The sequence below is a fragment of the Mesorhizobium qingshengii genome (assembly GCF_027563465.1).
GTDB lineage: Bacteria > Pseudomonadota > Alphaproteobacteria > Rhizobiales > Rhizobiaceae > Mesorhizobium > Mesorhizobium qingshengii_A.
In genome coordinates, this window is record NZ_JAPFQA010000004.1 from 111,271 (window position 1) to 168,491 (window position 57,221).

The 57,221-nt window shown below is 63.1% G+C and carries 51 protein-coding genes and 1 riboswitch (2 of these 52 only partly in view); of the genes, 26 read left to right on the plus strand and 25 right to left on the minus strand.

Annotated elements, in window-relative coordinates; genetic code table 11:
• The 8 genes from OOJ09_RS11805 to OOJ09_RS11840 form a co-directional block, all read left to right on the plus strand.
• A protein-coding gene (locus tag OOJ09_RS11805; RefSeq protein ID WP_420107509.1) for a type II and III secretion system protein family protein crosses the window boundary here: on the plus strand, positions 1-1,257 show its 3' portion. It extends 162 nt beyond the left edge of the window; 1,257 of the gene's 1,419 nt are visible here — the last part of the coding sequence; its start codon lies off the left edge, out of view; its stop codon occupies positions 1,255-1,257.
• Positions 1,258-1,261: 4 nt separating this feature from the next.
• Positions 1,262-1,531: a hypothetical protein gene (locus OOJ09_RS11810; RefSeq protein ID WP_269905384.1), complete on the plus strand. Its 270-nt coding sequence runs from the start codon at positions 1,262-1,264 to the stop codon at positions 1,529-1,531.
• A 34-nt stretch (positions 1,532-1,565) separates the two neighbouring features.
• The gene (locus OOJ09_RS11815) at positions 1,566-2,780 is read left to right on the plus strand and encodes an AAA family ATPase (RefSeq protein ID WP_269905385.1); all 1,215 of its coding nucleotides are present in this window, start codon (positions 1,566-1,568) and stop codon (positions 2,778-2,780) included.
• Positions 2,777-4,198: a CpaF family protein gene (locus tag OOJ09_RS11820; protein WP_269905386.1), complete on the plus strand. Its 1,422-nt coding sequence runs from the start codon at positions 2,777-2,779 to the stop codon at positions 4,196-4,198. Before OOJ09_RS11815 ends, OOJ09_RS11820 begins: the two co-directional genes overlap by 4 nt.
• 4 nt (positions 4,199-4,202) lie before the next feature.
• A complete protein-coding gene (locus OOJ09_RS11825; protein WP_269905387.1) occupies positions 4,203-5,168 on the plus strand; it encodes a type II secretion system F family protein in 966 nt (321 codons plus the stop codon).
• 1 nt (position 5,169) lies between these two features.
• On the plus strand, positions 5,170-6,132 hold the full coding sequence (locus tag OOJ09_RS11830) for a type II secretion system F family protein (protein ID WP_269905388.1): 963 nt from the start codon (positions 5,170-5,172) through the stop codon (positions 6,130-6,132).
• A 337-nt stretch (positions 6,133-6,469) separates the two neighbouring features.
• Positions 6,470-6,940, plus strand: coding sequence for a tetratricopeptide repeat protein (locus OOJ09_RS11835; RefSeq protein WP_269905389.1), 471 nt, complete (start codon positions 6,470-6,472; stop codon positions 6,938-6,940).
• 167 nt (positions 6,941-7,107) lie between these two features.
• Entirely contained in the window at positions 7,108-8,283 is a 1,176-nt protein-coding gene (locus OOJ09_RS11840) for a GGDEF domain-containing protein (protein WP_269905390.1), read from the plus strand.
• A 1-nt stretch (position 8,284) separates the two neighbouring features.
• On the opposite strand, the gene gcvP is transcribed toward OOJ09_RS11840, so the two are convergent.
• The 3 genes from gcvP to gcvT are packed head-to-tail and all read right to left on the minus strand — an operon-like array spanning position 8,285 to position 12,588.
• The gene (gcvP, locus tag OOJ09_RS11845; RefSeq protein ID WP_269905391.1) at positions 8,285-11,095 is read right to left on the minus strand and encodes an aminomethyl-transferring glycine dehydrogenase; all 2,811 of its coding nucleotides are present in this window, start codon (positions 11,093-11,095) and stop codon (positions 8,285-8,287) included.
• A gap of 18 nt (positions 11,096-11,113) precedes the next feature.
• On the minus strand, positions 11,114-11,482 hold the full coding sequence (gene gcvH / locus OOJ09_RS11850) for a glycine cleavage system protein GcvH (protein ID WP_256750460.1): 369 nt from the start codon (positions 11,480-11,482) through the stop codon (positions 11,114-11,116).
• 5 nt (positions 11,483-11,487) lie between these two features.
• Positions 11,488-12,588 (minus strand): glycine cleavage system aminomethyltransferase GcvT, encoded by a 1,101-nt coding sequence (gene gcvT, locus OOJ09_RS11855; protein WP_269905392.1) that lies wholly within the window; start codon positions 12,586-12,588, stop codon positions 11,488-11,490.
• 149 nt (positions 12,589-12,737) lie between these two features.
• Positions 12,738-12,824: riboswitch (glycine riboswitch) on the minus strand.
• Positions 12,825-13,114: 290 nt separating this feature from the next.
• Here gcvT and OOJ09_RS11860 point away from each other — a divergent pair.
• On the plus strand, positions 13,115-14,116 hold the full coding sequence (locus OOJ09_RS11860) for a hypothetical protein (protein WP_269905393.1): 1,002 nt from the start codon (positions 13,115-13,117) through the stop codon (positions 14,114-14,116).
• A 51-nt stretch (positions 14,117-14,167) separates the two neighbouring features.
• Here the strand turns inward: OOJ09_RS11860 and OOJ09_RS11865 are convergent, their stop codons facing one another.
• On the minus strand, positions 14,168-14,896 hold the full coding sequence (locus OOJ09_RS11865) for a GntR family transcriptional regulator (RefSeq protein WP_269905394.1): 729 nt from the start codon (positions 14,894-14,896) through the stop codon (positions 14,168-14,170).
• A gap of 8 nt (positions 14,897-14,904) precedes the next feature.
• Positions 14,905-16,185 (minus strand): D-amino acid dehydrogenase, encoded by a 1,281-nt coding sequence (locus tag OOJ09_RS11870; RefSeq protein WP_269905395.1) that lies wholly within the window; start codon positions 16,183-16,185, stop codon positions 14,905-14,907.
• Between the two features lie 220 nt (positions 16,186-16,405).
• On the opposite strand from OOJ09_RS11870, the gene OOJ09_RS11875 reads away from it, so the two are divergent.
• Positions 16,406-17,200: an Asp/Glu racemase gene (locus OOJ09_RS11875; RefSeq protein WP_269905396.1), complete on the plus strand. Its 795-nt coding sequence runs from the start codon at positions 16,406-16,408 to the stop codon at positions 17,198-17,200.
• 32 nt (positions 17,201-17,232) lie between these two features.
• Here the strand turns inward: OOJ09_RS11875 and OOJ09_RS11880 are convergent, their stop codons facing one another.
• Positions 17,233-18,381 (minus strand): helix-turn-helix transcriptional regulator, encoded by a 1,149-nt coding sequence (locus OOJ09_RS11880; RefSeq protein ID WP_269905397.1) that lies wholly within the window; start codon positions 18,379-18,381, stop codon positions 17,233-17,235.
• 249 nt (positions 18,382-18,630) lie between these two features.
• Here OOJ09_RS11880 and OOJ09_RS11885 point away from each other — a divergent pair, with 249 nt between their 5' ends.
• Positions 18,631-19,059 (plus strand): hypothetical protein, encoded by a 429-nt coding sequence (locus OOJ09_RS11885; RefSeq protein ID WP_269905398.1) that lies wholly within the window; start codon positions 18,631-18,633, stop codon positions 19,057-19,059.
• A gap of 83 nt (positions 19,060-19,142) precedes the next feature.
• Here OOJ09_RS11885 and OOJ09_RS11890 read toward each other — a convergent pair whose 3' ends face one another.
• The 7 genes from OOJ09_RS11890 to OOJ09_RS11920 all read right to left on the minus strand — a co-directional run bounded on the left by OOJ09_RS11890 (position 19,143) and on the right by OOJ09_RS11920 (position 24,731).
• Positions 19,143-19,934 carry a molybdopterin-binding protein gene (locus tag OOJ09_RS11890; protein ID WP_269905399.1) on the minus strand — a complete coding sequence of 264 codons (792 nt, stop codon included), beginning with the start codon at positions 19,932-19,934 and terminating at the stop codon, positions 19,143-19,145.
• Position 19,935: 1 nt separating this feature from the next.
• On the minus strand, positions 19,936-20,817 hold the full coding sequence (locus OOJ09_RS11895) for a cytochrome b/b6 domain-containing protein (RefSeq protein WP_269905400.1): 882 nt from the start codon (positions 20,815-20,817) through the stop codon (positions 19,936-19,938).
• 98 nt (positions 20,818-20,915) lie between these two features.
• The gene (locus OOJ09_RS11900; RefSeq protein ID WP_269905401.1) at positions 20,916-21,596 is read right to left on the minus strand and encodes a DUF1345 domain-containing protein; all 681 of its coding nucleotides are present in this window, start codon (positions 21,594-21,596) and stop codon (positions 20,916-20,918) included.
• 3 nt (positions 21,597-21,599) lie between these two features.
• Positions 21,600-22,070: a YaiI/YqxD family protein gene (locus OOJ09_RS11905; protein WP_256750448.1), complete on the minus strand. Its 471-nt coding sequence runs from the start codon at positions 22,068-22,070 to the stop codon at positions 21,600-21,602.
• Positions 22,067-22,828, minus strand: coding sequence for a hypothetical protein (locus OOJ09_RS11910; RefSeq protein ID WP_269905402.1), 762 nt, complete (start codon positions 22,826-22,828; stop codon positions 22,067-22,069). Before OOJ09_RS11910 ends, OOJ09_RS11905 begins: the two co-directional genes overlap by 4 nt.
• Before the next feature lie 138 nt (positions 22,829-22,966).
• Positions 22,967-23,536, minus strand: a complete 570-nt coding sequence (gfa, locus tag OOJ09_RS11915; RefSeq protein WP_269905403.1) for an S-(hydroxymethyl)glutathione synthase — start codon at positions 23,534-23,536, stop codon at positions 22,967-22,969.
• Positions 23,537-23,603: 67 nt separating this feature from the next.
• Entirely contained in the window at positions 23,604-24,731 is a 1,128-nt protein-coding gene (locus OOJ09_RS11920) for an S-(hydroxymethyl)glutathione dehydrogenase/class III alcohol dehydrogenase (protein ID WP_269905404.1), read from the minus strand.
• A 198-nt stretch (positions 24,732-24,929) separates the two neighbouring features.
• Here OOJ09_RS11920 and OOJ09_RS11925 point away from each other — a divergent pair, with 198 nt between their 5' ends.
• Both OOJ09_RS11925 and dnaE read left to right on the plus strand, forming a co-directional pair.
• A complete protein-coding gene (locus tag OOJ09_RS11925; RefSeq protein ID WP_269905405.1) occupies positions 24,930-26,942 on the plus strand; it encodes an acetyl-CoA carboxylase biotin carboxylase subunit in 2,013 nt (670 codons plus the stop codon).
• Between the two features lie 292 nt (positions 26,943-27,234).
• Positions 27,235-30,762 (plus strand): DNA polymerase III subunit alpha, encoded by a 3,528-nt coding sequence (gene dnaE / locus OOJ09_RS11930; RefSeq protein ID WP_269905406.1) that lies wholly within the window; start codon positions 27,235-27,237, stop codon positions 30,760-30,762.
• A 158-nt stretch (positions 30,763-30,920) separates the two neighbouring features.
• Here dnaE and OOJ09_RS11935 read toward each other — a convergent pair whose 3' ends face one another.
• Positions 30,921-31,802 carry a DMT family transporter gene (locus tag OOJ09_RS11935; RefSeq protein WP_269905407.1) on the minus strand — a complete coding sequence of 294 codons (882 nt, stop codon included), beginning with the start codon at positions 31,800-31,802 and terminating at the stop codon, positions 30,921-30,923.
• Between the two features lie 174 nt (positions 31,803-31,976).
• On the opposite strand from OOJ09_RS11935, the gene OOJ09_RS11940 reads away from it, so the two are divergent.
• The gene (locus OOJ09_RS11940) at positions 31,977-32,483 is read left to right on the plus strand and encodes a hypothetical protein (RefSeq protein WP_269905648.1); all 507 of its coding nucleotides are present in this window, start codon (positions 31,977-31,979) and stop codon (positions 32,481-32,483) included.
• 4 nt (positions 32,484-32,487) lie between these two features.
• Here OOJ09_RS11940 and OOJ09_RS11945 read toward each other — a convergent pair whose 3' ends face one another.
• Entirely contained in the window at positions 32,488-33,816 is a 1,329-nt protein-coding gene (locus tag OOJ09_RS11945) for a DNA polymerase IV (protein ID WP_269905408.1), read from the minus strand.
• A gap of 65 nt (positions 33,817-33,881) precedes the next feature.
• On the opposite strand from OOJ09_RS11945, the gene OOJ09_RS11950 reads away from it, so the two are divergent.
• Positions 33,882-34,457, plus strand: coding sequence for a GNAT family N-acetyltransferase (locus OOJ09_RS11950; protein WP_269905409.1), 576 nt, complete (start codon positions 33,882-33,884; stop codon positions 34,455-34,457).
• 99 nt (positions 34,458-34,556) lie between these two features.
• Entirely contained in the window at positions 34,557-36,089 is a 1,533-nt protein-coding gene (locus OOJ09_RS11955) for a hypothetical protein (RefSeq protein WP_269905410.1), read from the plus strand.
• A gap of 11 nt (positions 36,090-36,100) precedes the next feature.
• Here OOJ09_RS11955 and OOJ09_RS11960 read toward each other — a convergent pair whose 3' ends face one another.
• Together OOJ09_RS11960 and OOJ09_RS11965 are read right to left on the minus strand one after the other, a co-directional pair.
• The gene (locus tag OOJ09_RS11960) at positions 36,101-36,754 is read right to left on the minus strand and encodes a hypothetical protein (protein WP_269905411.1); all 654 of its coding nucleotides are present in this window, start codon (positions 36,752-36,754) and stop codon (positions 36,101-36,103) included.
• Positions 36,751-37,050, minus strand: coding sequence for a DUF3572 domain-containing protein (locus tag OOJ09_RS11965; RefSeq protein ID WP_269905412.1), 300 nt, complete (start codon positions 37,048-37,050; stop codon positions 36,751-36,753). Before OOJ09_RS11965 ends, OOJ09_RS11960 begins: the two co-directional genes overlap by 4 nt.
• Before the next feature lie 199 nt (positions 37,051-37,249).
• Between OOJ09_RS11965 and OOJ09_RS11970 the strand changes: the two genes are divergently transcribed.
• The 8 genes from OOJ09_RS11970 (at position 37,250) to OOJ09_RS12005 (ending at position 45,873) form a co-directional block, all read left to right on the plus strand.
• Positions 37,250-37,666 carry a response regulator gene (locus OOJ09_RS11970; RefSeq protein ID WP_269905413.1) on the plus strand — a complete coding sequence of 139 codons (417 nt, stop codon included), beginning with the start codon at positions 37,250-37,252 and terminating at the stop codon, positions 37,664-37,666.
• Positions 37,667-37,699: 33 nt separating this feature from the next.
• Entirely contained in the window at positions 37,700-39,073 is a 1,374-nt protein-coding gene (locus OOJ09_RS11975) for a PleD family two-component system response regulator (RefSeq protein WP_269905414.1), read from the plus strand.
• Positions 39,074-39,621: 548 nt separating this feature from the next.
• A complete protein-coding gene (locus OOJ09_RS11980) occupies positions 39,622-40,356 on the plus strand; it encodes a FadR/GntR family transcriptional regulator (RefSeq protein WP_091575154.1) in 735 nt (244 codons plus the stop codon).
• Positions 40,353-41,540 carry a PLP-dependent transferase gene (locus OOJ09_RS11985; protein WP_269905415.1) on the plus strand — a complete coding sequence of 396 codons (1,188 nt, stop codon included), beginning with the start codon at positions 40,353-40,355 and terminating at the stop codon, positions 41,538-41,540. The genes OOJ09_RS11980 and OOJ09_RS11985 overlap by 4 nt, the downstream gene beginning before the upstream one ends.
• A gap of 29 nt (positions 41,541-41,569) precedes the next feature.
• Positions 41,570-42,847, plus strand: coding sequence for an ABC transporter substrate-binding protein (locus OOJ09_RS11990; protein WP_269905416.1), 1,278 nt, complete (start codon positions 41,570-41,572; stop codon positions 42,845-42,847).
• Between the two features lie 182 nt (positions 42,848-43,029).
• Positions 43,030-43,953: a carbohydrate ABC transporter permease gene (locus OOJ09_RS11995; RefSeq protein ID WP_269905417.1), complete on the plus strand. Its 924-nt coding sequence runs from the start codon at positions 43,030-43,032 to the stop codon at positions 43,951-43,953.
• Complete coding sequence (locus OOJ09_RS12000) at positions 43,953-44,801, plus strand: carbohydrate ABC transporter permease (RefSeq protein WP_269905418.1); 849 nt, start codon at positions 43,953-43,955, stop codon at positions 44,799-44,801. Before OOJ09_RS11995 ends, OOJ09_RS12000 begins: the two co-directional genes overlap by 1 nt.
• Positions 44,802-44,805: 4 nt before the next feature.
• Positions 44,806-45,873, plus strand: coding sequence for an ABC transporter ATP-binding protein (locus OOJ09_RS12005; RefSeq protein ID WP_269905419.1), 1,068 nt, complete (start codon positions 44,806-44,808; stop codon positions 45,871-45,873).
• A gap of 96 nt (positions 45,874-45,969) precedes the next feature.
• Here OOJ09_RS12005 and rpmG read toward each other — a convergent pair whose 3' ends face one another.
• The 8 genes from rpmG to OOJ09_RS12045 form a co-directional block, all read right to left on the minus strand.
• On the minus strand, positions 45,970-46,137 hold the full coding sequence (gene rpmG / locus OOJ09_RS12010) for a 50S ribosomal protein L33 (protein ID WP_006201775.1): 168 nt from the start codon (positions 46,135-46,137) through the stop codon (positions 45,970-45,972).
• A gap of 155 nt (positions 46,138-46,292) precedes the next feature.
• The gene (locus OOJ09_RS12015; protein WP_091575148.1) at positions 46,293-46,751 is read right to left on the minus strand and encodes a hypothetical protein; all 459 of its coding nucleotides are present in this window, start codon (positions 46,749-46,751) and stop codon (positions 46,293-46,295) included.
• A gap of 114 nt (positions 46,752-46,865) precedes the next feature.
• Positions 46,866-48,044, minus strand: coding sequence for an MFS transporter (locus OOJ09_RS12020; RefSeq protein ID WP_269905420.1), 1,179 nt, complete (start codon positions 48,042-48,044; stop codon positions 46,866-46,868).
• 15 nt (positions 48,045-48,059) lie between these two features.
• The gene (locus OOJ09_RS12025; RefSeq protein WP_269905421.1) at positions 48,060-48,800 is read right to left on the minus strand and encodes an NUDIX hydrolase; all 741 of its coding nucleotides are present in this window, start codon (positions 48,798-48,800) and stop codon (positions 48,060-48,062) included.
• 86 nt (positions 48,801-48,886) lie between these two features.
• Positions 48,887-49,321 (minus strand): DUF983 domain-containing protein, encoded by a 435-nt coding sequence (locus tag OOJ09_RS12030; RefSeq protein ID WP_269905422.1) that lies wholly within the window; start codon positions 49,319-49,321, stop codon positions 48,887-48,889.
• Positions 49,321-51,627 (minus strand): ribonuclease R, encoded by a 2,307-nt coding sequence (rnr, locus tag OOJ09_RS12035; protein WP_269905423.1) that lies wholly within the window; start codon positions 51,625-51,627, stop codon positions 49,321-49,323. The genes OOJ09_RS12030 and rnr overlap by 1 nt, the downstream gene beginning before the upstream one ends.
• 6 nt (positions 51,628-51,633) lie before the next feature.
• Complete coding sequence (topA, locus tag OOJ09_RS12040; RefSeq protein ID WP_269905424.1) at positions 51,634-54,276, minus strand: type I DNA topoisomerase; 2,643 nt, start codon at positions 54,274-54,276, stop codon at positions 51,634-51,636.
• A gap of 368 nt (positions 54,277-54,644) precedes the next feature.
• The gene (locus OOJ09_RS12045; RefSeq protein WP_269905425.1) at positions 54,645-55,022 is read right to left on the minus strand and encodes a hypothetical protein; all 378 of its coding nucleotides are present in this window, start codon (positions 55,020-55,022) and stop codon (positions 54,645-54,647) included.
• A gap of 178 nt (positions 55,023-55,200) precedes the next feature.
• On the opposite strand from OOJ09_RS12045, the gene OOJ09_RS12050 reads away from it, so the two are divergent.
• Positions 55,201-55,947, plus strand: a complete 747-nt coding sequence (locus tag OOJ09_RS12050; RefSeq protein WP_269905426.1) for a cytochrome c biogenesis CcdA family protein — start codon at positions 55,201-55,203, stop codon at positions 55,945-55,947.
• 178 nt (positions 55,948-56,125) lie between these two features.
• Positions 56,126-57,221 carry the 5' portion of a bifunctional UDP-N-acetylglucosamine diphosphorylase/glucosamine-1-phosphate N-acetyltransferase GlmU gene (glmU, locus tag OOJ09_RS12055; RefSeq protein WP_269905427.1) on the plus strand. The gene runs 278 nt beyond the window's last position, so 1,096 of the gene's 1,374 nt are visible here — the first part of the coding sequence; its start codon is at positions 56,126-56,128; the stop codon falls past the right edge of the window.

Here is a 57,221-nt window from a genome sequence, read left to right on the forward strand (position 1 = left end):
ATCATGACGAGTGCCGCCTTCTACCAGATCGTCATCGGCGATCCGGAGATCGCCAACGTCAATCCGCTGACCGACAAGTCCTTCTATGTGCTTGGCAACAACCTCGGCACCACCGGCGTTGCCCTGTTCGATCAGAACAAGCAGCTTGTCGGCACCATCGACATCGAGGTGACGCTCGACACCGACCAGTTGGCGAGCACCATCCGCGCCAGCGTGCCGGACGCCAGGATCAAGGTCGGCTCGGCCAATGGCCGTGTTGTGCTGTCGGGCGAGGCGGATGACGCGGTCGCCGCCGAAAAGGCGAACAAGATCGCGACGCGGTTTTCCGGCAACGAGGAAGTGATCAACTCGGTCAACATCTCGTCATCGCAGCAGGTTCAGCTCAATGTCCGCTTCGTCGAGATCAATCGGCAGGCGGGCCAGGATCTGGGTGCCAAATACAGCGCCAATTTCGCCTACGGCATCGGCGGGCGCGACGTCACGCTCGATCCGGGTTCGGTGCCGGCCGCCGGCACCGGTGAGATCATCGGCCGGCTTTTGTCGAATGGCGTATCGATCGATATCGCCATCAAGGCGCTGGAAGAGCGCGGCCTGGCTCGGCGGCTGGCCGAGCCGAACCTTATCGCCCGCTCCGGCGAGACGGCCAGCTTCCTCGCCGGCGGCGAATTCCCGATCCCGGTCTCCGAGGACAACGGCAAGATTTCCGTCAGTTACAAGAAATACGGCGTCAGCCTGGATTTCACGCCGACGGTGCTCAAGGATGGGCTGGTCAGCCTGGACATCGCGCCGGAAGTCTCCTCGATCGACGCCTCGGCCTCCTATAACATCGGCAGCATTTCGGTGCCCGGCTTCATCGTGCGCCGCGCCAAGACGTCGGTCGACCTGAAGAACGGCCAGAGCTTCATGATCGCCGGATTGCTGCAGTCGCAAAACGACATCACCACGTCGCGCATTCCCGGCCTCGGCAAGATGCCGGTGCTCGGGGCGCTGTTTTCGTCGAAATCCTATCAGCGGCGCGAGACCGACCTCGTCATCATTGTCACGCCCTACCTGGTCAAACCGGTCGACCCGTCGAAGAAGCTCGTCGAACCGACCGACGGCACGCAGCCGGCGAGCAACGTCGATTATTTCCTCAACAACACCGAGGAAGTGAAGGGCTCCGATCCCGGCCGCACTGTCGCGCTGGCTGATGGCCGTGTCATGCAACCCGCGGCGGCCACCACGGCCGGCCATTTCCTCGACCTGCCAAAGGATTGAAGTCATGCGTCAGGTTCGAGGATTGTGCTTCACCTTGTTGCTTGCCGGCTTCGCCACCGGCTGCACCAGCGACGACTATGTGCGCAGCGAAGGGGTGACGACGGAGGCCGGCAACGCGCAGGCCGCGAACACCGTCATGCAGATGGTCGATCCGTGGAAATACGGCGTCCAGAACACCAGGCTCCTGGTGCCCGCCCAGCGCGGCAGCGCGGCGGCCGTCACCCCCGATCAGGCGGCCGGTGCGAAGGCGTCACAGACTACCACAACCAACTGATCCAACGGTCGACTGACCTGACAGGCTGACAAGAATGGCAAACGGCACCAAGACCAGGAAGATCCTGCTCGTATCGACCGACAGGACCTTTGTGCAGGATACGCGGACAGCATTCGCCGCCTCCGAGATCATCCAGCTCGCGACCGTGGAAAAGAATGTCAGCGAGCTGCGCGGCGAGATCCAGGAGGCCGACTTCGGCGTCATCATCGTCGACATGGACGCGGCAAGGCTGGAGGAGGTCGAGTCGCTGCAGCGCATCATGCGCCGGCTGGAGGGCAAGGCGCCTGTCGTCGTCGTCACCCAGGAGTTCAACGCGGCCGCGGTGCGCATCCTCGTGCAGCTCAAGGTCGCGGATTTCCTGGTCAAGCCAATCGGCACCGCCGACCTCGTGCGCTCCGTCGTCCGTGCGCTGCAAGGGCCTGGGCGCGAGGAAAACACCGAGTCGCAGATCTACACCTTCATGCCGGCCGCGGGCGGCGTCGGGACCACGACGCTGGCGCTGCAGACCGCTTTCCAGCTGCATCACTCGGTAACGCGCGGCGCCTCGACCTGCGTGGTCGACCTCAATTTCCAGCAGGGCGCCTGCGCCGAATATCTCGACCTCGAACCGCGTTTCGACATCACCGAGATCGAGAACCAGCCCGAGCGCCTCGACCGGCAACTGCTCGACGTTATGCTGTCCAAGCACGCCAGCGGGCTTTGCGTGCTGGCGGCGCCGACGCATCCCGCCGAGATGCGCTCGTTCAAGACCGATGTCGTGGTGCGGATGCTGGATCTTGTCTCGGCCTATTTCGACAATGTCGTCATCGACATGCCGCGCACCTGGTTTCCTTGGACGGAGACCGTGCTGCTCGGTTCCAACAAGCTCTACATCGTCGCCGAAATGACGGTGCCGTGCCTGCGCCACACGCAGCGGCTGATCCAGGCGGTCTACGAGACCGTGGGCAAGGAAGTGAAGCCGAACGTCATCGTCAACCGTTTCGAGCAGAAGATGTTCGACAATGGCATCAAGCAGGCCGACGTCCAGGAGATCCTTGGCGAGCATTTCGTCGGCGGCATCTCGAACAACTACCGTCTGGTGCGCGAAGCGGTCGACCGCGGCGTGCCGCTGCACGAGATCGATCCGAACGCCAATGTCATCAACGATCTGAAGAAGATCATCCTGCCAGAGGAAGCGGTGCCAACCCGGACGAAATCGCGTTCGCTGTTTGGCATGGGCAGGGAATTGCTGAAGAGGAAGGCAGGATGAGCAGCCGCTTCTCCACCCTGCAGAACCGCGACGCGCGTCCGCAGCGCGCCGTCGAGCCAACGCCGGTCGCGCATCATGCCGTCGTCATTCCGACGAGCCGAAAGGCCTTGCCGGCAAAGCCGGAAGCAGCACCTGCGAAGAATGCCAACAAGGTGCTCGATGCTCGCGTGCGCATCCACCGGCTGCTGCTCGAGGAGATCAATCTTGTCGCGTTGGAGCGTCTGCCCAAGGATGAGATGCGCCGCCAGGTGCATGATTTCGTGTCGGAAAAAACGAAGCAGGAGCGGATGGCGATCAACACCGCCGAGCTTGGCGCGCTGGTCGACGACATTGTCGACGAGATGGTTGGTCTCGGTCCGCTGGAGCCGCTGCTCAAGGATCCCGACATCAACGACATCCTGATCAACGGCCATCAGAACTGCTTTGTCGAAAAGAAGGGCAAGCTGCAGCAGGTTCACATTCCGTTCAAGGACGAGGCGCATCTCTTGCGCATCATCAATAAGATCGTCGCAGCGGTCGGCCGCCGCGTCGACGAATCTCAGCCGATGGTCGACGCGCGCATGCTGGACGGCTCGCGTTTCAACGCCGCCATCCGCCCGGTCGCCGTCGACGGTCCGCTGGTGTCGATCCGCAAGTTCTCCAAGAACAAGCTCGGCCTGCACAAGCTGGTCGAATTCGGCGCCATCACCCAGAACATGGCCGAAGTGCTGGCCGCGGCGGTCCACGCCCGCAAGACGACGATCATTTCGGGTGGTACCGGCACCGGCAAGACGACCATGCTCAACGCGCTGTCGGCCTTCATTCCCGAAGACGAGCGGCTGATCACCATCGAGGACGCGGCCGAGTTGCAGCTGCAGCAGCCGCATGTCGCGCGCATGGAGACGCGCCCGGCCAACATCGAAGGCCATGGCGAACTGAAGCAGCGCGATCTCGTCAAGAACGCGCTGCGCATGCGTCCCGACCGCGTCATTCTTGGCGAGTGCCGCGGCGAAGAAGCCTTCGACATGCTGCAGGCAATGAACACCGGTCACGAAGGGTCGATGGCGACCATCCATGCCAACACGCCGCGCGACGCCATTTCGCGTCTTGAGCAGATGCTTGGCATGACCGGCATGCCGATGACGGTGCAGTCGATCCGCAGCCAGATCGCCAGCGCACTCGACCTTATCGTCCAGCTGACGCGCCTGTCCGACGGCAAGCGCAAGGTGACCAGCGTCGCCGAGGTGACCGGCATGGAAGGCGACGTCATCCAGATGCAGGAGATCTTCCGCTTCGTGCGCACCGGCATGGAGGCCGACGGCAAGATCCTCGGTTACTACGAGGCGACCGGCATCCGGCCGCGTTTTCTCGAGGATCTGCGCGCCATGGGCATCGAATTCCCGGGGCGATACTTCGAACCCGGCCGGCCGCAGGAGTAGCCACGTGTTCGACGGGTTCAGCGCGATCTATGTGATCTATGCCGCGGCGGCGCTTGCCGGCATCCTGATCGCCGAGGCCTGCTATCTGCTTTACGCTGGCCGCAGCGACAAGCGGACCGCCATCAACCGGCGCATGAAGCTGCAGGGAAACAAGATCAGCCAGGAGCAGGTGCTGATCCAGCTGCGCAAGGAGCGCGGCCTCGATGCGGGGACATCGCTGTTCTCGCCGGACCGGTTTCGTGCGCTACGCACCCAGTCTGGCATGATCATGCCGCAGCCGAAATTCCTGATGATCACCTCCGGCGCGGCATTCGGCGCCGCTCTGGTCGCGATCTGGTATGGCTTGCCGCTGTTGATGGGGCTTGTGCTGTTTGTCGTGCTGGTGCCGGTGCTGCCGATAATGACGATGCGTTTCATGCGCAAGCGCCGGCTGAAGCGGTTCGGCGTGCAACTGCCGGAGGCACTGGAACTGATCACGCGCGGCCTGAAGGCCGGCCATCCGGTGCCGGTGGCGATCGCCATGGTGTCGCGTGAGATGCCCGACCCGATCGGCACCGAGTTCGGCGTCATCGCCGACGAAGTGACCTATGGATCCGATCTGGTTTCGGCGTTGAACTCGCTGTTCGACCGGGTTGGCCATGAGGACCTGCCGCTGTTCGTCACCGCCGTCTCGATCCAGACCAGTTCGGGCGGCAATCTGCGCGAGATCCTCGATGGCCTGTCGGCGACGATCCGCGAGCGCGGCAAGCTGCGGCGCAAGGTGCGGGCTATTTCGACCGAAGGCCGCATGTCGGCTTATATTCTGACGGCGATCCCGGCACTGCTGTTTGCCGCCATCATGGCGCTGATGCCTGAGTTTTATCGCGACGTCTGGGGTGTGCCGAAAACCTGGTACCTGATTGGCGGGTCGGTCACATGGCTGATGCTGGGCAATCTGATGATGTTCAAGATGTCGAATTTCCGGTTCTGACATGCAGGGCTTCGTCGAATTCCTCGCCTCGCTTGCACCGACCTCGCTGATGCCGGTGGCCATCATGCTGCTGGCCGCGGGCGCTATCGCCGTTGCCTGGCCGATGGTGGCGGCGAAGGGCGACCGCAACGAGGTCAGGCGCCGGCTCAAGGTCGACGACGGTCCCGCGGCCGCGAAGCCCGAGCCGGTGCAGAAGAAGAATGCCGGCGTGGTGCGCGAGAAGGCAGTCAAGAAGGCACAGGAATTCTATGCCAGGAGCGACCCGGAAAATGTCGCTCGGCTGCGCATGAAGCTCATCCAGGCGGGCTACATGGAACCGCGCGCTGTCGGCATGTTTTTCCTTGTCCGGTTCTCGGCGATGATCGGCACGGCGATCGGTGTCTTTGGGCTCAACCAGTGGATGGCCAGTCCAGACGCGACAATGGCCAGCCGTTGGACATTCGTCATCCTGTCGGGCGCGGCCGGCTATTTCCTGCCGGGCCTGGTGCTGAGCCAGCAGGTGCGGGAAAAGAGGCGCGAATACCGCAACGGCTTTCCCGATTTCATGGACCTGATGATCGTCTGCTCGGATGCGGGCATGAGCATGGAGGCCGGCATCGAGCGCGTCTCGAAGGAACTCGCCAAGACCTATCCGGCGCTCAGCCAGAACCTGCAGCTGGTGTCGCTGGAGCTGAGGGCTGGGCGCAGCCTCGATGATGCGCTGAAGGCGCTCGGCGATCGCCTCAGCCTGGACGAGGTTCGCTCCTTCGCCACGTTGTTGCAGCAGTCGAAGGAGCTCGGCACCAGCCTGTCGGGGGCGCTGCGCGTCTTTTCCGACGAAATGCGCCACAAGCGCATGTCGCTGGCCGAGGAAAAGGCGCATGCCTTGCCAGCCAAGATGTCGGTGCCTGTGACGTTGTGCATCCTGCCGGTGGTGCTGATGATCGCGATCATCCCGATCATCGTCAGGATGACCTCGCATTAGGATGTATTGAAATTCAGATGAGGCCGGCCTGCAGGCAGCGGTACATCGGGATTTGCAAGGTCAGCAAACAAGCGTCGAGAGAGCGGCGCTGCGTTATGATAGCAGCCGCCATCCCGATCCGGCGGCGCTCAAGGTCCTGGGCCGTGAGAACGCCGTTCGCACCCTTGCCGCAGCGGTTCCTCTGGGACTGGGAAGCCTTGCGGTCTGTGCCTGGTGGTTAATGGCTGGTGTGCCGGAAACCAAATCTTAGGTGCATTTCGGCACCGAAGTTTAATCGCTCTTCTGTATCGTAATTCCTGAAGAAACGACCCGGCAAATCGGGCGACGGGGCAGGGGCATGCGTCATACAACTTTCACGGCGGCGGCCGCGATCGCGGCCATTCTTATGGTAACCGGCTGTTCGACCAGCACCATCGACAAGACCAAGACCACGGCCATTCAGCCGGCGGCAAAGGACATCGACACCTCCGATCTGGCGCAAGGCAAGGCGCAGTTTCGCGACGCCAATTACGGTCTTGCCGAACAGCACTTCCGCAAGGCCGTCGAGTTGAAGGCCGACAACGCAGAGGCCTGGATGGGGCTGGCCGCGTCCTATGACGAGCTCGGCCGTTTCGACTTCGCCGACCGCGCTTACAGCCAGCTTTTGAAAGTCGCCGGCCGCAAGCCGCAGATCGTCAACAACATGGGCTATTCGCAACTGCTGCGCGGCAACAAGAAGAAGGCCAAGGTGCTGCTGCTCGAAGCGAAAGCCGGCATGGCCGATCCCACGGTCGTCAACGCCAACCTTGCTCTGCTGAACAAGGGTTGATCTGGTACCTCGCGGCAGCCGGTCCGGTTTCGGGACACATGGCATCGACACTTTGTAAACCCTCTCCGCAGGTCGGGCCGAAAGATCAGCGGAAAACCATATCCGAGGGCCGTCGCTGACCTAGAATGCAGCGCGCAACCGCCGACGCTCAAGGGCCCTCTCCGAACATGCTGGACTTCAGTTCGCTCTTGCTCGCAGCCGCGCTGTCGGGCACCTGCCTCAGCATCACGATGTTTGCGATCTGGTTCGCCGCGCCCAAGGCAGGCTTCGTCCTGACGGTGGCGTGCGGCATTCTGGTGCTCGTCGCGCATGTGATCCTGTTCTGGCGGTACGCCAGGGAACCTGATCCGCTGCTTTGCCAGATCGCGCTTGCGCTGCTCAGTCTGGGGTTCCTGATCCTGTGCCTTTCGGCCATGCAGTATCTCGGCGTGCCCGGCTACCGACGTGCCGTTGCGCCGACGCTTGCCGCCATGGCCGTTTGTGCGGTGGTGACCTTCTTCGGCCTTGATGGTGTCGGCTTCATCAACACCTACACAACGGTGACCGCGCTGCTGGCGGCGATCGGGGCCATGTTCTGGATCAACGGCAGCCATGATCGCCGGATCCTACTGGTGGTTTCGTTTCTGAGCGGCACCTGTGCGGTATCGTTTGCCCTTTGCGGTGTTGTTCTGCTGGCCAAGGGGCAGTGGACGCTCGCGGCCGCGCCCGACAACTGGGCCGAACGACTGAACACTGTCGTGGCGGTGGCCTGCATGACCGGCCTCGGCGCATTGACGCTGTCGCTCCACCATCTGCAGGCGCAGATCGAGCTGAAGGCCGAGACCATGACCGATCCGTTGACGGGGCTGATGAACCGTCGAGGGTTGAAGTCACTCTATGGCGAGCGGACTTTCGGTCCATTCATGTCCATCGTCATGTTTGACCTCGACCATTTCAAGAGGACGAACGATGTCCATGGCCACCCGGTGGGGGACCAGGTCCTGTGCCGCTTCGCCTCGGTCATCAAGAAATATGCCAGGACCGGCGTCGACGCCTTTCGCCTGGGCGGCGAGGAATTCGCCATCGTCATGTCGCGGATGACCGAAGACAGGGCGTATGATCTCGCCAGCAAGATCGGCGTTGCCTTCGGCACCGAAATCGTTGCCACCCAGAACGATCCGTTGCGCAGCACGGTCAGCGGCGGCATCGGCTTTGGCGAGGCAAGCGGCAGCAGCCTCGATCAAGTGCTGGCCGAGGCCGACGCGGCGCTCTATGCCGCCAAGCGCGCCGGGCGAAATTGTGTCATCAGCCAGAAAAGGATGGGCAAGGCCGAACCGCTCAAGCCGGCCTTGCGCTCCGCGTGACTTATTCCGCGGCCCCAAGATAATCCGACAGCGGCGGGCAGGAGCAGACCAGGTTGCGGTCGCCGGCGACATTGTCGATGCGCGACACCGGCGGCCAGTACTTCGCGGCGGTGTCGGCATCGCCGGCGGGATAGGCCGCTTCCAGGCGCGAATAGGGGTGGGTCCACTGTCCGGCCAGCGCCTCGGCGGCGGTGTGCGGTGCGTTGACCAGCGGGTTGTCGGCCAAAGGCCATTCGCCCCTGGCGACCTTTGCCGCTTCGCCCGATATGGCGACCATTGCCTCGCAGAAGCGATCGAGTTCCCGCTTCGGCTCGGACTCGGTCGGCTCCACCATCAGCGTGCCGGCGACGGGGAACGACATGGTCGGCGCATGGAAACCATAGTCGATCAGACGCTTGGCCACATCGTCGACGCTGATGCCGGCGCTGTCCTTGAGCACGCGGGTGTCGAGAATGCACTCATGCGCGACGCGTCCCTGGCTGCCCTTGTAGAGCACGGGGAAATGCGCGCCGAGCCGCGTTGCCACATAATTGGCGGAAAGGATTGCCGTTTCAGTCGCTTGCTTGAGGCCGGACGCGCCCATCATGCGGATGTACATCCAGGTGATCGGCAGGATCGAGGCGCTGCCGAACGGAGCCGCCGAGACGGCATGCGCGGAGCCTTCGGTGACATGGCCGGGCAAATACGGCTTCAGGTGCGCCTTGACGCCGATCGGGCCGATGCCGGGACCGCCGCCGCCATGCGGGATGCAGAAGGTCTTGTGCAGGTTCATGTGGCAGACATCGGCGCCGATGTCGCCGGGCCGCGCCAGGCCGACCAGCGCGTTGAGGTTGGCCCCGTCGAAATAGACCTGCCCGCCATGCTCATGGATCAGCGCGCAGAGGTCGCGCGCGCCTTCCTCGAACACGCCATGCGTCGAAGGATAGGTGAACATCAGCGCGGCGAGATTGTGCGCATGTTCGGCCGCCTTGGCCTTCATGTCGTCCATGTCGATGTTGCCGTCTTCGGTGCAGCGCACGACGACGACGCTCATGCCGGCCATCGCGGCACTTGCCGGGTTGGTGCCATGCGCCGAGGACGGGATCAGGCAGACAGTGCGGTGACTGTCGCCGCGCGAGCGGTGGTAGCCGCGGATGGCGAGCAGGCCGGCATATTCGCCCTGGCTGCCGGCATTGGGCTGCAAGGTGACCGCATCGAAGCCGGTGATCTCCGACAACCAGCCCTCCAACTCGCCGATCATGGCGCGATAGCCGGCCGAATGCGCGGACGGCGCGAAGGGATGCAGGTTGGCGATGCTCGGCCAGCTCACCGGCATCATCTCGGCGGCGGCGTTAAGTTTCATGGTGCAGGATCCCAGCGGGATCATGGCGCGGTCGAGCGCCAGGTCCTTGTCGGCGAGCCGGCGCAGGAAGCGCATCATGTCGGTTTCCGACTTGTTTTCATGGAAGACAGGCTGGGTCAGGAACTCCTTGCCGCGCGGTTTGCCAGGCACGGTGCTGCCGGCCGAGGGACCAGCCTTGGCGCCGAACAACGCCGCGATCGCGTCGAGATCGGCATCGGTCGAGGTCTCGTCGAAGCTGATGCCGACATGGTCGGCGTCGATGACGCGCAGCAGGCGGCCGGTCTTTTCGGCGGCCGTCGCGATCTGTGCGGCCTTGCCCTTCGTTTCCACCGTCACCGTGTCGAAACGGCGGGCGCCCAGCACCGACACGCCTGCCGCCTCGAGGCCGCTTGCCAGACGGTTGGCAAGCGCGTGGAGGCGCCCGGCAATCGCCTGCAGACCGGCGGGGCCGTGCCAGATGGCGTAAGCGGTCGCCATGTTGGCGAGCAGCGCTTGCGCGGTGCAGATGTTGGAGGTCGCCTTGTCGCGGCGGATATGCTGCTCGCGCGTCTGCAGGGCAAGCCGGTAGCCGGGACGGCCCTTGCTGTCGGTGGATTGGCCGACCAGGCGGCCGGGCATCAATCGCGTCAGCTTGTCGGAAACGGCGCAGTAGGCGGCGTGCGGGCCGCCAAAGCCCATCGGCACGCCAAAGCGCTGCATTGGGCCGACAGCAATGTCAGCGCCGAGTTTTGCCGGGGCATCGGTCAGCGTCAGGCCGAATGGGTCGGCGATGAACACGACCAGCGCGCCGGCCGCACGGGCTTTTTCGATCGCGGCCTTGTGGTCGCCATAGACGCCAAACGTGTCCGGCCAGGAGACAAGCAGGGCGGCCGTGTTGTCGTCGATCGTCTCGCCGTCGATCTCGATGCCGAGCGGCTCGGCGCGAGTACGCACCACGTCCAGCGTCTGCGGATGGGGAGTGCCGGCGAGTGCTATCTTGGTGCGCTTGTCGCGATGGTGGCGCAACGCGATGCCGACGGCTTCCGCGACCGCTGTCGCTTCATCAAGCAGCGAGGCCGACGCCACCGGCAAGCCGGTCAGTTCGGCCACCAGCGTCTGGAAGTTGAACAGCATTTCGAGCCGGCCCTGGCTGATCTCGGCCTGGTAGGGTGTGTAGGCCGTGTACCAGGCCGGGTTCTCGAACAGGTTGCGCTGGATGACCGGCGGGACATGGACGCCGTGATAGCCGGCGCCGATGAAGCTCTTCAGCACCGTATTCCTGGCCATCGTCGCCGAAAGCTCGGCCAGCGCTTCCGCCTCGCTCGCCGGTGCGGGCAAGGCAAGCGGCCGGTCGAGCCGGATCGACTTCGGCACGGACTGGCTGATCAGCGTCTCGACCGAGGGAACGCCGATGGCGGCGAGCATCGCTCTGGTGTCATTGAGGCCCGGGCCGATGTGGCGGGCCGAGAAGGGGTAGGGTGCTGCGGTCATCTTTTCCAAGTCCTGATATCAGCCGATATGGGCTTTGTAGGCGGCCTCATCCATGAGGCCCGCGAGCTGGCTTTCGTCGGCAAGCTTCATCTTCCACAGCCAGCCGGCGCCAGTCGCCGCCGAGTTGACCAGCGACGGATCCGAGGACAGCTTGCCGTTGGCCTCGGTGATTTCGCCATCGACCGGCGCGTAGACATCGGAGGCCGCCTTGACGGATTCGACCACGACGGCGGTATCGCCCTTGGACAGCTTCCTTCCCGTTTCCGGCAGTTCGACGAAGACGAGGTCGCCGAGCTGTTCCTGCGCGTAGTCGGTGATGCCGACGGTGGCGACGCCGCCCTCGACGCGGAGCCACTCGTGATCTTCGGTGAAATAGGTCGTTGCCATGGAGATTATCCTTTGCGGTAGCGATGCGGTGTGAAGGGCAGGGAGCTGATATCGACAGGGATTTTCGTGCCGCGCACGTCGGCGAAAACCCGTGTTCCGGGCTTTGCCAGTGGTGTCGCGACATAACCCATGGCGACCGGATGGCCAGCCGACGGGCCGAAGCCGCCTGAGGTGACATGGCCGGCGGGCTTGCCGTCACCATCGAAGAGCGCAGCACCGGCGCGCACTGGCTGGCGGCCGTCCGGCTTCAGCCCGACGCGCTTTTGCGCGGGTCCTCGTTCCACGCTGGCACGCAGGGCGTCGGCGCCGATGAAAGCGCCGGAAGCGCGGACCTCCTTCGGGATCGCCCACATCAGCGCGGCAGCGGCCGGGTCGGTCTCCGGCGTGATGTCCTGGCCATGCAGGCAGAGCCCGGCTTCCAGCCGCAGGCTGTCGCGAGCGGCAAGGCCGATCCACATCACGCGCTCATCTTCAAGGAGCTTCGCGACAAGGCCGCGCGCATCGGCCTCCGGCAGGCCGATCTCGAAACCGTCCTCGCCGGTATAGCCCGACCGGCTCATGAACCAGTTCTTTCGTGGCTCGACACCGTGCATGAACAGCAGCGCCCCGGTCTCGATGCCGGCACGGGAAAGGGCTGCCCAGGCTTCCGGCCCCTGGATGGCCAGGAAGACGCGGTCGAGCGGCTCGACGCTGGCGTCGAAACCGTTGGCAAGCTCACGCAGATGCTTTTCGTCCGCGACGGCATTGCCGGCATTGGCGACCACCATGAAGCGCTCGTCGCCGAGCCTGGTCACGATCAGATCGTCGAGAATGCCGCCCGCTTCGTTCAGGAAAAATGTCAGTTTGGACTGTGAGATTTCAAGCGCGCCGGAATCCAGCGGGCAGGCGCGGTTGAGCAGCGAAGCCGCGCCCGGTCCGCTGACCTCGAACAGCTTCATATGCGAGATGTCGAACAGGCCGGCATGTTCGCGGGTGTGAAGATGCTCCTTCATGACGCCGGCCGGATAGGTCAGCGGCATCGACCAGCCGGCAAAGGCGCCAAAGCGGGCACCGGCGGCCACATGGGTATCTTCGAGGGGAAGGTGTTTGGTGTCGTCGCCCGTCATGTCGTCTCCAGAGTCGCACGCAATCGGCCGCTGATGGCGACCAGTCCGTGCCCCTCTGTCTGAAGCCTGAGAGACTCGCGCAGCCGGAACCCTGTCAGCGGCGCTTACACCTTCGGCGCGGGGGCAAGCCCCGACTTTCCAGAGTGTCTTTCCCGTCTACGGTTCTTTTGCCTGAGAGATTTCGGGCGATTTCCCCTTCGGCGACAGCTTTCGCTGCTCTCTCCCGCAAACAGGTAGGACTCAAAACCTCAAGCCCTCGACGCGCCATCCATAGCCCGTCGGCGACACCTTGTCACCTCCCAGCGACATTTAAAGCGCATCGCGCTGAAACGGATTCAGGCGATGCGCTTTAGCTCTTTGATTTTGGCGCATGTCGTTCTCCCAAACCGCTGACATTTTTTGGGCGACATGCGTTGGCCGGCAAGTCTTCGCTAACCACGCCGTTTGCCGGTTTTTCAAGACACTCCTGATATACCAGCAAAAGCGAGGCTTTGGGCCGGTTTCTGCCGGTAACTGGGGACGACAAATGGGCGAATTGATCATGAGCGCGCCGGTGGCGGGGCTGACCTCGAAAAGCCGCATCGCCGCTGAAGACGTGGCCATGTTGCGCCACGAAGTGTTCAGAGACGGCGTGGTGACGCGCGGCGAGGCCGAGGCGCTGTTCGCTCTCGACGCCACGGCGCGGGAGAAATGCCCGGAATGGCCGCAGTTCTTCGTCGAGGCGGTTACCGACTACATCGTTCACCAGGAAAAGCCTTCCGGCTACATCTCGCAGGACAATGCCGACTGGCTGATCCGCACGATCTCGCGTGACGGCATGGTCGACAGCCGCACCGAACTCGAATTGCTGGTGCATGTGCTGGAAGAAGCACGGTCGTCGCCGGGCCGGCTTTGCGTCTATGCGCTGGAGCAGGTCGTCCACGCGGTCATCGATGGCAAGGGGCCGCTGATGCTCGGTGGTGCGTTGGTTCCCGGACTGATTGCCAAGGCGGAGGTCGAGCTGCTGCGCCGCATCCTCCATGCCCATGGCGGTGACGGCAACATTGCCATCACCCGCGCCGAGGCCGATGTGTTGTTCAGGATCAACGAGCGGACGGCCCAGGCCAACAACGATCCGTCCTGGAATGACCTGTTCGTCAAGGCGATCGCCAATTTCGTCATGTGCTCGGCCGGCTATGAAGCACCGACACGCGATGTCGCGCTGCGCCAAGAATCCTTCCTGGATCAGGCCGATCCGCAAATCGGCAGCTTCTTCAGCCGCATGATGTCGGGTGGATTTGCCGGCCTCATGGAGGCCTATCGGTCCCCGGACGACATCGAGGCCGAATGGGAGGCCAAGAACAGGGCGGCCGCGGCATTGGCCCGTCGTGCCGAGACGATCGATGCCGGCGAAGCCGGATGGCTGATCGAGCACATCGGCGTCGACAGGCCCTTGTACGAGAACGAGCGCGCGCTGCTGACGCTGATCAAGCACGCCACGCCGGAGATCCATCCGGCGCTGAAGCCACTGCTCGACAAGGTTGCCTGACAAGTGTTGGGTTGCCTGTCCTGGGCTACCTGGCCAGTCCTGGCTACCTGATCAGATCTGGTCAGCGTCGACGTAGATCCGGGCCAGTCCTTCCCTGACAGTCGACATGGCATCGGCGACACTGATGCTGATGTGGTCATGCATGAGCCTGGCGGCCCGATCGGCATCGCGGGCGACCATGGCGCGGGCGATGTCGGCGTGTTCGGTGTAGGTCGTCGACAGCCGCCGGTGCTTTTCCACTTCGATCTTGCGCACGAAATGGATGCGCGTGTTGATGCCTTCGAGCATGCGCGCCAGTTCGGAATTGCCTGACAGCCTGGCGATGCGGATGTGGAATTCTTCGTCCCTGGCTGTCAGTTCGGCGCTGGAAAACGCGTCCGCGCGCGCCATGGTTTTTGCCCACCAGTCGACGAGCGCGGCGAGGTCCTCATCTGTGGCGCGCTGGATTGCCAACCTGACGGAACGCTCCTCGAGCACGATGCGCACGTCGGAGAGATTGACGACCTCCTCGACATCGAAGCCGCGGCAAAAGAAGCCGCGATTGGTCTGGAAGGTGATGAGCCCCTCCGTGACCAGCCGCTGCAGGGCCTCGCGGATCGGGCTGCGGCTGACATTCAGCCTGGCGGCAAGCTCAACTTCGTTGATGCGTTCGTTCGGCTTGAAGCGATAGTCCATCGCCATCCGGCGGATCTCGGCATAGACCCGCGGGCCGGTCTTGATCGGCTTGGATGCCAACGCCGCGCGGTTGTCCTGGCTGCCTTGCCTGGTGGATCGGAGCATGGCGTCGGTCAAGCCTTTGCGGCGCTCGGCGCGGCGAACCGCACTTGTGCGGGGAGTATTCCGTCGAGGGCTATTGGCGCGGCGCGCCCGGCGATCAGATCGGCGACGATGCGGGCCGATCCATGCGCCATGGTCCAACCGATATGGCCATGGCCGGTGTTCAGCCAAAGGTTCCGGATGCCCCGCTGGCCGAGGACCGGCAGATTGTCGGGTGTCATTGGTCTGAGGCACGCCCGCATCTCGGCGCGATCATAGTCGATGCCGCGTGGAAACAGCTCCTGCGTGACGCGTTTCATGAAGGCGAAATCCGAAGGCTTGTGGCTGCGATCATAGCCGGCGAATTCCGCGGTGGCGGTAACGCGGATGCGATCGCCCATGGGCGTGATGGCAACGAGGTTGTGCTCGTCGATGACGGGAAGCTTTGGAGCCAGGTCCTGGTCGACGATGGGAATGGTCAGCGAATATCCCTTGATCGGATAGATCGGCAGACCAAGGCCGATCTTGCGGGCGAGGATCGGGCTCTCCGCGCCCAGACACAGGACGTAGCTGTCGGCCACGACCTCACCCTTATCGGTGGTCACCCGGGTGATCGCACCGTTGCTGCGTTCGATGCCGAGGATCCTGGTGCCCGTCAGGATCTTGCCACCCCTCGACTCGACGATGGCCGCCAGGGCGCGCGTGAACTTGGCGGCGTCGCCGGTTTCGTCGGTCGGACACAAAATACCACCGGCAATGCTGTCGCGCGACGAGGCAAGTGCCGGCTCGCGGTCAACGATTTGCTGCGCGTCGACAATGCGGATCTCCTGGCCGTCGGCTTCCAGCAGGCGCATGTTGGCGACGCCCTTGTCGAGCGCCTGACGGCTGCGATGGAAGTAAAGGATGCCTGCCGACGTCCTGTCGTATTCCAGGCCTTCCTCCCTGACGACCGCCTGAAGGACCGATTGGGAATGAACCGCCAGGCGATGCTTCAGGAGGGTGTTGCGGCGCGCCTTGGCGGCCGTGCATTGCATGAGGAAGCGCAGCGACCAGGTGTAGAGATGCGGGTCGGCGGAGAGCCTGAAGCGAAGCGCCTGGTCTTTGAGGAACAGCGACTTCAGCAGGATTTTTGGCGCGGCTGGCGATGACCAGACGAAGGAATGGCCGGGCGCGATCATGCCGGCATTGGCCCAGCTCGCGCCCTCGGCCACCTGCGGCGCCTGCTCGAGAACGGTGACCGCGTGGCCATCCTTTTGCAACTGATAGGCGGTGGTTATCCCGACAACACCCCCGCCCAAGATCACTACGCGCATCGCCGCCCCGAATGGCTGTCGTTTCATTGTCGACAATTCAATAGGAAGACGTCGATCGTTGTCAACGGCGCATGCATTGGCGATCGGTAAGTGGTCCGTTCAGACCGGAATCCGCACGTTTTTCGGTTCTTCAAGCCTCAGGGGCCTCTTGACACCGTCGACATTGTCGCCGTTTTCTATTGTCGACAATTGCGATTGGCATCTGGAAAGGGGACTGCATTTGGACACCCCGGTTACACGCGCCGAAGACACTCTCGTCCTCGACAAGGAACATATTCCATTCAAGACCGATGACGGTATCGGCACCCGCGCCAATCTCGGTCTGCTGGTCCTGCGGACCGATCAGACCATCGAGGACGAATTCCGCTACGCGCTGCCCGCGCGCGACGTGGCGCTCTACGAGGCCCGGCTTTACAGCGACGTCGAGATCACGCCGGAGAACCTGATGAAGATGTCGGCGGTGATCCCTGGCACGGTCGGCCTTTTGCCCGACGTCAAGTTCGATGTGATCGGCTTTGCCTGCACGTCGGGAGCGCTTGTCATCGGCGAGGACAAGGTCGCCGCGCGGGTTCACGAGGTGCTGCCAGGCGTACAGGTGACCAACCCGGTGACGGCGGCGCGCGCCGCGCTGAAGGCTCTGGGCGTCTCGCGGATCGCGCTGCTGACGCCCTACCTTGCGAAAATCAATCATTCGCTGCGCGCATCGCTGATGGCGCGGGGGATGGACATCCCGGTCATGGGCTCTTTCAACGAAGCGGACGACAATGTCGTGGCACGCATCACGCCGGCTTCGGTCAAGCAGGCCATTCTCGAGATCGGTGCATCCAGCGAATGCGAGGCGGTGTTCGTTTCCTGCACCAGCATGCGTGTTGCCCGGATCATCGAGGAGGTCGAGTCGGAGCTGAAGAAACCCGTCACCTCGAGCAACCATGCACTTGCCTGGCACATGCTGCGGCTCGGCGGCTTCGCCGAACAGATCGCCGGAAAGGGCGAACTGTTTCGCCGCCCGCTGTAGGCCCCCGTCGTGCTGGTGCCCAGGGGCGGGGCCTACGCGTTGCTATCGCTGTGGTCGGAAAGATCCCGCAAGGCGGTGGTAACCAACCTCACCAGTTCCGACTGCCGGCGCACGCCGGTCCGGCTGTAGGCAGCCTTGAGATGATAGCGAACCGTGTTCATCGAGATGCCGGCGCGATCGGCATAGGTTTGCAGGTCTTCGTTGGCGGCGATGGCCACGACGAGTTGCGCTGTGCCTCTTGGCAGGCCGAAAAGCGCACTGATCGTCTGTGCGTCCGACCGCACCTTGAGCAGTGGGTCGTGGATGATGAACATGACGCCGCGGGGGCGCGATCTCGTGGTGTCGACGCCATGGTCGAGGAAGAACGGGGCAACCATGACGCCGTAAGGTGGTCTGCCAGCCGCCCTGGCTGTTCGCGCGACGCCGCCGGCGCCGCCTGAGCGGACATCGTTCTCGAGTTCCGCGAGCTTGTTGTTGGCCGCTCGGTTCAAGGCGAAAAGCCGGCCGCCACGGCCAATCGACAGACCGTCACCGGCGTCGGCTATCCTGCGAGCCGCGGCGTTGACGAACAGGCCGCGCCCATATTCATCGAGCGCCACGACACCAGCGGCCAGCCGGTCGCACATTTCGGACATGGCGCCTGCCGCGCCTTCGAGTTCCAGAAAACTGCGGCGAAGCTGCAATGCCCGCGCAAGGTGGGGCATGAGCGCTTCGAGCCTGGCGATATCGTCGTCGTCGAAGGGCTTGCGGTCACGCGGCCGCTGCAAGCCGACCATGGCGAAACGGCCCCCTGTCGATGCAAGCGTTCCGCCCAGGCATTCTTCCAGCCCCAGGGGTCGAAAAAACTCGTTGAAGAAGATGCCGGGCTTGCGGGTCTCTTCCGGAAGCAGGCGATAGGTGGGCATGGCGGTGCCGGCAGGCAAGGCCATGAACGCCTTCGGCGCCGGGTCCAGTGCGGTGAAATCGCGCTGATAGCGATCCAGCACCTCACCCTTGAAAAGGCCGACGGAAGCCTGCGCCGACACCTCCGGCCGCGCCGCGTCGAAATCCAGCAATATGGCCGTGGCGACGTCGAACAGGCCGCCGAGGAGGTCAAGCGAGGCGTCAAATTCTGCCCTGTCGCGCACCCCAAGATAGAGCGCGTCGAGAAACTGCGTCTCGCGCTTCTGCACCAAGGTCAAGCCCGCCCCCGGTTTCCGGCAGCGGCGCACCCCATAATCGGAGCACGCGGCATGCCCGAAAAGAAGTTCTGTCTGAATTACCCCGGCGCATCGTCCCCGACTGGAGGCAGGTTGTCAAACGGTGCGTTGGTGGAAGCCAGGATCAGCGGCTGAACGAAAAGGACCTCGCCGCCTACCCGTTTGGGTAGGGTTCTCCAGTCGTGAAACTGCTCTTCTACCGGCGGGACGTCCACTCAGGGAGAACAACGCATGATCATATTCCGTAAGGTGCTTGCTCTTGCATTCGCTGCCGGCCTTGGCTCGACAACGCTGGCCTTCGCCGGCGGGATGACGCCGGAACAACAGGCCGATGCGCGCACGAAGGTCGAAACCGCCGTGGCGCTGGCCAATATCGCCAAGGCCGACAAGGACGGCGAAGCGATGCTTGTCGCCGCCAGAATGCTGGCCGAGGCCGGGCCGGTGGCTGAGCAGGGCGCCAAGATGAAGGACGGCAAGCCGGTGCTTATGGACACAGGCAAGATGGCCAATATGGCCAAGGAAATGGGGGCCGATGCCAAGAAGGCCGATGCCGTTGCCAGCAAGGCCACGTCCAGCGGTGAAACGGCGCGCAGCGATGGCTACTGGTACTACAGCTGCGATTCCTACAACAATTGTCAGTGGATTTACGCCGGCTATTGAGCGGGGCCGGGGGGCTCATGCAAAGCCAAGCGTAACTGATCGGCCCGTGGCCTCCGCGGGCCGATCATCCCTTTGTCGGTGGGTCAAATCCCGCCATACCAGTCGTAGCCATTGTCTTCCCAATAGCCACCGCGACCACCGCCGATATTGGCGAAGCCATCGACCAGTTCGATTTTGTAGAGATATTTCGGCATTTTGTAGCCGAGCTGGCGTTCGACACGGACGCGCAACGGCGCGCCGTTCTCGACCGGCAGCGGCTTGCCATTCAGGCCATAGGCGAGGATCGTCTGCGGGTGGCGAGCATCGATCAGGTCGATGGTGCCGTAATATTTGATGTCGCCGGACAGGCTTCGATCGATCGTGTCGAGGCAATGGAACATGACGTAGCGCGCCTGCGGCTTGACCACCGCCTGGTCCAGCACCAGCGACAGCGGCGTGCCGGTCCATTTGGCGATGCAGCTCCAGCCTTCGACACAGTCGTGGCGGGTGATCTGGGTGCGGCTCGGCATGTTCATCAATTGCTCGCGGCTCAGCGACAGCGGCTTTTTGACAAGGCCTGAAACCTCCAATCGCCAGTCTGCAAAATTGTTGGCGAGCAGACCCTTGTAGACATCATCGTCCGGCGCCGTGACGCCGTTCGGCCGCTGCGGCTGACGGATGTCGGCCTCGGTGAATTCCGGCGCCAGCGCGTCGCGGCCGGCGAGCAGGCGTTGCGCGTGGTATGTCAGGCCATTGGCGTTTTCGAGGAAACCGCGCAGGCCGCCGCCGATGCTTAGCTGGCTGTCGAAGGCGTCGCAGCCCGACAGCATGATGCCTGAAGCGCCGAGGCTGGCCGCGGTCAGGAACTTTCGACGGCTGATCTGAAATTTCGCCATGTCACGCACTCCTCTGCGCGGTTTTGTCCTCATGTACCGGAGGGTCGGTGCGGTACCAGCCGGTTATGATGGAGCGCAGTTCGTTGATCGGGCCGGCGGCGAGGATCATCAGCATGTGAATGACGAAGAAGGCGACCAGCAGTAGCATGACGGTGAAATGGATGGTGCGTGCGGTTTGTCTGCCACCGAGCAGATCGTTGAGGAACGGCAGCACCGAATTCATGCTTGGCGACATGGCCAGGCCGGTGACGATCATCAGCGGCAACAGCACGAACAGCACGCCGCCATAGGCCATCTTCTGCAGCGTGTTGTATTCGCGCGTGTGGTGGAATCTGAGCTTCGCATGGTCGACGATGTCGCGCGGCAACCGCTTGAGATCATCAAGGCGCGGGGCGAGGTCGCGGCGCAAATGGCCGTTGACCAGGCTGGCGACCAGCCAGACGAGCAAGGTCGTGGTCAGTATCCAGGCAAAGAAGAAATGCACGACACGCGCGGTGCCGAGATCGTAGTAGGACGGGATTGTCGCCCAGGACGGAAAGCCGCGCGCTGTCTCGTTGCCTGCCGGACCCGACCAGCCGAGCACCCCGGTGGTGTCGAAGCGCTTGCCAAAGACCTCGGTGTAGCCGCGCGGCCCGGCGTCGGTATTCTCGGCACCGATGGCGAATACGGTATTGTTGTACTCGAAGCCCGACTGCTTGCCGATATAGAGCTGCGGGCGGGCGTTGAAGATCTGCAGGCCGGAAAGCAGCATGAAGAACAGTGAGATGGCCCAGAGCCAATGCGTCAGCCGCGTCCAGCGCGATTGCCGGTAGATCAGCGTTTTGTCGCTCGAAGCGGGAGCGCCCGGTCCGGCGGTGGATTGGCTTCTGGCAACGGATTGCATCTTTGTCTCGTCTCCCGGCCTCGCGGCGTGGCCCGCGCGTTCATTGTCCTCCTGATACGCAGCGATCCAAACCGATGTTTCATCCGATCACGGATTTATTACGAGTTGCCGAGACTGACGGCGAGGTTGACGACGGCAGCGACGATGACCGTGTTGAAGAAGAACGACAGGATCGAATGGACAAGGACGACGCGGCGCATATGCGAGGTCGTCAGGGCGGTGTCGGCGGTCTGCGCGGTCATGCCGATGACCGTCGCGAAATAAAGGAAATCCCAACCCTCAGGCCGTTTGCCGCCGGGAAAATCGAGGCCACCGACCGGGATCTTCTTCTTGGTTTCGGTATCGATCGCATCGCCATCCATCCAGTAGACATGGGCATAGTGGAGCGCTGCCATGGCATGGATGGTGAACCAGCCGAGCGGGATCGACAACAGCGCAAAGCTGAGTTCGACGGGGTCGCGGCCCTTGTGATTGATCAGCTGGAACAGCAGGACGGTGGCAACGGCGACAACGCCAAGCGTGACGGCAAAGATGCCGAGAACCGGGAGGTCGATCTCACGCGCATTCTTGCTCAGATAGCGGCCGGTGAGCCGCGGCATCTGGGCAATGACAAACACGATAAAGGCGGCGAAGAACACATTGGCGCCGATCGAAATCGAATAGGCAAGCGGCACGCCTGAGATGAGCGCGATCACGAATGCCGGTATGCCGACGCAGGCAGACATCGCGAACTGCATGTGCCGGTGCACTGGCGTCTTGATCGGCGTATCGGTCGTCATGGCTCAGCCCGGTGTGGCGGATTTGAGCGCCCGCCGCAAGATGCGGTCGAGTTCGCCAAGGAACCGCGAGCGGTCCTGCGGCGCGAAGCTGGCATTGTAGCCCTTGCTTTCGCCCGTCTCGCGCAGATGCTGCTTGAGGTCGCGCATTGCCACCGCCATGCCGATGGTTTCCGGGGTGAAGGGGCGCCCGGTGGGTCCGAGCACATGCGCGCCGAGCGCCACCGCACGGGCGGCAAGCGGAATGTCGGCTGTCACCACGATGTCGTTGGCGCGCGCATTGTCGACGATCCAGTCGTCGGCGGCGTCCGCGCCTTTTGAGACGACGACATTGCGGATCATCGGATCGCGCGATGGTCGCAAGCCGCCATTGGAGACGTAGGTGACGACAACGCCATGGCGTTCGGCGACCTTCTCGACCTCGGCCTTGACCGGGCAGGCATCGGCATCGACGAGGATCTGGGGGCTGGAAGTCACTGGGCGGGCACAAGTCCAAGAAGCAGCTGCGTTACGATCGGGTCACGATCCACTAACCCTTTTGGCTTGCGATCGGAAGTCACCGCAACCAACCTCGGCGTGTTCAGTTCTTGCATCCTTTGCAAGGCGGCCACGTTGCTGGCCGTTTCGGGAATTGACTGATCAGAAAAGCCGTAGAGCGAGCGAACCGGCGCCGGGTCGGTCCCGTGTATGGCATCGATGAATGGTTTTGCGTCGAACAGTGGTACAGGCGACTGTTCGTAGTCGTCCTTGTCGGTCAGTTGCGAGAGGATCATATCCGCCCTGGCCGACGCGATGTAAGCCCCTCCGGAATCAGTTATTATAATCAACACGTTGGGGTCGTAGTGAATGAGAACCGAGATGTACTTTGCTATGATGTCCGCCTTGTAGTAGTCGCCTCTGCCCAACTGTAGCGACAAGGCTATCGGTTGACCGAGACCAAGGTTGCTGACGATGCGCTTGAGGTCGTCCAGTCCGCCTTTTCCGTAAAGATCGCCGGAGACTTTAATGTGTCCCACCGGGACGATTGTCTTTTCCGCTTCTTGCTTGAATTTCGCGCTCCAGCCGCCGGGGCCTGCCAATTCGCTGATTTTTCCCGAGCCGATCCCATAAGCAAGCAATGGAGTGATCATCAGCGCGATCAGCGTCGTGCTGTCGCCAAACGAAAATCGTTTGATGCTGTAGGCGAGGCCTGTTCCTATGACCAGAACGCCGGCGGCAAAGAGGATCGGCAGCATCGTCTCCCCCAACTGCTTTGAAGCATGTCCGGGGAATTCATATCACATCTTGTCTTGTCGGTCCGTTCGCCTATGGACCATTCGGCGAAGTTGGAAAAAACCGAGGCGGGCGGGTGCAACCGCACCCGCCCGTCAGTTTCATGCCGGTAGCGCGCCGGACTTCTTGGCCGTCCAGGTGGCCATGTAGTCCATCAGGCCGGGGTTGAGGCAGTCATAGGGCTCGAGCCCAATCTTCTTCAGCTGTGCACGAATACCGTCCATGCGTTTCGGATCGACGCCGGATTCGATGATCGACGACACGAAGGCGGCAAAGCCCGGCGGCGACCAGCCGTCTTCTTCGAAACGCTCCGGGTGCAGGAAGGTCAACCCCTTGAATGGATGGTCGCGCTCGACCGGTCCATGCATATGGACGCCGCAGCCGGTGCAGGCATGACGCTGGATCAGCGCGCTGGCGTCGACCACTTTCAGCTTGTCGCCGTTCTCGGTGACGGTGACGTCGCCCGTGCCGGCCACGGCAACGACCGAGAAGATCGCGCCTTCGGGCTTCCAGCACTTGGTGCAGCCGCAGGCATGATTGTGGGCGATCTGACCCTTGACCTTCACCTTCACCGGCTTGCTGGTGCAAGCGCAGACCAGCGTGCCGCCGGCAAAGCTGGCGCTTTCCTTGGGCAGGCCATTGTCGATTTTCGGATGCAGTTTCTCCGCCATTCTTTTCTCCTCCCAGTTTTGAACCACAGAGGTCGCAGGCCGGTTGGTCGGCGGCTTGTGGTCTTCCTCAGTAAATCACCACGCTTCGGATCGATTTGCCCTCATGCATGAGGTCGAACCCCTTGTTGATGTCCTCGAGCTTCAGCGTGTGGGTGATCATCGGGTCGATCTGGATCTTGCCGTCCATGTACCAGTCGACGATCTTCGGCACGTCGGTGCGGCCGCGCGCGCCGCCGAAGGCGGTGCCCATCCAGGTGCGGCCGGTGACCAGCTGGAACGGCCGCGTCGAGATTTCCTGGCCAGCACCGGCAACGCCGATGACGACCGACTTGCCCCAGCCGCGGTGTGACGATTCCAGCGCCTGGCGCATCACCTTGGTGTTGCCGGTGCAGTCGAAGGTGTAGTCGGCGCCGCCGATCTGGTCGGCGCCGCGCTTGGTCATGTTGACGAGGTGTGGGACGACATCGCCGTCGATCTCCTTCGGATTGACGAAATGCGTCATGCCGAATTTCTCGCCCCAGGCCTTCTTGTCGTTGTTCAGATCAACGCCGATGATCATGTCGGCGCCGGCAAGGCGAAGCCCCTGGATGACGTTGAGGCCGATGCCGCCGAGGCCAAAGACCACCGCCGTCGCGCCGATCTCGACCTTGGCCGTGTTGATCACCGCACCGATGCCGGTGGTGACGCCGCAGCCGATGTAGCAGATCTTGTCGAAGGGCGCGTCGGGATTGACCTTGGCCACCGCGATCTCGGGCAGCACGGTGAAGTTGGAAAAGGTCGAGCAGCCCATATAGTGGAAGATCTTGTCCTTGCCGATCGAGAAGCGCGATGAGCCATCGGGCATCAGGCCCTGGCCCTGCGTGGCGCGGATGGCCGTGCACAGATTGGTCTTACGCGAGAGGCAGGACGGGCACTGTCGGCACTCGGGCGTATAGAGCGGAATGACGTGGTCGCCCTTCTTGACCGAGGTGACGCCCTTGCCGACATCGACGACCACGCCGGCACCTTCATGGCCGAGGATCGCGGGAAACAGGCCTTCCGGATCGGCGCCGGACAGTGTGAACTCGTCGGTGTGGCAGATGCCGGTTGCCTTGATCTCGACCAGCACTTCGCCCTCGCGCGGACCGTCGAGGTCGACCTCCATGATCTCCAGCGGCTTTCCGGCGGCGACAGCGACAGCGGCGCGGGTTTTCATAAGACAATTCCTCCCAAGGCGATTTTACGCTCAAGCTTTCAGGTTTTGGCGACGCGATCAACTGGAAGCTGGGGCCGAAACTGGGCCACAGCTGCGAATTGGAATCGCAAATCGATTGAAAGGCAGTGATTTGCATGGTCGGCTTGACCCTGCAAGCACAGGCCATAAAAGGAACAGCCGACCGAGGGATGCTTCCGCATGTTCACCAAGATTCTGATTGCCAATCGTGGCGAGATTGCCTGCCGCGTCATCAAGACGGCGCGCAAGATGGGCATCGCCACCGTCGCCGTCTATTCCGATGCCGATCGCGACGCCGTGCATGTCGATATGGCCGACGAGGCGGTTCATATTGGACCTTCGCCCGCCGCGCAGAGCTATCTGCTGCCTGAAAATATAATTGCCGCCTGCAAGGCGACGGGCGCGCAGGCCGTGCATCCCGGTTATGGCTTCCTGTCGGAACGGGCTGCCTTCTGTGAGGCGCTGGAGGCGGAAGGCATCGTCTTCATCGGCCCGAAACCCAAGGCCATCAAGGCGATGGGCGACAAGATCGAATCAAAGAAGTTCGCCAATGCGGCGAAGGTCTCGACGGTGCCCGGCTGGCTCGGTGTCATCGAAAATGCCGACCATGCCGAGAAGATCGCCGGCGAGATCGGCTATCCCGTGATGATCAAGGCCTCGGCCGGCGGCGGCGGCAAGGGCATGCGCATCGCCTGGAGCCAGTCGGAAGTGCGCGACGGTTTCGACCGGGCACGCTCGGAGGCCAAGAGTTCGTTCGGCGATGACCGCGTCTTCATCGAGAAGTTTGTCGTCGATCCGCGCCATATCGAGATCCAGGTGCTGGCCGACGCGCATGGCAATGCGCTCTACCTCGGTGAGCGCGAATGCTCGATCCAGCGCCGCAACCAGAAAGTGGTGGAGGAGGCGCCGTCGCCATTCCTCGACGCCAAGACCAGGAAAGCCATGGGCGAGCAGTCGGTGGCGCTGGCCAGAGCGGTCGACTATCAGAGCGCCGGCACGGTCGAATTCATCGTCGACAAGGACAAGAACTTCTATTTCCTTGAAATGAATACACGATTGCAGGTCGAGCACCCGGTGACGGAGCTCGTCACCGGCATCGATCTGGTCGAGCAGATGATCCGGGTGGCCGCGGGTGAAAAGCTCGCCTTGAAGCAGAGTGATGTGAGGCTGAACGGCTGGGCGGTGGAAAGCCGACTCTACGCCGAGGACCCGTACCGCAATTTCCTGCCCTCGATCGGCCGGCTGACGCGCTACCGTCCGCCGGAGGAAGGACAGTTCGGCGACATCGTCATCCGCAACGACACCGGCGTCACCGAAGGCTCGGAGATCTCGATGTTCTATGATCCGATGCTCGCCAAGCTGTGCACCTGGGCGCCGACGCGCATCGAGGCCATCGACGCCATGTCGGAAGCGCTCGACAGCTTCATCGTCGACGGCATCGAACACAACATCCCGTTTCTGGCGGCACTGATGCAGCATCCGCGCTGGCGGGACGGGCGGATATCGACGGCATTCATCGCCGAGGAATATCCCGACGGCTTCGCGCCCGTCGTGCCCGATGGCGAAGAGAAGGCTGTTCTGGCGTCGATCGCCACCGCGGTGGAACTGCTGCGCCGCGACCGGCTCGACCGGCTGGGCGGGCGCCTGGCGCCACATTCGGGCGCGCTCAAACGCGACTGGGTGGTGAAGATCGGTGAGGGCTATTTGTCGGCGTCCATCCTCGAAGGCATGATTTCCATTCCGATGGAAATCGATCTGTCGATCGAGGGTGGCAAGGCGCTGACCGTTTCATCCGACTGGCGGCCGGGCGACCTGATCTGGCGTGGCACGGTCGGCCAGCGCAAGGTCGCCGCTCAGATCAGGCCTGTTGCCAATGGCTTTCGCATCGCCTGGAAGGGCATGTCGGTGACCGCGCGCGCCATGCTGCCGCGCATTGCCGAGCTTGAGAGGCTGATGCCGGAAAAGGTGGCACCGGACACGTCGAACATGCTGCTGTGCCCGATGCCTGGCCTCGTCGTGTCGATCGCAGTTGCCGAGGGCCAGGAGGTCAAGGCCGGCGAGACGCTGGCCGTGGTCGAGGCGATGAAGATGGAAAACGTGCTGCGCGCCGAACGCGACCTTGTCGTCTCGAAACTCAACGCCAAGCCGGGCGACAGCCTGGCCGTCGATGCGGTGATCATGGAATTCGCCTGAGAGATTGTCTGGAAACCCTGCTCTGGCGGCCATCTGATGGCGTTTTCTGCGCTTCCCCGTTCTACTGCGTCGCAGTAGAACTGAGCTCACGGACCCAAATGTCCGCTGCGCTCCGGTTCTCGAAACCACCACCATGACTCGCCAGATCGAATTTCGAAACACTTTCTGAGACGAACTGCGGGGCGGGGCTCGGCAAGTCTGTGGTCAGAGGTCGTTTGCGCTGGACTGGCATCGCCCGGTCCCGGACAATACATCTCCATCGACTCAAGTCCTTCAGGCAGTACGAAAAACCATGGCGGATGACAGACTTCCACGCGATCCCCTGAAGCGCGAAGCCGCGATAGCGGCCGCGCGGCCAGAAGCGCCGGCGCGGCCCTTCATCCATCTGCGCGTGCATTCGGCCTATTCGCTGCTGGAAGGCGCCTTGCAGATTGGCAAGGTGGTGGCTCACGCGGTCAAGGACGAGGCCCCGGCGATTGCCGTCACCGACACCAACAATCTGTTCGGCGCGCTGGAGTTCGCGCAGAAGGCGGTGAAGGACGGTATCCAGCCGATCATCGGCTGCCAGGTCGCGCTCGCCTTTTCCGGCGAGAACAGCGACGGACAGCGCGACCGCAGACGGCAAGGTCCGGAGATGCGTCCGGTGGTCCTGATCGCCGCGACCGAGGCCGGCTATTCCAATCTGGTCAGGCTGGTCAGCCGGGTTTATCTCGAAACACCGCCCGGCGAGGCGGTGCACCTGACCACTGAAATGATGGAAGGCCATTGTGACGGGCTCATCTGCCTCAGCGGCGGGCCGCGCGGGCCGATCGGAATTGCGCTCAAGGAAGATCGCCGCGATCTTGCCGAGGCACGGCTTTTGACCCTCAAGACGATGTTCGGCGATCGGCTCTATGTCGAACTGGATCGGGTTTCGGGTTACGATCGAGTGATCGAGAAATCCTCGGTCGATCTCGCGTATGCCCACGAATTGCCGCTTGTCGCCACCAACGAGGCGTTTTTCTCGGCGCGCGACGATTACGAGGCGCATGACGCGCTGATCGCCATCGCCGAGGGCTCGGTCGTCGCCGCCGACAATCGCCGCCGGCTGTCGCCGGACAATTTCCTGCGCAGCCAGGCCGATATGGCCAGGCTGTTCGCCGACCTGCCGGAGGCGGTCGACAACACGGTCGAGATCGCGCTGCGCTGTTCCTATTATCCGAAGAACCGCAATCCGATCCTGCCGCGCTTTACCGGCGGTGATGTCGCCGATGCCGATGCCGCGGTGAAAGCGGAAGCCGACGAACTGGCCCGCCAAGCGCATGAAGGGCTGGAAGCACGGCTCGCCGCGCATGGTCCCACCCCGGGTTATACGATCGAGCAGTATCGCGAGAGGCTGAATTTCGAGCTCGGCATCATCGAGAAGATGAAATTCCCCGGCTACTTCCTGATCGTTGCCGACTTCATCAAATGGGCCAAGGCGCAAGGTATCCCGGTCGGGCCCGGCCGCGGTTCGGGTGCGGGGTCGCTGGTCGCCTATTCGACGACCATCACCGATATCGATCCGCTGCGCTTCTCCCTGCTGTTCGAACGTTTTCTCAATCCGGACCGCGTGTCGATGCCCGACTTCGACATCGACTTCTGCCAGGATCGCCGCGAGGAAGTAATCCGCTACGTCCAGCAGAAGTATGGTCGCGACCAGGTTGGTCAGATCATCACCTTTGGTACGCTGCAGGCCCGCGCGGTGCTGCGCGACGTCGGCCGTGTGCTGCAGATGCCCTATGGCCAGGTCGACAAGCTCTCCAAGATGGTGCCGCAGAACCCGGCCAATCCGGTCAAGCTCGCCGACGCCATCGCCAACGAGCCGCGCTTCGCCGAAGAGGCCGAGAAGGAGCCGATCGTCCAGACGCTGCTCGACATGGCGCAGAAGCTCGAAGGGCTCTATCGCCACGCTTCGACACACGCCGCCGGCATCGTCATCGGCGACAGGCCGCTGTCGGAGCTGGTGCCGATGTACCGAGATCCGCGCTCGGACATGCCTGTCACCCAGTTCAACATGAAATATGTCGAGCAGGCCGGGCTGGTGAAGTTCGACTTCCTCGGCCTGAAGACGCTGACCGTGCTGGAGACGGCGGTGAAACTGATCCGCCGCCGCGGCATCGAGATCGACCTGGCGACGATACCGCTCGACGACCCCGAAACCTACGCCATGCTGTCGCGCGGCGAGGTGGTCGGCGTGTTCCAGGTGGAAAGCGCCGGCATGCGCAAGGCGCTGATCGGCATGCGGCCCGACTGCATCGAGGACATCATCGCGCTGGTGGCGTTGTACCGTCCGGGCCCGATGGAGAACATCCCGACCTACAACGCCAGAAAGCATGGCGAGGAGGAGATGGCGTCGATCCATCCCAAGATCGACCATCTGGTCAAGGAGACGCAAGGCGTCATCGTCTACCAGGAACAGGTGATGCAGATCGCGCAGGAACTGTCCGGCTATTCGCTCGGCGAAGCCGACCTTCTGCGCCGCGCCATGGGCAAGAAGATCCGCGCCGAGATGGACAAGCAGCGCGAGCGCTTCGTCACCGGCGCGGTGGAGCGTGGTGTCGGCAAGCCGCAAGCCGACTTCATTTTCGACCTGCTGGCCAAGTTCGCCGACTATGGTTTCAACAAGTCGCACGCCGCCGCCTACGCGGTGGTCTCGTACCAGACCGCCTACCTCAAGGCGCACTATCCGGTCGAGTTCCTGGCGGCGTCGATGACGCTCGACATGGGCAACACGGACAAGCTCGCCGACTTTCGCCAGGACGCGCTGCGCCTCGGCATCGAGGTTCTGGCACCGTCGGTGATGACGAGCTTCCGCGCTTTCGAGGTGGGCGAGAACCGCATCTACTATTCGCTGGCGGCACTCAAGGGCGTCGGCGACGCGGCGGTCGAGCACATTGTTGCCCAGCGTGGCGAAAAACCGTTCAAGAACCTTGCCGATTTCTGCGAGCGGGTCGATCCCAAGATCGTTGGCAAGCGTGTCTTCGAAAGCCTGATCATGGCCGGCGCGCTCGACTGCTTCGGCCACGACCGCGCTTCCATGATGGCAGGCGTCGAGCGCATGATGGGGCTGGCATCGCTGGCGCAACAGAACGCGGTGTCCGGCCAGCATGACATCTTTGGCGCCTCGCTCGGCGCCCAGTCGCAGGCGCTCAATCTGCCGGCGACGGACCCGTGGCTCGCCGCCGACCGGCTGCACCGCGAATTCCAGGTGGTCGGCTTCTACCTCTCCGCCCACCCGCTCGACGAGTACAAGGCGGCGCTGCAGAAGATGCGGGTGCAGAACTGGGCGGAATTCTCGGCCGCCGTCAAGCGGGGCGCCGCCGCCGGGCGTCTGGCCGGCACCGTCACCACCAAGCAGGAGCGCAAGACGCGCACGGGCAATAAGATGGGCGTCGTGGCCTTTTCGGATACGTCGGGCCAGTATGAAGCCGTGCTGTTTTCGGAAGGGTTGGCGCAATATCGCGACCTGCTCGAGCCCGGCCGCTCCGTCGTCATCACCGTTTCGGCCGAAGACAGGCCGGAAGGCGTCAACCTGCGCATCCAGACCGTGCAGTCGCTGGAGGATGAGGCAAGCCGTATCCAGAAGGCGTTGCGCATTTTCGTGCGCAGCGCGGCGCCGATCAACACGCTGGCTGGCCAGCTTGCCGTCAGGGGCGAGGGCCAGGTGAGCTTCGTGCTGATCAAGGAAGAAGGCGAGGGGGAAATCGAGATCGAACTGCCGAACCGCTACCGGATTTCGCCGCAGATCGCCTCGGCGATGCGCGCGGTGCCTGGCGTGGTCGAAGTGGAGCTGGTGTGATCACCACTCTTTCCGGCAAGCGGAAGTTCGCCGGGCGGCTCTTGCCGCACTCGCCATGCAGCGCGGGTCGCAACGGCATGGCCTGACGCGGTACCCCTGCAAGGCCTGCTGGGCATGTTCTCGACATACCCGACGAAGGCATCTGACCAGCAGCAAGGCTAAGACGCTGCTACTTCCGCTGGTTTTGCCGACTTCCGCTGCAGATTGAGCAGGTTGCCCATCAGGATCAGCAATGCGCCGGCGGCGGTGAAGGCGTCGATGCGCTCCTGATAGAGCAGCCAGCCGATCAGCGCCGACAACGGCACGCGCAGGAAATCCATCGGCGAAATGACGGTGGCGTCGGCATAGCCAAGCGCGCGGGCCATGCAGAAATGGGACGACATGCCGCTGAAGGCGATCAGCAGGATCCATGGCCACAGCTCCGGTGGCGGGTTGCGCCACGCATAGAGCGCCGGCACGAGGCCGACCACCGACTGGATGATCAGCATCCAGAAGATGATGCGCACGACGCTATCCGTCCGCGTCAGCGATTTGACCATGACCACCGAGATGCCGAAGCAGACCGCGGCGCCGAGCACGACGAGATGTCCCGGATCGACCGAACCGGCACCGGGGCGAACGATGATCACCACGCCGATCAGCCCCAGCACGATCGCCGCAAGCTTCGGGCGGGAGAGCCGTTCCCCAAGGAAGCCGACCGCCAGGAGGGCCGTCCAGATCGGCGTCGTGAACTCGATCGAGATCAGCACGGCCAGCGGGATCAGCGTCAGGGCGTAAAGCCAGGCCGCCTGGCCGGTATAGTGGATGACGTTGCGGGCGATATGGGCGACGGGGCGCTGCGTGCGCATTGCCGCGAAGCCGCCGCTCATCATCACCAGCGGCAGAAGGATGAAGAAGCCGATCACCGAGCGCAGTTCCAATACCTGGAAGACGTTGAGCTCGGCCGTCGTGGCGCGGCCGGCGACCGACATCGCCAGGAACGAGGCAATCGACAGCGCCATCCAGAACGCGGCCTTGGGGAGGGAGGGGGTGGGTGCCATGCCCGCTATGTCGCAGGCCGGAGCTCCTGCCGCAATCGCTAGCCGCTGCATTCTTCTGGGCCAGCCAGCGTTGCGAAACACCCATGTTGCCGACGGAACCTGATACGGCAAGGGGCGTTGAGTCCCAATATTCGCCCGTGCTTTGCGGAACAACGCCGACAAGGAGAGCTTTCCATGAGACCATTCGCGCAATTCGCGCTTGCGGGCTGCCTTTTGGTTGCCGCGGGCGCGGCTCATGCCGACGAGACCAAATTTCTCCAGTCGTTCAAGGGCAACTTCGCCGGCAAGGGCACGGTCCAGGTAACCACCGACGTGCCGAACGTTGGCGTAACTTGCAGCTTCAAGTCGAACGCGACCTCAACCTCGCTCTCGCTGGATGGCAGTTGCCGGGGTCTCGTCGTGTTGACGCGGGCCATCAGCGCCAACTTGAAGGTCACGGATGCGAAATACAGCGGCGTCTATGTCGGGTCTCGTACGGGGCCGGCACAGCTGAACGGCAGCCGTTCGGGCAATGCGATCAATCTCGGCATCCGCTGGGCCAAGGAGGTCAATGGGGATCGCAAGGCGCGGATGACGGTCGAGAAGAGAGGCGAGAACGGGATCCGGCTGACAGTCACCGACACCGACCCGAAAACCGGCAAGAACGTGGTGACGAGCCGTATCGATTTGACACGGACCTGACGGTTCAATCTTCCAATGGTTCCGGCGGATGGGCGTCCCGGCCCTTGCCGAACGTATAGCCGGTTTCCACCGCCTTGCGGCCGAACTTGTCGCGCAAGGCATCGATGGCGCCTTCCGCCATGGCGCGCTTGCGCGCCTGGACGTCGACCAGGTCGGGCGGATCGGCCTTGTCGTCGCCCGAGAGGTCGCTGACGCCGATGCCGAGCAGCCGATATTTCGTGCCGTCCGTTTCCTTGCGCAGAAGCTCGACCCCGGTCTGAAAGATGCGGTCGGCGAGCCGGGTCGGGTCGCTGAGCTGGCGGTTGCGTGTGCGGAGCTTGAAATCCTGGGTCTTCAGCTTCAGCACCACGGTGCGCCCGGCAATGCCGGATTTCTTCAGCCGTGCCGAGACTTTCTCCGAAAGCCCTCTCAGCACAGCGACAAGCTCATCCAACGAAGCGATGTCGGTGTCGAAGGTGGTTTCGGCCGATACGCTCTTGGCATCCTGGTCGGGATCGACGCGGCGGACGTCCTCGCCGCGCGACAGGCGATAGAGCCGGTCGCCCATCGTGCCGTAGCGGCGCATCAGGTCGCCGCGATCCATCTGCTGCAACTGGCCGATGGTGCGGATGCCGTCACGCTCCAGCGTGGCGTTGAACGCCTTGCCGACCCCCCAGATCATGGTCACCGGCTGCGTTGCCAGAAAGCCGACCGCCTCTGCCTCGCCGATGACCGAGAAGCCGCGCGGCTTGCGCAAGTCCGAAGCTATCTTGGCGAGGAACTTGCAATAGGACAGGCCCGCCGAAACGGTGATGCCGATCTCCTTCTCTACAGCCAGCGCGAATCGCGCCAGCACCACCGCCGGCGGCAGCCCGTGCAGCCGTTCGGTGCCGGCGAGGTCGAGAAACGCCTCGTCGATCGACAGCGGCTCGACCAGCGGCGTCAACGCCTGCATCATGGCGCGCACCTCGCGGCCGACGCGCACGTATTTTTCCATGTTCGGGCTGATCACGACCGCGTCGGGACAGGCTTCGAGCGCCTTGAACATCGGCATTGCCGAGCGGACGCCCTGGATGCGGGCGATGTAGCAAGCGGTGGAGACGACGCCACGCTTGCCGCCGCCGATGATCAGCGGCTTGTCCTTCAGTGCCGGGTTGTCGCGCTTTTCGATCGCGGCGTAGAAAGCATCGCAGTCGATGTGTGCGAGATGCAGCCGGTACAGCTCCGGATGGCGCGCCAGCCTGGGGCTGCCGCAGCGCTCGCAGCGCCTGACGCCGCCGCGCTGAAAAGTCAGGCAGTCGCGGCAAAAACCGTGATCGGGATTGTTGACAGGGGCCGCCATCGCTGCGAACATAAAGAGAACAGAAGCAATGGTACGACAGTGCAAGGCCAGCGACAAGGCTGGCCTGGGGAGAACGCATGAGCACGACCATAGCGCCGCTGGCGCCCGAACTTTGGGCGGATTTCGAGGACCTCTTCGGCAAGCAGGGTGCCTGCTATGGCTGCTGGTGCACGCATTTCCGGCTGGCGCCAGCGGTGCGCCGCGAGAGCAGCCGCGAGCGCAACAAGGACCATATTAAGGCGCGCATCGAAGCCGGCCCACCGCCTGGCCTGCTGGCATTCGAGGATGGCAAGGCGGTCGGCTGGATGCAGATCGGACCACGCGCCGACGTGCCCGAATGGAACAATCAGGGCAGGGGGTCGGCGCCGGTCGATCCTGCCGACGCCACGGATCCGGCCGTCTGGGCGATCTCCTGCTTCTTCATCCGCACCAGGGCGCGCGGCAGGGGCATCACGCACCGCCTCGTCGAAGGCGGCATCGACTTCGCCCGCAAGAATGGCGCGCGGCTGGTCGAGGCTTGCCCGATAGATCTGTCGAGGGATTCGCGTTCGATCGGGCTGTTCGTCGGCTCGTCACGGGTCTTCGAGAAGGCCGGGTTCGAAAGGCTTGTGGAACGCAAGGCGGGCCGGCCGTTGATGCGGCTGGTGCTGTAGCAGTCGCCCGTGATCAACAGCCCGTCTTGCGGCTGTGACAGGATTTCCTTACCAGTGGTGGAAACGGCTTTGACAGCCGCGATAGAGTGGAGCACCGACATGAAGCGCGTTTTGCCATTTGTTTTGCTTCTTTCCTGTGCTGCACCGGCCTTGGGCCAGACGGTCGACAGTCAGGGCGCCAAGCAGCTGTCCGACAATCTGGCGCGCTATTTTGGCAAGCAGCCGTTCGATATTGGATTCGTAAAGGTTTCAGTCGAGGGTGACTCCTACAAGCTCTCGTTCGACTTCAAGCCAGTCGCGGACATGCTGGCGAAGCAGCAATCCTTCAAGTTCGACCTCACCCCTTACTTCATGTTGGTCAAGCCACGCAAAGACGGCCAGTGGGACGTTTCGGCGGACGTATCTCCGAAAGGATCTGTTGATTTCGTCAGTCCCGAGGGGCCACAGCACATCGGTTTCTCCATCTCGAACAACAAGTTCACCGGAACGTATGACCCTGATCTGGCCGCTTTCGCGAGCGTTTCGGGTTTGACATCGGGCATGAGGATCAACTCAAACAGCGCGCTACAGAGCGCGGAAGTCACAGTGGATGCCGGTTCTGGCAGTATGACGGCGACGAAATCCGCGAATGGCGGCGTCGATTTTACTTATTCGCAGACAATGACTGCCTTTGCCGAGAGCGTCAGACTGGACGATCCCAAGAGCGGTCTGAAAGTCTCGTACAAGGTCAAGTCGCCGCAAGCGTCGGTGCAAGCCAGCGGCAAGGGCTTACAGACAAAGCCACTGCTCGACCTCCTGGCATTCGCCGTGGCCAATGAGAACGAGACGACGCTGAAGGCCAACCAGGCGCAGCTCAAGTCGCTTCTGCGTGCTGCGCTGCCTATATGGGAGCGTATCGACGGAACCTATGGCTTCAAGGAACTCACGGTAGAGAGCCCGATCGGCAATTTTGGCGCGGCGCAGTTCAGCACCGCGTTCGGAACCGATGGTGTCGTCCAGAACGGCAAGCTCACCTATGGTATCAAGGCGTCGGGGCTGACCGTGCCGCAGCAGCTTTTGCCAAGCTGGAGTGCGGCGCTGCTGCCCACCGATATCGACCTGAATTTTGGTGGCGCCAACATCGATCTTGACAGCATGGCGAAGAAGACGATCGAAGCCTTTGATCTCCATCAGGATCCGCCGTTGTCGCCTGATTTCGGCGACCAGCTCAAAGCCGACTTCATGGCCAAGACGCCAAAGGTCGTCCTTGGCCACAGCACCGTGAAGAATAAGGACATGGAGATCGCGCTGGAAGGCGAGATGACGAGCTTTGGCGAGAAGCCCGACGCCAACCTCACGGTCGATGTCGCGGGCTATGACAAGATCGTGGCGGCTCTGCAGACGGCGGCCAAAACCGAACCGGAAGCGGCCCAGTATTTTCCTTTTGCACTGGCCATCAAAGGATTTGCCAAGACACTTCCAGATGGCCGGATGGAATGGGTGATCAAGGTCAAGGCTGACGGGTCCGTCGCCGTCAACGGCGCCATGCTGAAGCCGGCCGATCCGCCCGTGGACGACAGCGTCAACGACGATAACAGCGGCGACGACAGTGGAGACGACAATGGCGGGGCAGGGGCAAAACTGAGCCCTTGAGGGGGACAGCCCTAAAGGCCCAGCGCGCCCGCGATCTTGGGCGCGGCCTCATGCCAGTCCTGGACGACGACGATGTCGTCCGGCACCGGCGGCAGGAACGCGCGCAGCGAATTGTCGGCCATCAGATGGAACAGATGCGCGTCCGCAACCGAGCCGCGCGCCGACAGGAGATTGTGCGGCTGGTCGTCGACGAAGGCTATGCGCCGGCCCTTGGCGCCGCGCAGCTTGGCCAGCGCCGGCCCCTTGGCCATTTCGGTGGTCAGGAGCGGGTAGTTCAGGCCGAGCGCATCCAGGTGGGCGCGGCGGGTGGAGCGATGCCTGTGTGGCATGGCGGTCAGCAGGATGATCTCGGCCCTGTCGCCTAGACCTGCCAGCGCGTCCGCGGCGCCGTCGGTTATGCTCTGCCAGTCGGCCTGCGCATCGAAGAATTCGCCGAGAAGCGCGGTTACCTCCGCCTGTTCGATCAGCCGGCCACTTTCCGTTTCGGCGATATTGCCGGTCAGCCGGAACGAGGCCAGAGTCAGGCCAAAGCCGCGCGATTTGAGGAAATGCGGGAACGGGCGGATGAATTCGAGCACGACGTCATCGACGTCGAGCACCAGCAGAGGCCGGTCGTCGGCAGCCAGTTCCTCGATCTGTCGCGCGGTTTCGGGATCATCGCTCATATGGAATGCTCGTGGTTGTCGTCGCCCAGCGGCAATGCGCGCAAAGCCTTGCCGACGGCCGCGGGCGGCGTGCCGGTTTCCTCGGCAAAGCGCATCAGGGTCGGCTCGTGGGCGAGAATGAACTGCAGAACACCGGCCAGGAATCCCGGCTCGCTGGCGGCTTTGCGGATCGAATGCGCCTCTATGCCGGTGATCGCCAGGAAACGCGGCAACAGCTCCGGATCGGAGGCGACAAAGCCCAGGGCCTTCACGGCAATGTTTTCCGCCTCTTCGCGCATTGACGCTGCGTTTGCCATCACTACCTTCGGTGTGTGGAATGAGTCTCTCCCGCAGTAATGGCAAGACTGGCTTGCGGCAAGCCATTACGGCGTGGCGCGCCTTTGGACGCGTTGGGGGCGAGGTGGAATTCGCGCTGTTTCTCAACCGCAGATTTCCGTTTCGTCAATCATATTGCCGTAAAGTGAAGCAGGGTTGGTGCGCTCCGGGAAGGCGCGCATGACGGCCACCTTCGAGCGGAAGGACGGCCGGGACGGGATGTCGATGCCTAAGAAGGTCATGATCGTCGAGGACAACGAGCTCAACATGAAGCTCTTTCGGGACCTCATCGAAGCAAGCGGCTACGAGACCGTGCGCACCCGCAACGGTCTGGAAGCGCTCGATCTGGCGCGTCAGCACCGGCCGGACCTCATCCTGATGGATATCCAGCTGCCCGAAGTGTCGGGACTGGAGGTGACCAAATGGCTGAAAGAGGACGACGAGCTGCACGTCATCCCGGTCATCGCGGTGACCGCCTTCGCGATGAAGGGCGACGAGGAACGCATCCGCCAGGGTGGCTGCGAGGCCTATATTTCCAAGCCGATCTCGGTGCCGCGTTTCATCGAGACCATCAAATCCTACCTGGGCGACGCCTGATGTGCCCTTTCAGCCGAGCCGGAGCCTTGTGAAATGACTGCGCGGATCCTCGTCGTCGACGACATCCCTGCCAATGTGAGGCTGCTGGAAGTCCGGCTGCTGGCCGAATATTTCGAAGTGCTGACTGCCACCAACGGGCCGGATGCGATCGAGACCTGCGAGAATGGCAAGGTCGATGTCGTGCTGCTCGACGTGATGATGCCCGACATGGACGGGTTCGAGGTCTGCCGGCGGCTGAAGAGCGACCCGGCGACGTCGCACATCCCGGTGGTGATGATCACCGCGCTCGACCAGGTCTCCGACCGCGTGCGCGGGCTCGAGGCCGGCGCCGACGACTTCCTGACCAAGCCGGTCAATGACCTGCAACTGATGACGCGCGTCAAGAGCCTAGTCCGGCTGAAGTCGCTGACCGACGAGTTGCGGCTGCGCGCCTCGACCACGCGCAACATCGGCATCGAGGAGCTGCTGAGCCGCAATTTCGCGTCGGAAGACACCATGCCGAAAGTGCTTTTGATCGACGAGCGCAAATCATCCGTCGAGCGTATCCAGAAGATGCTGCGCGACCGCGCGGACCTCGACATCGCCAGCGATCCGCATGCCGGCTTCTTCCAGGCCGCCGAGACGCCCTACGAATGCGTGATGATCTCGACCGCCTTTGCCGATTTTGACCCGCTCAGGCTTTGCTCGCAGTTGCGCTCGCTCGACCGCACCCGCTTCATGCCGATCATCCTGCTGGCGGAGGAGGGCGAGGAGGAGCGCATCATCCGTGGTCTCGAACTCGGCATCAACGACTATCTGATGCGGCCGATCGACCAGCAGGAGCTGACGGCGCGGTTGCGCACCCAGGTGCGCCGCAAACGCTACAATGACCAGTTGCGCGCCAGCGTCACCCAGACGATCGAAATGGCGGTAACCGACGGCCTGACCGGGCTGCACAACCGTCGTTACCTCGACAGCCATCTGCAGACGCTGTTCGACCGCGCCGTGGCGCGACGCCGGCCGCTGTCGGTGATGATCACCGACCTCGACCGCTTCAAGGCGATCAACGACACTTACGGCCATGACGGTGGCGACGAGGTGTTGCGGGAATTCGCGCGACGGCTGCGCAAGAATGTCCGTGGCATCGACCTTGCCTGCCGTTTCGGCGGCGAGGAGTTCGTCGTGGTGATGCCGGACACCGAGGGCGGAGTGGCCGAGAAGGTCGCCGAGCGCATACGCGCCGAAATCGCCCACGCGCCTTTTGCCATCGGCTCGGATGGCAAGACGATCGAGGTTACCGTCAGTGTCGGCGTGTCGTCGGTGCTGAAGGGGGTGGATACGGTGGCGGCGCTGATGAAGCGCGCCGACCTGGCACTCTACGAAGCCAAGAGCGGCGGCCGCAACCGCGTCGTCGCCAAGGCGGCGTGACGGCCAGCCCCGATTATCCAGTCAACCCGACAGGGTTACCTATTTACCTTAATCCAAGCGATTCGCGAGCCTTGGTTAAGAAACTGTTGATTTTCATAAGCTCTTGCGCAAGTGTGCTGGCCATAGAAGAGGGCGAGGCCGGCACGAGGGTAGACAGCCGGCTCGATCCCAAGAATACCCCATGATGCTCAGGTCCGCCGCATCTCCTGGGTCCGTGGGGTCGGCCGGCCGGCGCTGGCACATAGTGGCCTCCTCGTACCGCTGCCAAACGCCGACCGGCCCCCTTTTCTCCAGATCAAGACGTAAGGATTCCGTGCCAAGCCCCGGAAGACGTGGGGGTTTTCATGTGCGCGAGATCTGAATGGCGTTTCACCGGATCGTGGTGGCTTCAGCCGCAAATGGCGATCGAAGCCGGCTGGCGCGACCGCCGAAACGCATTGCCTCGCAGTCTTCAATAGGCTGAAGGCAGGCTGGCTCCTGACAACCGGTTGACAGGAGTTTCCATCTATGCAGAAATTGGTTGGACCATTGGACCACTTGGAGGATTTGTGGACCAGAACAGCCTGCCACCGATTCAGACGACGGCGCGTGATGACGCCGTGCTGAAGGCGTTGGTGGGCTTTGTCGGCGCCGAGGCCTTGCGGCCCGGCGAAAAGCTTCCGACCGAGCGTATCCTGGCCGAGCGGTTGAAGGTCAGCCGCAACACGGTGCGCGAGGCGCTGACGCGCTGGGAAGGGCTCGGTCTCGTCGAGCGCCGGCAAGGCAGCGGCACCTATCTCAAGGCGGCTGTGTCACCCGACATGCTGCACATGCCGCTGACGCTGTCGGGCGGCAACGACTTCACCAGCCTGATGCAGACGCTTGAGATCCGCCGCGCCCTGGAAGCGGAGGCAGCGGCACTGTGCGCCGAGCGGGCGAGCCCGGCCGACATTGCCGAGATCGAGCGCAAGCTCGACATCATGGAGCAGGCGTTCCGCACGCGCGATGGCATGTCGGCGGAAGAAGACTGGGAATTCCACCAGGCGATCTATCGGGTCTCGGGCAATCCGCTGTTCGAACAGATCATCGCGGCCATGCACGAGCTGTTCCACCGCTTCTGGGAGCATCCGCTCGGCGTGCGCGACTTCGGCCACGCCAGCTTCCCCTATCATCGCACCATCTACGAATGCATCGCCGCGCGCGATCCGCAAGGCGCCCGCGCCGAGGCGCTCAAGCTGATCGCCACCGTCGAGGACGATCTCAAGCGCGGCGCCGCCAAACTCAAACTTTCGAGCCAGACATGAATGAGCATCCATCGGGTTTCGATCACGACTATCTCGCCGAGGCGGCGACGCTGCTGGCGCATGACGAACCGTTCCCCGGTGGCGCGGTGGTGCCGCCGATCTACCAGACCTCGCTGTTCACCTTCGCCAACTATGCCGAGATGGCCGACACCTTTGCCGGCAAGCGCAGGCAACCAATCTATTCGCGCGGCGACAATCCGACGGTAATGGAGTTCGAGGCGCGCGTTGCCGCGCTCGAGGGTGCCGAGGCCGCGCGCGGCTTTTCCAGCGGCATGGCGGCGATCAGCGCCACTGTGCTTGCCTTCGTCGGGGCGGGCGAGCGCATCGTGGCGGTGCGCAACTGCTACGGCGATGCCTACAGGCTGTTCGAGCGGCTTCTGCCGCGGCTCAACATCAAGGTCGACTATGTCGATGGTTCCGACCCGGATGCGGTTGCGGCAGCACTTCCCGGCGCCAAGCTGCTCTATCTGGAAAGTCCGACCTCGATGATGTTCGAGCTGCAGGACCTGCCGCATCTGACCCGGCTGGCCAGGGAGCAGGGCATCGTCACCACGATCGACAATTCGTGGGCGACGCCGGTGTTCCAGAAGCCGATCGCGCATGGCGTCGACCTGGTGCTGCACTCGGCCTCGAAATATCTCGGCGGCCACAGCGACACCGTCGCCGGCGTGGTGGCGGGCTCCGCCGCCCATATCAGGCACATCAACGAGCAGACCTATTCCTATCTCGGCGGCAAGCTGTCGCCGTTCGAAGCCTGGCTGCTCTTGCGAGGTCTGCGCACGCTGCCGTTGCGCCTGCCGCATCACATGAAGAGCGGCCTGACCATCGCCGAACGGCTGAAGGCGCATGCCAATGTCGAGCGGGTCAATCATCCGGTCTATTCGAACCACCCGGGCAAGGCGACGCTGGCCGGCTATGCCGGACTGTTCTCCTTCGAGGTGACGGACGATATCGACATCCCCGTCTTCATCGACGCGCTGAAATATTTCCGCATCGGCGTCAGCTGGGGCGGGCATGAAAGCCTGGTCGTGCCGGCCAAGGCGTCGCTGGAGCAGACGCCGGGACTGAATTCGATGGCGCGCTTCGGCGTCAGCCCCCGAACCATCCGCTTCAATGTCGGATTGGAAAGTGTCGAAGACCTCTGGGCGGATGTCGCCCAGGCCTTCGAAAAAGCCAGAAAATAACAAGCGGGTTCAAAATGGGAGTCTTGAACATGAAGAAACTGACCGTCATGCTTGCCACCGTTGCGGGGCTGGCGATTTCCGCCGGGAGCGCGCTGGCCGATTCGACCCTCAAGATGGTCGAAGTCATCACCAGCCCGCCGCGCACCGAATTCCTGAAAAAGCAGATCGCCGAGTTCGAGGCGGCCAATCCCGGCGTCAAGGTCGAGCTGATCTCGCTGCCCTGGGGGCAGGCCTTCGAGAAATTCCTGACCATGGTGCAGGCCGGCGATACGCCCGACGTGGTCGAGATGCCGGAACGCTGGATGGGCCTCTATGCCAACAATGCCCAGCTCGAGGATCTTGGGCCCTACATGGCCAAGTGGGACGATGCCAAGACACTCGGCGACCGTGCCAAGCAGTTCGGCTCGACGGTCAACAACACGCAGTTCATGATCCCCTATGGCTACTATGTGAACGCGCTGTTCTGGAACAAGAAGCTGTTCAAGGAGGCCGGCCTCGACGGACCGCCGGCGACGCTTGACGATTTCATCGCCGACTCCAAGAAGATCTCGGCCTTGCCGGGCAAATATGGCTACTGCCTGCGCGGTGGGCCGGGCGCCTTCAACGGCATGCACATGTTCATGAACATCGCCGCTGGCAAGGGCGGTTACTTCAACGAGGACGGCACCTCGACCATCAACGACGAAGGCTCGGTCAAGGGCCTGCAGATGTTGGCCGACATGTACAAGGACGGACTGGCGCCGAAGGATGCGGTGAGCTGGGGCTTCAACGAGACCGTCACCGGCTTCTATTCCGGCACCTGCGCCATGCTCAACCAGGATCCGGACGCGCTGCTCGGCATTGCCGACAAGATGAGTGCCGACGATTTTGCCGTGGCGCCGATGCCGGTCGGGCCGAGCGGCAAGTCCTATCCGACGCTGGGCTATGCCGGCTGGGCGATGTTTGCCAACTCGCAGCACAAGGACGACGCCTGGAAGCTCATGGCGACGCTGCTGTCGCCGAAGGACAATCTGGAATGGGCCAAGGAAGTCGGCGTCGTCCCGATCCACAAGGGCGCCGACCAGGATGCCCATTTCAAGACCGAGCAGTTCAAGGGATGGTTCACGGAGCTGAGCGACACCTCCAAATATGAAATGGTGACCCCGCCGACGCATCTGGAGAACCTTGGCAATTTCGTCGACCAGGTGGCGATCAAGAACTTCCAGGAAGTGCTGCTTGGCCAGAAGACGGCCAAGGACGTCGCAGACCAATGGGCTGCCTTCCTGACCAAGGAACAGCAGGACTGGCTGGCGAAGAACAAGAAATAACGCCTTCTTCCTTCTCCCGTTTCACGGGGAGAAGGTGGCCCGATAGGGCCGGATGAGGGGCAGGCCAAGCATTTCAAGGCTCGCGCCGCTCCTCATCTGCCTGCCGGCATCTTCTCCCCCGTGAACGGGGAGAAGGACGCTTGTTGCCTATCCCGATGCTTCCTGGAGCCGGTCCGCAGCCCATGACTTATGCCGTGTCCGAAATACGATCCGCCGGCAAGCCGCGTCGCAAGCGGCTATCCCACGCCGCTATCGAGCCATGGCTCTATCTCAGCCCGGCGATCATCCTGCTGATCGTGGTGCTTTTGGTGCCGCTGGTCATCGGCATCAGTTATTCGTTCCGCAAGTTCTCGGCTTTCAAGTCCGAATATGTCGGGCTCGGACAGTATCAGGCGATGCTGTCGGATCAGGTGCTGGGGCAGGCGCTGGTCAACACCTTGTGGTGGACGGCGGCCAGCCTGTTTTTCCAGTTCTTCCTCGGTCTCGGCCTGGCGCTGCTGCTCGACAAGCCTTTCCCGGGTCGCAAGGCGGTGCAGGCGCTGGTGTTCCTGCCCTGGGCGGTGCCGTCCTTCCTTTCGGGCCTGACCTGGGCCTGGCTGTTCAATCCGATCATCGGGCCGCTGCCGCATTGGCTGTTCGCGCTGGGGCTGAAGGCAGAGCCGACCAACATTCTGTCCGATCCTTCAACCGCCATGTGGGGGCCGATCATCGCCAATGTCTGGTTCGGCATTCCTTTCTTCGCCATCACGCTTTTGGCGGCGCTGAAATCCATTCCATCCGAGTTGCACGAGGCAGCGGCGATCGACGGCGCTTCTCCCTGGCAGCGCTTCACCAAGGTCACGCTGCCGTTCCTGGCGCCGACCATCGCCATCACCGTCATGCTGCGCACCATCTGGATCGCCACCTTCGCCGACCTGATCTTCGTCATGACAGAGGGCGGACCGGCCGGCTCGACCACCACGGTGCCGGTCTACATCTATGTCAGCGCCTTCAAGTCGCTGGACAAGGGCTATGCGTCGGCGGTGGCCGTGCTGCTGCTCGTCCTGCTCATTGCCTATGCGATTGCGCTGATCGGCATCCGTCGCACACTGGTGAGGCACGTCTGATGATCGCAGGACGTTCAGCCTCGCAGCGCTTCCTTGGCGGCATCGGCCTCTATGCCGCCATCGCCGCCTATGTGATCTTCGCCCTGTTTCCGATCTACTGGACGCTGAAGATCTCGGTCACGCCGGAGCGGCTTCTCTATTCCGAAGGCATCACTTTCTGGCCGTCGCAAATGACGTTGCAGAACTTCGTCACTGTGCTCGATGCCACCGATTTCCCGCGTTATTTCCTCAACAGCGTCATCGTCTCGGTATCGACCGCGGCCCTGGTGACGGTCGTTGCGACGCTCGCCGGTTACGCCATGTCGCGTTTCACCTTTCGCGGCAAGGCGGCGCTGGCGCTGATGCTGCTTTTGACCCAGACCTTTCCGCTGGTGATGGTCATTCCGCCGATCTACCGCGTGATGGGACAGATCGGTCTGATCAACAGCCTGACCGGGCTGATCATCATCTACACCGCCTTCAACACCGCCTTCGCCACCTTCCTGATGCAGTCCTTCTTCGATGGTATTCCGAAGGACCTGGAAGAGGCGGCAATGATCGACGGCTGCACGCGTGCACAAGCGATGCGCAAGGTGATCGTGCCGCTGACGCTGCCGGGCATGGGTGCGACGCTGGGGTTTGTCTTCACCGCCGCGTGGAGCGAGCTTTTGTTCGCGCTGATGCTGATCTCCAGCGACGACCAGAAGACCTTTGCCGTCGGCCTGCTCACCTTCATCGGCAAGTTCGCCGTCGACTGGGGGCAGATGATGGCGGCGTCCATCCTGGCGCTGATCCCGGTCTGCATCTTCTTCGCCTTCCTGCAACGCTATCTCGTCACCGGCCTGACCGCCGGCGCCGTCAAAGGATAGATCGATGGCCTCTGTTACGCTCGAAAAAGTCCGCAAGGACTATGGCGCCGTCCGCGTCCTGCACGCGGTCGACCTTGAGATCGCCGACGGCGAGTTCGTCGTCCTCGTCGGGCCGTCCGGCTGCGGCAAGTCGACTTTGCTGCGCATGATCGCGGGGCTGGAAGAGGCTTCCGGTGGCGAGATCCGCATCGGCGAGCGGCTGGTCAACGACGTCGCGCCGAAGGACCGCGACATCGCCATGGTGTTCCAGTCCTACGCGCTCTATCCGCATATGGATGTGTCGAAGAACATGGGCTTCAGCCTGCTCCTGAAGAAGGCGGAGAAGACCACGATCGACGCGCGGGTGGACGGCGCCGCCAAGCGGCTCGGGTTGGACACCTTCCTGCAACGCCTGCCGCGGCAATTGTCCGGTGGCCAGCGCCAGCGCGTCGCCATGGGGCGCGCCATCGTGCGCGATCCCAAGGTGTTCCTGTTCGATGAGCCGCTTTCCAACCTCGACGCCAAGCTGCGCGTCCATATGCGCGCCGAAATCAAGGCGCTGCACCAGCAATTGAAGACGACCTCGGTCTATGTCACCCACGACCAGATCGAGGCGATGACCATGGCCGACCGGATCGTCGTCATGCATGACGGGATGATCCAGCAGGTCGGTGCGCCGCTCGATCTCTATGACCGGCCGGCCAACATGTTCGTCGCCGGCTTCATCGGCTCACCGGGCATGAATTTCCTGCCGGCGACGGTTCGCAACGGCGGGAAGTCAGAAGCGGTGCTGGCCGACGGCCAGACACTGCGGCTGCCGGACGGCCTGCCGCTGAAGGATGGCGACGCGATAACCGTCGGCCTGAGGCCCGAGCATATCCGGCTGGCGGATGACGGTGCGCTGCAGGGCGAGGTGGTGGTGGTGGAGCCGCTCGGCCTGTCGACGCAGTTCTATGTCAAGCTGGCCGGCCAGCTGCTTTGCGTCTTCGCCATGGGCCGTGCCGGCGTGAAGCCCGGCGACATCGTGCGGCTGTCAGCCGATCCGGCCTCGCTGCATCTGTTCGATCCGAAAGGCGGCGATCGCATCGGCTGAGGGAACTCAGCCCGGGCTGAGGGCACCCCAGCCCACGGTGCTAACAAAAACGCCGCCCAATGGGCGGCGTTTTTGTTTGCGGAGGGCAAACCCAGATTACTTGATCTTGGTTTCCTTGAATTCGACGTGCTTCTTGGCGACCGGGTCGTACTTGCGGAACGACAGCTTGTCGGTCTTGGTGCGGCTGTTCTTGCTGGTCACGTAGAAGAAACCGGTGTCGGCGGTCGACAGAAGCTTGATCTTGATGTTTGCGGCTTTGGCCATGATATCAGTCCATTAATGTTCGTGGAGTTTTGGCCGCTGGAGCACGGGCAAACACCCGGACGCGGGAAACTTGGCGCGACACATAAAGAACGCGCCCGGAAAGTCAAGCCCGGCGGAGTTGATGTGGCCCGCCGCGGCCGGAAAACGGCTTCAAATCATGCTGTTTCCGCCTCGGGCGCGGCGACCTTCTTCCAGTCTCCGGTCGTGTTCCACCAGCGATTCGGATTGGCGCGGTCGTCCAGTCCCTTGGAACGGCTGGCAAGGATCGGCTGGAGGCGGATCACCGGTTCCTGATAGGAGTGGGCCTGGAAAATCGCTTCGACGACACGGGCGGCCAATGCCTGGTCGTCGGGCAGTTCGAACGAAACCTCCACCGTGCCAGGGCGTCGCCGCAATTCGGTTTCGGCACCGGCGGCAGCACCGTCGAGTGGCCTGTAGCGCTCGATGCCATGCGCCGACTGATAGGCGTTGCGGTCATACTTGCCCATGACCAGCGGCGCTATCGCTACCACCGCATCCATGATGCGGTCGACATCGGCGGCCGGCGCCTGGAAACTCACAAGCAGGAGCAGTGTCATTCGCAACGAAGTGGTTTCAAAGCCGCTGTCGATCATGGGAGTGTCCTCAACTTCAGGTGTCTTGAGGCAACTTTATAGCCGGGGGCTGCTGACATGGTTCTGTCAGCAGCCTGCCATCACGCCACTGTGGAATGCGGCGGCTCGGTCGCGCTACAGGACAATCTTGCGGATCAGCCTGACGCAGACGAGGGCTACATAGGCGGCGAAGAACAGGCCGAGCGACCAGCCGAAGCCGGACGGACCGAACGCGTCCATGCCGATGCCGATCGCCTGCGGGCCGAGCACCATGCCGACGCCATAGCAAAGCACGAAGGCGGCATTGGCGGATGCCAGTTCGTGGCCGGAAAGCTGCGAGCCGAGATGGGCAAGGCCGATCGTGTACATGGCAGCGACGACACCACCCCAGACGAACAGAAGCGCGGCCATCAGGTGCCAGTTCTCGGCGAAGAAGGGCATGAAGATCGTGCCGGCAAGGCCGACAGTGGCGCAGGCCAGCAGCAGATAGCGGCGGTCGCTGACGCGGTCGCTGATCATGCCGATGGGGATCTGCAACAGCACATTGCCGAGACCGATCATGGTCAAGAGAAGGGCCGCGTCGGCTTCGGAATAGCCGATGCGGTTGCCGTAGACCGGGAACAGCGCAAAGCCGCCGGTTTCGACCGCGCCAAACACCAGCACCGCGGCGGTCGCCGTCGGCACCAGCCAGATGTAGCGGAGGAAGTTGCTTGTCTCGCCGTCGGAGACGATCGTCGGGCTCTCATTGCGCGCCGCCAGCACGGGTATCGCGGCCAACGTCACCAATCCGATGATGACGCCGAAAGGCCTGAAGCCGGAGCTGCCGAGATGGGCGAACAGCCACGGTCCGGCGGCAAAGCCGAGCGACAAGACAGTGGCGTAGATGCCGAGGACAAGGCCACGCCGGTGTGGCGGCGCCGAGGTGCTGATCCAGAATTCCGACAGGATGAACAGCACCGTCAGCGCGATATGCAGCACGATGCGCAGTGGGAACCACATCCAGAAATCCGGCGCGAAATGGAAGCCGACAAACGCCAGGGCGCCGGCGGCAATCATGGCAATCATGGTCCAGGCGACGCCGAACCGCATGGCGAGCGGTGTGGCCAGCGGCGCACCGGCGATCGATGCCAGGCCAGCGACGGCCGTGTTGAGGCCGATCATCGAAGCCGAATGGCCACGCGTTTCCAGGATGACGCTGAGCAGTGGCATGCCGAGGCCGATGGCGATGCCGACGACGCTGATCGACGAGATCGCCGCCACCATCGGCAGCCAGTGTACGCGCTCGTCGCCCTGTGGTTGGGTATCGACCGTCATGGGATGCTGGACACTCTACAGAAGTTCGCGGGTGAAGCGGTTGCGGACAAGCCGGTAAAAGGGCACCGGGCCGCCCGGACGCAGCAGCGGATCATGGGCGAGCCGTTTTTCCAGCTCGTCCAGGATCATCCGGGTGATGTCGGGAATGTCAGCTTCCCTGGCCTTGGCAAGCGGCAGCCAGACTAGCTCTTCGAGTTCATTGGTCGGACCGCCACCGGGCAGTTCGACCGCGACATCGTCGCGCCAGGCGCTGAAGAACCGCGTGTCGAAACGGCGCACCCGGTTGGGCGGCGTGATGGCGCGCGCGATGAAGCGCAGCATGTCCAGAGAGGGCCGCACGCCGTGTTCGGCAAAGCCTTGCCAATCGGCCCTGGCCGTGGCGAAGGCGCCTTTGCGGCCGATCAGCAGCCCGGCTTCTTCATAGGTCTCGCGGATCGCCGACAAGGCGATGGCGCGGGCCCGGGCCGTGCTCGTGCGGCCGGGACCGGCGAGGAGCTTTGCTTCCTGTTCCGGGTGCAAGGCGGTCGCGATCGGGATGCGGCTGTCGGCTGGGTCGGTACGGCCGCCGGGAAAGACGAACTTGCCTGGCATGAAGGCATGGCCGGCGTGGCGGCGGCCCAACAAGACCAGAACCTCATCGCCCCTGCGGTCGAGAAGGATCAGGGTTGCCGCGTCGCGCGGGCGAATTGGCTGGTCGCTATGAGCGATCATGCTCCGCTCGATCCTGTCGACTTCCGCCTTGGTCATACCGTCCATGCGCAGGACCTAGCGGAAACTTCTGGCAAGCGAAAGTGGCCTTTCACGGTCGGTATGTTGCGCCAGCGCGCGCAGCCGAGCTTGGCCTAAACCCCGGGATGGGGCTCGATCATGTCCTGCTCGCCGCCAAAGCCGTGCATATAGAAGGCCCATTGCAGTCCGATGACGGCACCTTTCACGGGTTGCAAAAGCGCCACCGACAAAAGGATGGTCAACGGCACCCAGATAGCGATGTGCTGCCATGTGGACAAGGTCGATGTCGCCTCCACGCCCATGAAGGCGCCGAGGACGATATGACCGACGATGACGATGACGAGATAGGCGGGCAGGTCGTCGGCGCGATGGTGATGAAGTTCCTCACCGCAGACACTGCATGTGTCGACGGTCTTGGTGAAGGCGCGAAACAGCTTGCCTTCGCCGCAACGCGGGCAGCGGCCGAGCAGGCCGCGCTTCATTGCAGTCCACAGCGGACGGGCAACCCGGCCCGAGTGATGTTCGCCGCCAAAAATCTGTTGTTCCATCATCGTCTCCTGCCGCGCGAACCCGGTCGCGATTGCGACGCACGGGCGCGGCCTTTGGCCTTGTGAAACGACCGCTTGGAGCCGGGCAAAGGCTTCGGATCGGTCAACATCTCGAAGCGCATCGCGCCGGCCATCGGCGCCACCTCGATCAATCGGACCTCGACGCGGTCCGCGAGCTGGTAACCCTTGCCCGAGCGTTCCCCGAACAGGGAGCGGGCCGTTTCGTCGTATATATAGTAATCGCCGTTCAAGGTTGACACCGGTATGAAACCATCCGCGCCATACTGCGGCAATTGGACAAATAGTCCCGATTTGGTGACGCCGGAGATGCGGGCGTCGAACCGGTCGTCCACGCGCTCGGCGAGATAGGCCGCAATCAGCCGGTCGACCGTGTCCCGCTCGGCCGCCATTGCGCGGCGTTCCGTGCCGGAGATCAGCACCGCGACATCTTCGAGCCGTGCCGCTTCGTCCTGCGTCAGCCCGCCCGGACCGAGCCCGAGTGCGGCAATAAGTCCGCGATGCACGATGAGGTCGGCGTAGCGCCGGATCGGCGATGTGAAATGTGCGTAGCGCCTGAGATTGAGGCCGAAATGGCCAATGTTCTTCGGCGAGTATTCGGCCTGGCTCTGCGAGCGCAGCACCACTTCGTTGACCAGTCCTTCATTGTCGGCACCGCGCACGCGCTCCAGGATGCCGTTGAACTGGCTTGGCCGCATCTGGGCGCCGCGCGCCAGCGACAGGCCCAGCGTCTGCAAAAATTCGCGCAGCGATTCCTGCTTGGCCAGCGAAGGCGCGTCATGGACGCGGTAGACCAGATCCTGCTTCTTCGCCTCCAGCGTCTCGGCGGCGGCGACGTTGGCCTGGATCATGAATTCTTCGATCAGTTTGTGGGCATCGAGCCGTTCCGGCACAATGACACGATCGACGGTGCCATCCGGCTTGAGCATGATCTTGCGCTCCGGCAGGTCGAGTTCGAGCGGCTGGCGGCCGTCGCGCCCGCGCTTGAGGATCGCATAGGCGTCCCACAGCGGCTTCAGCACCGTGTCGAGGATCGGTCCGGTCTTGCCGTCCGGCATGCCGTCGATCGCTGCCTGCGCCTGCGGATAGGCGAGCTTTGCCGCCGACTTCATCATGACGCGGTGGAAGGAGTGCCTGATCTTGTGGCCATCGGCGGAGAAGGTCATGCGCACCGCCAGCGCCGGCCGGTCCTGACCTTCGCGCAGCGAACAGAGATCGTTGGAGATGCGCTCGGGCAGCATCGGCACGACGCGATCCGGGAAATAGACCGAATTGCCGCGCTTCAGCGCTTCGCGGTCGAGTGCCGTGCCATAGCGGACATAGGCGGCGACATCGGCGATAGCGACCGTGATGAGCACGCCGCCAGGGTTCTTCTCATCGACATCCGATGTGGCGAAGACGGCATCGTCATGGTCCTTGGCGTCGGCCGGATCGATGGTGACCAGCGGCAGCTCGCGCCAGTCCTCGCGGTGGTCCATCGTTGCCGGCTTGACCGCTTCGGATTCGGCGATGACGTCGGCCGGGAAGATATGCGGGATGTCGTGGGCGTGGATGGCGATCATCGAGACCGCCTTTTCGCTGGTCAGCGAACCCAGCACGTTGAGCACCTTGGCTCTCGGCAGCCCATAGCGGGAGGCCCGCGCCGGCTCGACCTCGACCAGGTCGCCATTCTTGGCGCCGTTCTGGAATTCCTTGTCGACGATCAGCTCCGGCTGGCGCCGTTCCACCGGCTCGATGCGCAGGGTGCCGTCCTGAAGCACGCGAAAGATGCCGAGAACGGCATCGGTGCGCTTCTCGAAGATCTTCATCACCCGGCCGGTATAGGCGGGGCCGGTCGGCTCATCGGTCGGGAAGGTCTTGGCCAGCACGCGGTCGCCAATGCCGGGCGCCGGACCGTTGCCGCCACGCGAGACGCGGATCGAGACCACCGGCGGCTCGCCCGTGCCCACGGCCTCCGCCGGATGCGCCAGCAAAATGCCGTCGCCATCGCGGCCAAAAATGTCGAGCACCGCTACAGGGGGCAGGGCACCGACGCGGGCCAGTCGCTTGCGTTCCTTGGTCAGGACGCCTTCGTCCTGCAGGTCGCGCAAAATGTCCTTCAACCAGATGCGGTCGTCGCCGCGCAACGCGAACGCCTTGGCGATGTCGCGTTTTCCGGCGCGGTCTGGATTTTCGGCGATGTAGCGCAGGATTTCGTCACGCGATGGCCGATAGTCATCCTTGACCCCGGCCCTCGTGTCGGCGGTGCGCGGATCGCCGTGGCTTCTACCGGTGATCCTGCGCGCCACGCTGACCTATCCTTTTTTCTTCGCGGCCGGCTTCTTGGCCGCCGCTTTCTTGGTTGCAGGCGCCTTCTTGGTTGCAGGCGCCTTGGCCGCCGCCGCGGCCTTGCGGAACGGCTTCTTGCCGCCACCACCCTTGGCTTCCTTCTCGGCAATCAGCGCCAGCGCGTCCTCGATGGTCACCGATTGCGGGTCCTTGCCTTTCGGCAGTGTGGCGTTGACCTTGCCGAAATTCACGTATGGTCCGTATTTGCCGTCGCGCACGACGATCTTGCCGCCACCGTCGGGATGGTCGCCAAGCTCCTTGAGAGCCGCCGGTGTGCCGCCATTGCGGCCGCCCTTGCCCTTCAACTGCTTCTCGGCGATCACCGACACGGCGCGATTGAGGCCGATCGAGAACACATCCTCGATGCTGTCGAGATTGGCATAGGTGCCGTCATGCAGCACGAACGGACCATAGCGGCCGAGCCCGGCCGAGATCATCTTGGCCGTTTCTGGATGCTGGCCGACATCGCGCGGCAGCGACAGCAGGGCAAGCGCCTTTTCATGATCGATCGAATCGGGTGTCCAGCCCTTGGGCAGGCTCGAGCGCTTGGCTTCCTTGCCGTCGCCGCGCTGCAGATAGGGGCCGAAGCGGCCACTGCGCAGCGTGATTTCCTCTGATGTGTACGGATCCTTGCCAATCACCTTGGTGCCGTCCTCGCCGCCGCCGTTCTCGCCGTTGGGATTGGCGGCGTCGCCGAGCTGACGGGTGAAGGAGCATTCGGGATAGTTCGAGCAGCCGACAAAGGCGCCAAACTTGCCGAGCTTCAGCGACAGATTGCCGGTGCCGCATTTCGGGCAGATGCGGGGGTTCGAGCCGTCTTCCCGCGCGGGGAACACCAGCGGCGCCAGTTCCTCGTTCAGCGCGTCGAGAACGTCGGTGACGCGCAGTTCCTTGATGTCGCCGACGGCGCCGGAAAAATCCTTCCAGAAGTCGCGCAGCACGTCCTTCCAGGCGAGCTTGCCGTCCGAGATCTCGTCGAGCTTTTCCTCGAGGGACGCGGTGAAGTCGTATTCGACATAGCGCTTGAAGAAGCTTTCGAGAAAGGCCGACAGCAACCGGCCCTTGGCCTGCGGCACCAGCCGACGCTTGTCGATGGTGACGTAGTCGCGGTCCTCGAGCGTCTTCAGGATCGCCGTATAAGTGGAAGGTCGGCCAATGCCGAGCTCTTCCAGCTTCTTGATCAGCGAGGCTTCCGAATAACGCGGCGGCGGCTCGGTGGTGTGCTGGGTGGCGTTGATCGCCTGCCGCGCAAGCTGCTCGCCGGCGCGGATCTCCGGCAGCCGACGGTTCTCCTCGTCCTCCGAATCGTCGTCCTTCTGGTCGGTGTAGGCGGCGATGAAGCCGTCGAAGCGAACGACGGAGCCGATGGCGCGAAGTTCCGCCGTGCGGGTTCCATTGACCGCCTCGATCTCGGCGGTGGTGCGCTCGATCTCGGCCGGCTGCATCTGGCTGGCGATGGCGCGCTTCCAGATCAACTCATAGAGCCGCATCTGGTCGGAATCGAGATATTGCCTGACCGATGCCGGGGTGCGCATGAAATCCGTCGGGCGGATCGCTTCGTGCGCTTCCTGCGCATTCTTGGCCTTGGCGGTATATTGGCGCGGCTTTTCCGGCAGATATTTCGGGCCGAACTCCTTGGCGATGGCGTCGCGGGCGGCCGAGATCGCCTCGGGGGCCATCTGCACGCCGTCGGTTCGCATATAGGTGATCAGGCCGGTGGTTTCGCCGCCGATCTCCATGCCTTCATAAAGGCGCTGCGCCACCTGCATGGTGCGGCTGGCCGAAAAACCGAGACCTGATGAGGCGGCCTGCTGCAGTGTCGAGGTGGTGAAGGGCGGACCGGGATTGCGCTTGGTGGGCTTGGCTTCCACCGACACCGCCTTGAAGGTCGCGCCTTCGAGCATCGACTTGATGTCGTCGGCCTGCGCCTTGTTGGAAATGTCGAGCTTCTGCAGCTTCTTGCGATCGAAGGCGGTCAGCCGCGCTTCGAAATTCTCGTTGCGCGGCGTGCCGAGGAGGGCGGCGATCTGCCAGTATTCCTCGCGGATAAAGCGCTCGATTTCGGATTCGCGATCGCAGACCAGACGCAATGCAACCGACTGGACACGGCCGGCCGAGCGGGCGCCCGGCAACTTGCGCCACAGCACAGGCGAGAGCGTAAAGCCGACGAGATAATCAAGCGCCCGGCGAGCGAGATAGGCATCGACCAGCGGCGCATCGATCTGGCGCGGATTGGCCATCGCTTCCAGCACCGACGACTTGGTGATGGCGTTGAAAACGACGCGGCTGACCGGTTTGTCCTTGAGCGCGCGCTTCTGCTTCAGCACTTCCAGCACGTGCCAGGAAATCGCCTCGCCTTCGCGATCCGGGTCGGTGGCGAGGATCAGGCCGTCGGCATCCTTGACCGCCTTGGCGATGTCGGCAAGCCGCTTGCCCGAGGCGGTGTCGACCGTCCAGGACATGGCAAAATCCTCGTCCGGACGCACCGAGCCATCCTTGGCCGGCAAATCGCGGACATGGCCGAACGAGGCTAGAACCTTGTAGTTCTTGCCGAGGTATTTGTTGATTGTCTTTGCCTTGGCCGGCGATTCGACGACGACGACGTCCATGAGGTCTCATATCAGCTGTGATGCGGCAGAAGAATTCCGCTGCTCGCGACGAAATCTCGTTCTATTTGTCGCTCACATGGCTGCGCTTTTGCATCCGGTCAAGGGGAAGCGTCCCAAATTGCGGGGATGCCCGTAGCAATACACTCTTAGAGTGTATGATGGAAATCACAGAATTCTTGCTGATGGAGATGGTGGTCCCCAGTCGCCGGAACGACCCGTTTCATTTTACGGCGAGTCGCGGAAAACCCGCCGGAATGCCGCGCCGGGACCGGGCGACATGGTCGACAAACAAGAGCTGGCCGCCGGCTGCATGGGATGCCTGGCGACCAGCATGTCCCGCCGGCGGGCGGGAATTGGCATTGAGGGCCCTAGTTGGCCTTGACGACGTGCCAGACGTCGGCGACGCCGTCGCCGCTCATGTCGCCGGCCTTCTTGTCTTTGACGAAGGTGTAGACCGGCTTGCCGTCATAGGCCCACATCTTGCTGCCGTCGGTGCGGTCGACAACGCTCCATTCGTCATCTCCCTTGGCGCCAGCCTCGGCCTTCAGCGGCGGCCAGTTGGTGGCGCATTTGTCGTAGCAGTTGGACTTGCCCTTCCCGTCCTTGTCATAGGTATAGAGGGTCATGCCGTTGGCGTCGGTGTAGATCTTGGTGCCACCGACCTCGGCTTCCTTCCACGCGTCGGCGGCGAAGGATGCGGCGGTGCTGAGCAAAAGCGCGGCTAACCCGACTGTTATGATTTTCATGGGGATCTCCCTGGATGTTCCAAAGAGGCGCGGGAAATCGCGGCCTCACTGTCTCAACGCCAGCCGCAGGTCCTTTCTTCCCTGGCCTCAGCATGCAGCGACGACTTGCCACAAAATGGTGATTGGTGGAGAAGCGGCGTCGAGCCTATATCGGCGGCGGGACAGTCGGAGTTTTGGAATGGCATTGGACATCGGCTATGTCAGCGCGGTCGGGGCGGGGGCCATCTCGTTCCTGTCACCGTGCGTGCTGCCGCTGGTGCCTCCCTATCTCTGCTATATGGCGGGCGTCTCGGTCGACGATTTTCGCGGCGATGCGGGCGTGACGGCTCGGGAAGGCACGCGCGGCGCGCTGCTCTATTCATCGGTCGCCTTCGTGCTCGGCTTCTCGACCGTGTTCGTGGCGCTCGGCGCCGGCGCCTCGACCATCGGCCATTGGCTACGCGTCTGGCAGGAGCCGCTGGCGATGGCGGCCGGTGTGCTCATCATCCTGATGGGCCTGAATTTCCTTGGCATCCTGCGCATTCCGCTGCTGTCGCGCGAGGCGCGCTTCCAGTCGCAGGGAAAGCCGGCAAATGCCCTTGCTGCCTATGTCATGGGACTGGCCTTCGCCTTCGGCTGGACGCCGTGCATCGGCCCGGTGCTGGGGCCGATCCTGACGCTGGCCGGCGGGCGTGAAACCGTGGGTGAGGGCGCGCTGCTGCTCGCCGCCTATTCGCTTGGCCTCGGCATCCCGTTCCTGGTCGCGGCACTGTTTTCCGGCGCCTTCATGCGCTTCCTCGGCAAATTCCGCGTCCATCTCGGCCGCGTCGAAAAGGCCATCGGCGCGCTGCTGGTTGTCGCCGGCGTGTTCTTCCTCACCGGCGGCGTGCAGACGGTGTCCTACTGGCTGTTGGAGAATTTCCCGGTGCTGGGGCGGCTGGGGTAGGGCCTTGGCTGGCTACAAACCGCATGCTTGCCCCCAGTCTTGAACGACGGACCCGCTGAGCAAGAGTCAGCTGCTATTCCGTTTCCGCGATCTCACCGGAATTTAACCGCATTGGTGCAGCATGGCGCCACTGCTATCCTGTCTTGATTCCCAACCCTTTTCATATGGTTGTCCTTCCATGAGCCAGAGAACCTGCCTGTCCGTCATCCTTGCCGCCGGCGAAGGCACGCGCATGAAAAGCGCGTTGCCGAAGGTCCTGCACCAGATCGCCGGTCTGCCGATGGTCGCCCATGTCGTGAAGGCCGCCGAAACCGCCGGTGCCGGCGACCAGGTGCTGGTGATCGGCCACGGGGCGGAAGAAATGCGCAAGGCCGCGGCAAAATTCGCGCCTGACGCCGAGACCTATGTGCAGGAAAAGCGCCTCGGCACCGCGCACGCCGTGCTTGCCGCTCGCGAAGCGATATCAAGGGGTTACGACGATGTCCTGGTGATGTTCGGCGACACGCCGCTGATCGACCCGGGCGCGCTCACCGTGGCGCGGCTGAAACTGGCCGAAGGCGCGGCCGTGGCGGTCATCGGCTTTCGCACGCCCAATCCAACCGGCTATGGCCGGCTGATCGAAAAGGGCGGCAAGCTGGTCGCCATCCGCGAGGAGAAGGACTGCAGCGACGAAGAGAAGAAGATCACCTTCTGCAATGGCGGGCTGATGGCGGTGGCCGGTGGCCGGGCGCTGGAGCTGCTCGACGCGGTCGGCAACAAGAATGCCAAGGGGGAATATTACCTCACCGACATCGTCGGGATTGCCAGCGGGCACGGCCTTGATGTCGTCGCCACCGAAGCCAGTTTCGAGAATGCGCTCGGCATCAACAACCGCGCCGAGTTGGCGCAAGCCCAAGGCATCTGGCAGCAGCGCCGGCGGCACGAGGCAATGCTGTCGGGCGTGACGCTGATAGCGCCCGAGACCGTGTTCTTCTCGCACGACACCGAGATCGGCGCCGACACGATCGTCGAGCCCAATGTCTGGTTCGGCCCGGGCGTGAAAATCGCCACGGGCGCCAAGATCCACGCCTTCAGCCATATCGAAGGCGCCACCATTGCCTCGAACTGCGACGTCGGACCGTTCGCGCGGCTGAGGCCGGGCGCCGATCTCAGGCAAAAGGCAAAGGTCGGCAATTTCTGCGAGGTCAAGCAGGCGACCATCGAGGAGGGCGCCAAGGTCAACCACCTGACCTATATCGGCGATGCCCGCGTCGGCGCTGGCGCCAATATCGGCG

Coding starts and splice junctions, on each gene's coding strand:
- OOJ09_RS11810 (WP_269905384.1), top strand. CDS start 1,262: ATGCGTCAGGTTCGAGGATTGTGCTTCACCTTGTTGCTTGCCGGCTTC.
- OOJ09_RS11815 (WP_269905385.1), top strand. CDS start 1,566: ATGGCAAACGGCACCAAGACCAGGAAGATCCTGCTCGTATCGACCGAC.
- OOJ09_RS11820 (WP_269905386.1), top strand. CDS start 2,777: ATGAGCAGCCGCTTCTCCACCCTGCAGAACCGCGACGCGCGTCCGCAG.
- OOJ09_RS11830 (WP_269905388.1), top strand. CDS start 5,170: ATGCAGGGCTTCGTCGAATTCCTCGCCTCGCTTGCACCGACCTCGCTG.
- OOJ09_RS11835 (WP_269905389.1), top strand. CDS start 6,470: ATGCGTCATACAACTTTCACGGCGGCGGCCGCGATCGCGGCCATTCTT.
- OOJ09_RS11840 (WP_269905390.1), top strand. CDS start 7,108: ATGCTGGACTTCAGTTCGCTCTTGCTCGCAGCCGCGCTGTCGGGCACC.
- gcvP (WP_269905391.1), bottom strand. CDS start 11,095: ATGACCGCAGCACCCTACCCCTTCTCGGCCCGCCACATCGGCCCGGGC.
- gcvH (WP_256750460.1), bottom strand. CDS start 11,482: ATGGCAACGACCTATTTCACCGAAGATCACGAGTGGCTCCGCGTCGAG.
- gcvT (WP_269905392.1), bottom strand. CDS start 12,588: ATGACGGGCGACGACACCAAACACCTTCCCCTCGAAGATACCCATGTG.
- OOJ09_RS11860 (WP_269905393.1), top strand. CDS start 13,115: ATGGGCGAATTGATCATGAGCGCGCCGGTGGCGGGGCTGACCTCGAAA.
- OOJ09_RS11865 (WP_269905394.1), bottom strand. CDS start 14,896: ATGCTCCGATCCACCAGGCAAGGCAGCCAGGACAACCGCGCGGCGTTG.
- OOJ09_RS11870 (WP_269905395.1), bottom strand. CDS start 16,185: ATGCGCGTAGTGATCTTGGGCGGGGGTGTTGTCGGGATAACCACCGCC.
- OOJ09_RS11885 (WP_269905398.1), top strand. CDS start 18,631: ATGATCATATTCCGTAAGGTGCTTGCTCTTGCATTCGCTGCCGGCCTT.
- OOJ09_RS11890 (WP_269905399.1), bottom strand. CDS start 19,934: ATGGCGAAATTTCAGATCAGCCGTCGAAAGTTCCTGACCGCGGCCAGC.
- OOJ09_RS11895 (WP_269905400.1), bottom strand. CDS start 20,817: ATGCAATCCGTTGCCAGAAGCCAATCCACCGCCGGACCGGGCGCTCCC.
- OOJ09_RS11900 (WP_269905401.1), bottom strand. CDS start 21,596: ATGACGACCGATACGCCGATCAAGACGCCAGTGCACCGGCACATGCAG.
- OOJ09_RS11910 (WP_269905402.1), bottom strand. CDS start 22,828: ATGCTGCCGATCCTCTTTGCCGCCGGCGTTCTGGTCATAGGAACAGGC.
- gfa (WP_269905403.1), bottom strand. CDS start 23,536: ATGGCGGAGAAACTGCATCCGAAAATCGACAATGGCCTGCCCAAGGAA.
- OOJ09_RS11920 (WP_269905404.1), bottom strand. CDS start 24,731: ATGAAAACCCGCGCCGCTGTCGCTGTCGCCGCCGGAAAGCCGCTGGAG.
- OOJ09_RS11925 (WP_269905405.1), top strand. CDS start 24,930: ATGTTCACCAAGATTCTGATTGCCAATCGTGGCGAGATTGCCTGCCGC.
- dnaE (WP_269905406.1), top strand. CDS start 27,235: ATGGCGGATGACAGACTTCCACGCGATCCCCTGAAGCGCGAAGCCGCG.
- OOJ09_RS11935 (WP_269905407.1), bottom strand. CDS start 31,802: ATGGCACCCACCCCCTCCCTCCCCAAGGCCGCGTTCTGGATGGCGCTG.
- OOJ09_RS11940 (WP_269905648.1), top strand. CDS start 31,977: ATGAGACCATTCGCGCAATTCGCGCTTGCGGGCTGCCTTTTGGTTGCC.
- OOJ09_RS11945 (WP_269905408.1), bottom strand. CDS start 33,816: ATGTTCGCAGCGATGGCGGCCCCTGTCAACAATCCCGATCACGGTTTT.
- OOJ09_RS11950 (WP_269905409.1), top strand. CDS start 33,882: ATGAGCACGACCATAGCGCCGCTGGCGCCCGAACTTTGGGCGGATTTC.
- OOJ09_RS11955 (WP_269905410.1), top strand. CDS start 34,557: ATGAAGCGCGTTTTGCCATTTGTTTTGCTTCTTTCCTGTGCTGCACCG.
- OOJ09_RS11960 (WP_269905411.1), bottom strand. CDS start 36,754: ATGAGCGATGATCCCGAAACCGCGCGACAGATCGAGGAACTGGCTGCC.
- OOJ09_RS11965 (WP_269905412.1), bottom strand. CDS start 37,050: ATGGCAAACGCAGCGTCAATGCGCGAAGAGGCGGAAAACATTGCCGTG.
- OOJ09_RS11970 (WP_269905413.1), top strand. CDS start 37,250: ATGACGGCCACCTTCGAGCGGAAGGACGGCCGGGACGGGATGTCGATG.
- OOJ09_RS11975 (WP_269905414.1), top strand. CDS start 37,700: ATGACTGCGCGGATCCTCGTCGTCGACGACATCCCTGCCAATGTGAGG.
- OOJ09_RS11985 (WP_269905415.1), top strand. CDS start 40,353: ATGAATGAGCATCCATCGGGTTTCGATCACGACTATCTCGCCGAGGCG.
- OOJ09_RS11990 (WP_269905416.1), top strand. CDS start 41,570: ATGAAGAAACTGACCGTCATGCTTGCCACCGTTGCGGGGCTGGCGATT.
- OOJ09_RS11995 (WP_269905417.1), top strand. CDS start 43,030: ATGACTTATGCCGTGTCCGAAATACGATCCGCCGGCAAGCCGCGTCGC.
- OOJ09_RS12000 (WP_269905418.1), top strand. CDS start 43,953: ATGATCGCAGGACGTTCAGCCTCGCAGCGCTTCCTTGGCGGCATCGGC.
- OOJ09_RS12005 (WP_269905419.1), top strand. CDS start 44,806: ATGGCCTCTGTTACGCTCGAAAAAGTCCGCAAGGACTATGGCGCCGTC.
- rpmG (WP_006201775.1), bottom strand. CDS start 46,137: ATGGCCAAAGCCGCAAACATCAAGATCAAGCTTCTGTCGACCGCCGAC.
- OOJ09_RS12015 (WP_091575148.1), bottom strand. CDS start 46,751: ATGATCGACAGCGGCTTTGAAACCACTTCGTTGCGAATGACACTGCTC.
- OOJ09_RS12020 (WP_269905420.1), bottom strand. CDS start 48,044: ATGACGGTCGATACCCAACCACAGGGCGACGAGCGCGTACACTGGCTG.
- OOJ09_RS12025 (WP_269905421.1), bottom strand. CDS start 48,800: ATGGACGGTATGACCAAGGCGGAAGTCGACAGGATCGAGCGGAGCATG.
- OOJ09_RS12030 (WP_269905422.1), bottom strand. CDS start 49,321: ATGGAACAACAGATTTTTGGCGGCGAACATCACTCGGGCCGGGTTGCC.
- topA (WP_269905424.1), bottom strand. CDS start 54,276: ATGGACGTCGTCGTCGTCGAATCGCCGGCCAAGGCAAAGACAATCAAC.
- OOJ09_RS12045 (WP_269905425.1), bottom strand. CDS start 55,022: ATGAAAATCATAACAGTCGGGTTAGCCGCGCTTTTGCTCAGCACCGCC.
- OOJ09_RS12050 (WP_269905426.1), top strand. CDS start 55,201: ATGGCATTGGACATCGGCTATGTCAGCGCGGTCGGGGCGGGGGCCATC.